This is a genomic window from Aliihoeflea sp. PC F10.4 (assembly GCF_054612275.1).
The window spans coordinates 4,052,256-4,106,825 of the sequence record NZ_JBTSWH010000001.1 but is presented as its reverse complement, the minus strand read 5'-3'; the positions used below and the strand labels follow the sequence as shown (position 1 = coordinate 4,106,825).

At 63.2% G+C, this 54,570-nt stretch carries 62 protein-coding genes and 1 other RNA gene (1 of these 63 cut by a window edge); 25 read left to right on the top strand and 38 right to left on the bottom strand.

The annotated features are described in order from the left end of the window. The 15 genes from tolB to ACX82Z_RS20570 all read right to left on the bottom strand — a co-directional run. Positions 1-1,101: the 5' portion of a Tol-Pal system beta propeller repeat protein TolB gene (gene tolB / locus ACX82Z_RS20640; protein ID WP_459590966.1), read on the bottom strand. 216 nt of this gene lie to the left of the window's left edge; the window shows 1,101 of its 1,317 coding nt (coding positions 1-1,101); its start codon is at positions 1,099-1,101; its stop codon lies off the left edge, out of view. A 50-nt stretch (positions 1,102-1,151) separates the two neighbouring features. Continuing rightward, positions 1,152-2,201, bottom strand: a complete 1,050-nt coding sequence (locus ACX82Z_RS20635) for a hypothetical protein (RefSeq protein WP_459590965.1) — start codon at positions 2,199-2,201, stop codon at positions 1,152-1,154. 8 nt (positions 2,202-2,209) lie between these two features. Then, complete coding sequence (locus tag ACX82Z_RS20630) at positions 2,210-2,656, bottom strand: ExbD/TolR family protein (RefSeq protein ID WP_459590964.1); 447 nt, start codon at positions 2,654-2,656, stop codon at positions 2,210-2,212. Between the two features lie 18 nt (positions 2,657-2,674). After that, a complete protein-coding gene (gene tolQ, locus ACX82Z_RS20625) occupies positions 2,675-3,391 on the bottom strand; it encodes a protein TolQ (RefSeq protein ID WP_459590963.1) in 717 nt (238 codons plus the stop codon). A gap of 217 nt (positions 3,392-3,608) precedes the next feature. Then, the gene (ybgC, locus tag ACX82Z_RS20620) at positions 3,609-4,055 is read right to left on the bottom strand and encodes a tol-pal system-associated acyl-CoA thioesterase (RefSeq protein WP_459590962.1); all 447 of its coding nucleotides are present in this window, start codon (positions 4,053-4,055) and stop codon (positions 3,609-3,611) included. Next, positions 4,048-4,563 (bottom strand): GNAT family N-acetyltransferase, encoded by a 516-nt coding sequence (locus tag ACX82Z_RS20615; protein ID WP_459590961.1) that lies wholly within the window; start codon positions 4,561-4,563, stop codon positions 4,048-4,050. Before ACX82Z_RS20615 ends, ybgC begins: the two co-directional genes overlap by 8 nt. Continuing rightward, on the bottom strand, positions 4,560-5,600 hold the full coding sequence (gene ruvB, locus ACX82Z_RS20610) for a Holliday junction branch migration DNA helicase RuvB (protein ID WP_459590960.1): 1,041 nt from the start codon (positions 5,598-5,600) through the stop codon (positions 4,560-4,562). Before ruvB ends, ACX82Z_RS20615 begins: the two co-directional genes overlap by 4 nt. Before the next feature lie 35 nt (positions 5,601-5,635). Continuing rightward, on the bottom strand, positions 5,636-6,034 hold the full coding sequence (locus ACX82Z_RS20605) for a hypothetical protein (RefSeq protein ID WP_459590959.1): 399 nt from the start codon (positions 6,032-6,034) through the stop codon (positions 5,636-5,638). A gap of 49 nt (positions 6,035-6,083) precedes the next feature. Then, a complete protein-coding gene (gene ruvA, locus ACX82Z_RS20600; protein WP_459590958.1) occupies positions 6,084-6,698 on the bottom strand; it encodes a Holliday junction branch migration protein RuvA in 615 nt (204 codons plus the stop codon). After that, entirely contained in the window at positions 6,695-7,111 is a 417-nt protein-coding gene (locus ACX82Z_RS20595; RefSeq protein ID WP_459590957.1) for a type II toxin-antitoxin system VapC family toxin, read from the bottom strand. The genes ruvA and ACX82Z_RS20595 overlap by 4 nt, the downstream gene beginning before the upstream one ends. After that, a complete protein-coding gene (locus ACX82Z_RS20590; RefSeq protein ID WP_459590956.1) occupies positions 7,089-7,355 on the bottom strand; it encodes an AbrB/MazE/SpoVT family DNA-binding domain-containing protein in 267 nt (88 codons plus the stop codon). The genes ACX82Z_RS20595 and ACX82Z_RS20590 overlap by 23 nt, the downstream gene beginning before the upstream one ends. A gap of 55 nt (positions 7,356-7,410) precedes the next feature. Beyond that, positions 7,411-7,926 carry a crossover junction endodeoxyribonuclease RuvC gene (gene ruvC, locus ACX82Z_RS20585; protein ID WP_459590955.1) on the bottom strand — a complete coding sequence of 172 codons (516 nt, stop codon included), beginning with the start codon at positions 7,924-7,926 and terminating at the stop codon, positions 7,411-7,413. A gap of 65 nt (positions 7,927-7,991) precedes the next feature. Beyond that, complete coding sequence (rcdA, locus tag ACX82Z_RS20580; protein WP_459590954.1) at positions 7,992-8,510, bottom strand: protease adaptor protein RcdA; 519 nt, start codon at positions 8,508-8,510, stop codon at positions 7,992-7,994. A 361-nt stretch (positions 8,511-8,871) separates the two neighbouring features. Next, entirely contained in the window at positions 8,872-10,509 is a 1,638-nt protein-coding gene (locus ACX82Z_RS20575) for an acyl-CoA synthetase (RefSeq protein ID WP_459590953.1), read from the bottom strand. A gap of 322 nt (positions 10,510-10,831) precedes the next feature. After that, positions 10,832-11,599 (bottom strand): sulfite exporter TauE/SafE family protein, encoded by a 768-nt coding sequence (locus tag ACX82Z_RS20570; RefSeq protein WP_459590952.1) that lies wholly within the window; start codon positions 11,597-11,599, stop codon positions 10,832-10,834. Between the two features lie 106 nt (positions 11,600-11,705). On the opposite strand from ACX82Z_RS20570, the gene ACX82Z_RS20565 reads away from it, so the two are divergent. Next, a complete protein-coding gene (locus ACX82Z_RS20565; protein WP_459590951.1) occupies positions 11,706-12,350 on the top strand; it encodes a thiamine phosphate synthase in 645 nt (214 codons plus the stop codon). Then, positions 12,340-13,371 carry a tetratricopeptide repeat protein gene (locus ACX82Z_RS20560; RefSeq protein ID WP_459590950.1) on the top strand — a complete coding sequence of 344 codons (1,032 nt, stop codon included), beginning with the start codon at positions 12,340-12,342 and terminating at the stop codon, positions 13,369-13,371. Before ACX82Z_RS20565 ends, ACX82Z_RS20560 begins: the two co-directional genes overlap by 11 nt. Before the next feature lie 60 nt (positions 13,372-13,431). On the opposite strand, the gene ACX82Z_RS20555 is transcribed toward ACX82Z_RS20560, so the two are convergent. Next, a complete protein-coding gene (locus tag ACX82Z_RS20555) occupies positions 13,432-15,129 on the bottom strand; it encodes an L-lactate permease (protein WP_459590949.1) in 1,698 nt (565 codons plus the stop codon). A gap of 402 nt (positions 15,130-15,531) precedes the next feature. Here ACX82Z_RS20555 and efp point away from each other — a divergent pair, with 402 nt between their 5' ends. From efp to ACX82Z_RS20535, 4 genes are all read left to right on the top strand, one after another. Beyond that, positions 15,532-16,098 carry an elongation factor P gene (efp, locus tag ACX82Z_RS20550; RefSeq protein WP_459590948.1) on the top strand — a complete coding sequence of 189 codons (567 nt, stop codon included), beginning with the start codon at positions 15,532-15,534 and terminating at the stop codon, positions 16,096-16,098. A 166-nt stretch (positions 16,099-16,264) separates the two neighbouring features. Beyond that, a complete protein-coding gene (locus ACX82Z_RS20545; protein WP_459590947.1) occupies positions 16,265-17,056 on the top strand; it encodes an inositol monophosphatase family protein in 792 nt (263 codons plus the stop codon). Positions 17,057-17,176: 120 nt separating this feature from the next. Beyond that, the gene (locus ACX82Z_RS20540; RefSeq protein WP_459590945.1) at positions 17,177-18,202 is read left to right on the top strand and encodes a MotA/TolQ/ExbB proton channel family protein; all 1,026 of its coding nucleotides are present in this window, start codon (positions 17,177-17,179) and stop codon (positions 18,200-18,202) included. Position 18,203: 1 nt separating this feature from the next. Further along, positions 18,204-19,235 carry a peptidoglycan -binding protein gene (locus ACX82Z_RS20535; protein ID WP_459590944.1) on the top strand — a complete coding sequence of 344 codons (1,032 nt, stop codon included), beginning with the start codon at positions 18,204-18,206 and terminating at the stop codon, positions 19,233-19,235. On the opposite strand, the gene ACX82Z_RS20530 is transcribed toward ACX82Z_RS20535, so the two are convergent. Further along, positions 19,236-19,589 carry a DUF1304 domain-containing protein gene (locus ACX82Z_RS20530; protein WP_459590943.1) on the bottom strand — a complete coding sequence of 118 codons (354 nt, stop codon included), beginning with the start codon at positions 19,587-19,589 and terminating at the stop codon, positions 19,236-19,238. It lies immediately after the preceding gene. 80 nt (positions 19,590-19,669) lie between these two features. Between ACX82Z_RS20530 and ACX82Z_RS20525 the strand changes: the two genes are divergently transcribed. After that, positions 19,670-21,319, top strand: coding sequence for an FAD-binding dehydrogenase (locus ACX82Z_RS20525; RefSeq protein ID WP_459911909.1), 1,650 nt, complete (start codon positions 19,670-19,672; stop codon positions 21,317-21,319). Positions 21,320-21,329: 10 nt separating this feature from the next. Continuing rightward, complete coding sequence (locus tag ACX82Z_RS20520) at positions 21,330-22,478, top strand: amidohydrolase (RefSeq protein WP_459590942.1); 1,149 nt, start codon at positions 21,330-21,332, stop codon at positions 22,476-22,478. Here ACX82Z_RS20520 and ACX82Z_RS20515 read toward each other — a convergent pair whose 3' ends face one another. Further along, entirely contained in the window at positions 22,479-24,281 is a 1,803-nt protein-coding gene (locus ACX82Z_RS20515; protein ID WP_459911907.1) for an ABC transporter transmembrane domain-containing protein, read from the bottom strand. A 188-nt stretch (positions 24,282-24,469) separates the two neighbouring features. Between ACX82Z_RS20515 and rpmE the strand changes: the two genes are divergently transcribed. Continuing rightward, on the top strand, positions 24,470-24,691 hold the full coding sequence (rpmE, locus tag ACX82Z_RS20510) for a 50S ribosomal protein L31 (RefSeq protein WP_459590941.1): 222 nt from the start codon (positions 24,470-24,472) through the stop codon (positions 24,689-24,691). Positions 24,692-24,756: 65 nt separating this feature from the next. Here the strand turns inward: rpmE and ACX82Z_RS20505 are convergent, their stop codons facing one another. Genes ACX82Z_RS20505 through ACX82Z_RS20490 form a run of 4 tightly spaced genes read right to left on the bottom strand, consistent with a single transcriptional unit; the run spans position 24,757 to position 27,280 of the window. Then, positions 24,757-25,968 carry a BaiN/RdsA family NAD(P)/FAD-dependent oxidoreductase gene (locus tag ACX82Z_RS20505; protein WP_459590940.1) on the bottom strand — a complete coding sequence of 404 codons (1,212 nt, stop codon included), beginning with the start codon at positions 25,966-25,968 and terminating at the stop codon, positions 24,757-24,759. Further along, positions 25,969-26,250: an Rdx family protein gene (locus ACX82Z_RS20500; protein WP_459590939.1), complete on the bottom strand. Its 282-nt coding sequence runs from the start codon at positions 26,248-26,250 to the stop codon at positions 25,969-25,971. Then, entirely contained in the window at positions 26,247-26,531 is a 285-nt protein-coding gene (locus tag ACX82Z_RS20495) for a hypothetical protein (RefSeq protein WP_459590938.1), read from the bottom strand. The genes ACX82Z_RS20500 and ACX82Z_RS20495 overlap by 4 nt, the downstream gene beginning before the upstream one ends. Then, positions 26,531-27,280, bottom strand: coding sequence for a YebC/PmpR family DNA-binding transcriptional regulator (locus ACX82Z_RS20490; protein ID WP_459590937.1), 750 nt, complete (start codon positions 27,278-27,280; stop codon positions 26,531-26,533). Before ACX82Z_RS20490 ends, ACX82Z_RS20495 begins: the two co-directional genes overlap by 1 nt. Positions 27,281-27,442: 162 nt before the next feature. On the opposite strand from ACX82Z_RS20490, the gene ACX82Z_RS20485 reads away from it, so the two are divergent. Next, entirely contained in the window at positions 27,443-28,237 is a 795-nt protein-coding gene (locus tag ACX82Z_RS20485) for an MBL fold metallo-hydrolase (RefSeq protein ID WP_459590936.1), read from the top strand. Between the two features lies 1 nt (position 28,238). Here the strand turns inward: ACX82Z_RS20485 and ACX82Z_RS20480 are convergent, their stop codons facing one another. Then, positions 28,239-29,036, bottom strand: a complete 798-nt coding sequence (locus tag ACX82Z_RS20480; RefSeq protein WP_459590935.1) for a TerC family protein — start codon at positions 29,034-29,036, stop codon at positions 28,239-28,241. Positions 29,037-29,225: 189 nt separating this feature from the next. Here ACX82Z_RS20480 and ACX82Z_RS20475 point away from each other — a divergent pair, with 189 nt between their 5' ends. Continuing rightward, entirely contained in the window at positions 29,226-29,630 is a 405-nt protein-coding gene (locus ACX82Z_RS20475) for a hypothetical protein (RefSeq protein WP_459590934.1), read from the top strand. Positions 29,631-29,632: 2 nt separating this feature from the next. Here the strand turns inward: ACX82Z_RS20475 and ACX82Z_RS20470 are convergent, their stop codons facing one another. From ACX82Z_RS20470 to ssrS, 3 genes are all read right to left on the bottom strand, one after another. Beyond that, entirely contained in the window at positions 29,633-30,457 is an 825-nt protein-coding gene (locus tag ACX82Z_RS20470; protein WP_459590933.1) for a TIGR00282 family metallophosphoesterase, read from the bottom strand. A 117-nt stretch (positions 30,458-30,574) separates the two neighbouring features. Then, positions 30,575-31,162: a 5-formyltetrahydrofolate cyclo-ligase gene (locus ACX82Z_RS20465; RefSeq protein WP_459590932.1), complete on the bottom strand. Its 588-nt coding sequence runs from the start codon at positions 31,160-31,162 to the stop codon at positions 30,575-30,577. Positions 31,163-31,245: 83 nt separating this feature from the next. Continuing rightward, a non-coding RNA gene (ssrS, locus tag ACX82Z_RS20460) (6S RNA) lies at positions 31,246-31,404 on the bottom strand. Between the two features lie 263 nt (positions 31,405-31,667). On the opposite strand from ssrS, the gene ACX82Z_RS20455 reads away from it, so the two are divergent. The 3 genes from ACX82Z_RS20455 to ACX82Z_RS20445 all read left to right on the top strand — a co-directional run bounded on the left by ACX82Z_RS20455 (position 31,668) and on the right by ACX82Z_RS20445 (position 33,450). After that, positions 31,668-31,928, top strand: coding sequence for a hypothetical protein (locus ACX82Z_RS20455; protein WP_459590931.1), 261 nt, complete (start codon positions 31,668-31,670; stop codon positions 31,926-31,928). Positions 31,929-32,059: 131 nt separating this feature from the next. Beyond that, on the top strand, positions 32,060-32,899 hold the full coding sequence (locus ACX82Z_RS20450) for an AAA family ATPase (protein WP_459590930.1): 840 nt from the start codon (positions 32,060-32,062) through the stop codon (positions 32,897-32,899). Between the two features lie 104 nt (positions 32,900-33,003). Next, positions 33,004-33,450 (top strand): N-acetyltransferase family protein, encoded by a 447-nt coding sequence (locus ACX82Z_RS20445; RefSeq protein ID WP_459590929.1) that lies wholly within the window; start codon positions 33,004-33,006, stop codon positions 33,448-33,450. Between the two features lie 42 nt (positions 33,451-33,492). Here ACX82Z_RS20445 and ACX82Z_RS20440 read toward each other — a convergent pair whose 3' ends face one another. The 3 genes from ACX82Z_RS20440 to ACX82Z_RS20430 form a co-directional block, all read right to left on the bottom strand. Continuing rightward, the gene (locus ACX82Z_RS20440) at positions 33,493-33,921 is read right to left on the bottom strand and encodes a hypothetical protein (RefSeq protein WP_459590928.1); all 429 of its coding nucleotides are present in this window, start codon (positions 33,919-33,921) and stop codon (positions 33,493-33,495) included. Between the two features lie 68 nt (positions 33,922-33,989). Continuing rightward, entirely contained in the window at positions 33,990-35,051 is a 1,062-nt protein-coding gene (locus ACX82Z_RS20435; RefSeq protein ID WP_459590927.1) for a TraB/GumN family protein, read from the bottom strand. Then, positions 35,048-36,001 (bottom strand): tyrosine recombinase XerC, encoded by a 954-nt coding sequence (locus ACX82Z_RS20430; protein WP_459590926.1) that lies wholly within the window; start codon positions 35,999-36,001, stop codon positions 35,048-35,050. The genes ACX82Z_RS20435 and ACX82Z_RS20430 overlap by 4 nt, the downstream gene beginning before the upstream one ends. 79 nt (positions 36,002-36,080) lie before the next feature. Here ACX82Z_RS20430 and rimM point away from each other — a divergent pair, with 79 nt between their 5' ends. The 7 genes from rimM (at position 36,081) to ppa (ending at position 40,368) form a co-directional block, all read left to right on the top strand. Beyond that, a complete protein-coding gene (gene rimM / locus ACX82Z_RS20425; protein ID WP_459590925.1) occupies positions 36,081-36,611 on the top strand; it encodes a ribosome maturation factor RimM in 531 nt (176 codons plus the stop codon). Beyond that, entirely contained in the window at positions 36,608-37,294 is a 687-nt protein-coding gene (gene trmD / locus ACX82Z_RS20420) for a tRNA (guanosine(37)-N1)-methyltransferase TrmD (protein WP_459590924.1), read from the top strand. Before rimM ends, trmD begins: the two co-directional genes overlap by 4 nt. Before the next feature lie 229 nt (positions 37,295-37,523). Further along, positions 37,524-38,018 carry a 50S ribosomal protein L19 gene (gene rplS, locus ACX82Z_RS20415; RefSeq protein WP_459590923.1) on the top strand — a complete coding sequence of 165 codons (495 nt, stop codon included), beginning with the start codon at positions 37,524-37,526 and terminating at the stop codon, positions 38,016-38,018. Between the two features lie 111 nt (positions 38,019-38,129). Beyond that, positions 38,130-38,759, top strand: a complete 630-nt coding sequence (locus tag ACX82Z_RS20410) for a class I SAM-dependent DNA methyltransferase (RefSeq protein WP_459590922.1) — start codon at positions 38,130-38,132, stop codon at positions 38,757-38,759. Between the two features lie 91 nt (positions 38,760-38,850). Further along, positions 38,851-39,162, top strand: a complete 312-nt coding sequence (locus ACX82Z_RS20405; RefSeq protein WP_459590921.1) for a hypothetical protein — start codon at positions 38,851-38,853, stop codon at positions 39,160-39,162. 81 nt (positions 39,163-39,243) lie between these two features. Further along, complete coding sequence (locus ACX82Z_RS20400) at positions 39,244-39,750, top strand: N-acetyltransferase family protein (RefSeq protein ID WP_459590920.1); 507 nt, start codon at positions 39,244-39,246, stop codon at positions 39,748-39,750. A gap of 84 nt (positions 39,751-39,834) precedes the next feature. Continuing rightward, positions 39,835-40,368, top strand: a complete 534-nt coding sequence (gene ppa, locus ACX82Z_RS20395) for an inorganic diphosphatase (protein WP_459590919.1) — start codon at positions 39,835-39,837, stop codon at positions 40,366-40,368. 39 nt (positions 40,369-40,407) lie between these two features. Here the strand turns inward: ppa and ACX82Z_RS20390 are convergent, their stop codons facing one another. Then, positions 40,408-40,992 (bottom strand): hypothetical protein, encoded by a 585-nt coding sequence (locus tag ACX82Z_RS20390; RefSeq protein WP_459590918.1) that lies wholly within the window; start codon positions 40,990-40,992, stop codon positions 40,408-40,410. Then, positions 40,989-41,588 carry a bifunctional nicotinamidase/pyrazinamidase gene (gene pncA, locus ACX82Z_RS20385; RefSeq protein WP_459590917.1) on the bottom strand — a complete coding sequence of 200 codons (600 nt, stop codon included), beginning with the start codon at positions 41,586-41,588 and terminating at the stop codon, positions 40,989-40,991. The genes ACX82Z_RS20390 and pncA overlap by 4 nt, the downstream gene beginning before the upstream one ends. Before the next feature lie 105 nt (positions 41,589-41,693). On the opposite strand from pncA, the gene ACX82Z_RS20380 reads away from it, so the two are divergent. The 3 genes from ACX82Z_RS20380 to ACX82Z_RS20370 are packed head-to-tail and all read left to right on the top strand — an operon-like array spanning position 41,694 to position 43,425. Next, positions 41,694-41,918 carry a hypothetical protein gene (locus tag ACX82Z_RS20380; protein WP_459590916.1) on the top strand — a complete coding sequence of 75 codons (225 nt, stop codon included), beginning with the start codon at positions 41,694-41,696 and terminating at the stop codon, positions 41,916-41,918. Between the two features lie 7 nt (positions 41,919-41,925). Continuing rightward, a complete protein-coding gene (gene pdxY, locus ACX82Z_RS20375) occupies positions 41,926-42,783 on the top strand; it encodes a pyridoxal kinase PdxY (protein WP_459590915.1) in 858 nt (285 codons plus the stop codon). A gap of 9 nt (positions 42,784-42,792) precedes the next feature. Further along, positions 42,793-43,425, top strand: coding sequence for a carbonic anhydrase (locus ACX82Z_RS20370; RefSeq protein ID WP_459590914.1), 633 nt, complete (start codon positions 42,793-42,795; stop codon positions 43,423-43,425). Between the two features lies 1 nt (position 43,426). Here the strand turns inward: ACX82Z_RS20370 and ACX82Z_RS20365 are convergent, their stop codons facing one another. Next, complete coding sequence (locus tag ACX82Z_RS20365; RefSeq protein WP_459590913.1) at positions 43,427-44,686, bottom strand: multidrug effflux MFS transporter; 1,260 nt, start codon at positions 44,684-44,686, stop codon at positions 43,427-43,429. After that, on the bottom strand, positions 44,683-45,150 hold the full coding sequence (locus ACX82Z_RS20360) for a MarR family winged helix-turn-helix transcriptional regulator (RefSeq protein WP_459590912.1): 468 nt from the start codon (positions 45,148-45,150) through the stop codon (positions 44,683-44,685). Before ACX82Z_RS20360 ends, ACX82Z_RS20365 begins: the two co-directional genes overlap by 4 nt. 125 nt (positions 45,151-45,275) lie before the next feature. On the opposite strand from ACX82Z_RS20360, the gene ACX82Z_RS20355 reads away from it, so the two are divergent. Next, positions 45,276-47,312, top strand: coding sequence for a M3 family metallopeptidase (locus ACX82Z_RS20355; RefSeq protein ID WP_459590911.1), 2,037 nt, complete (start codon positions 45,276-45,278; stop codon positions 47,310-47,312). 54 nt (positions 47,313-47,366) lie between these two features. Here the strand turns inward: ACX82Z_RS20355 and lpdA are convergent, their stop codons facing one another. The 5 genes from lpdA to sucD all read right to left on the bottom strand — a co-directional run bounded on the left by lpdA (position 47,367) and on the right by sucD (position 54,563). Next, on the bottom strand, positions 47,367-48,791 hold the full coding sequence (lpdA, locus tag ACX82Z_RS20350) for a dihydrolipoyl dehydrogenase (protein ID WP_459590910.1): 1,425 nt from the start codon (positions 48,789-48,791) through the stop codon (positions 47,367-47,369). A 22-nt stretch (positions 48,792-48,813) separates the two neighbouring features. Further along, on the bottom strand, positions 48,814-49,218 hold the full coding sequence (locus ACX82Z_RS20345; RefSeq protein ID WP_459590909.1) for an MAPEG family protein: 405 nt from the start codon (positions 49,216-49,218) through the stop codon (positions 48,814-48,816). Between the two features lie 61 nt (positions 49,219-49,279). Then, positions 49,280-50,506 (bottom strand): 2-oxoglutarate dehydrogenase complex dihydrolipoyllysine-residue succinyltransferase, encoded by a 1,227-nt coding sequence (odhB, locus tag ACX82Z_RS20340; RefSeq protein ID WP_459590908.1) that lies wholly within the window; start codon positions 50,504-50,506, stop codon positions 49,280-49,282. 30 nt (positions 50,507-50,536) lie between these two features. Further along, complete coding sequence (locus ACX82Z_RS20335) at positions 50,537-53,530, bottom strand: 2-oxoglutarate dehydrogenase E1 component (RefSeq protein WP_459590907.1); 2,994 nt, start codon at positions 53,528-53,530, stop codon at positions 50,537-50,539. A 130-nt stretch (positions 53,531-53,660) separates the two neighbouring features. Beyond that, positions 53,661-54,563 carry a succinate--CoA ligase subunit alpha gene (sucD, locus tag ACX82Z_RS20330; RefSeq protein ID WP_459590906.1) on the bottom strand — a complete coding sequence of 301 codons (903 nt, stop codon included), beginning with the start codon at positions 54,561-54,563 and terminating at the stop codon, positions 53,661-53,663. Positions 54,564-54,570: the final 7 nt, after the last annotated feature.

The following is a 54,570-nucleotide window of genomic DNA, read 5'->3' as shown; positions in this document are numbered from 1 at the left end:
CATCACACCGATCTGGAACTGGCCGCCGTTCTGCTTGGTGAAGGCGATGAGGTCGCCGCGCGGCGACCAGACCGGCGTCGAATAGGAGCCGTCGCCGAACGAAATGCGGCGCGCGTTTGAGCCGTCCGCGCCCATCACGTAGATGTGCGGGCGACCGCCGCGATCCGACGTGAAGGCCACCTGCGAGCCGTCCGGCGAATAGGTCGGCGAGGTATCGATGGCGTTGGAGCTGGTCAGGCGCGTCGTCGAGCGTGAGCGCAGATCCATCGAATAGATGTTCGAATTGCCGTCGTCGCGCAGAAGGCTCATCACGATGCGCTGGCCTTCTGGCGAAAAGCGCGGCGCGAAGGTCATGCCGGGAAAGTTGCCGACGAGTTCGCGCTGGCCGGTTTCGATCTGCAACAGATAGACCTGCGGCGTGCCGCCCTCATAGGACATGTAGGTGATTTCCTGACGCGTCGGCGAAAAGCGCGGGGTCAGGACGATCGAGCGGCCATCGGTCAGCGTGCGTTGGTTCGCGCCGTCCTGATCCATGATCGCGAGACGCTTGACGCGCTGGTTCTTCGGCCCGGATTCGTCGACATAGACGATGCGCGTATCGAAATAGCCGCTCTCGCCGGTCAAATTCTCATAGATCGAATCGGAGATGATGTGGGCGATGCGCCGCCAGTTCTGGCGGTTGGCGAAATATTGCTCGCCGACGACCTGCTGGCCCGAAAACGTGTCCCAGAGGCGATACTCGGCGCGAAGGCGACCGTCCGCTTCCTGGCTGACGCGGCCGGTGACGAGGGCCTGCGCGTTGATGACGGTCCAGTCGTTGAAGCGCGGCGCGACGTCCGGATTGGAAATGCGCTCGATGAAGGCGTTGCGGGCGATCGGCGCGAAAAGCCCCGAACGGCGCAGATTGGCCTCGATGACCTGGCTGATCTCGGCCCCGACATTGTCGCTCGACAGGAAGTCTGTCACCGCGACCGGCATCGGCTCGACGACGCCTTGCGTCACGTCGATCTGGAGCTGGGCGCGGGCGGGCGCGGTAGCGGCAACGGCCGCTCCGAGCGCAACGGCGCTGATCGCAATGCAGGTCTTCAGAAATTTCATCATCGTTTATCGCCTCATTGTCCGGACACGGGAAACTGCCGCGACGGGTGGGGTCAGAACATGTCTCTGGGATCGAAGTTGAACTGGACGTCGGCCCAGGCTTCGTATTTGTCGGCCGGTGCGTTGAACGGCGCGCAGCGCATGACCGCGCGGCGCGCGGCGTCCGCCGCCGCACGCTCGGCCATCGACGCGCCACGACCCGAAACGATCTCGGGGTTGCCGTCGAGCGCGCCGGACGGGTCGAGCCGCAGCCGGATCGACACGACCATGCTCTCCGCTTCCGCCGCACCGACGGGCGGGTTCCAGCAGCGCGACACCTGGCTGCGCAGCGAATCGATCTCGCTTTGCGACAACGTCGCGCCGGTCGTGTTGCGCCCGCCGAGCGAGGCCTGCTCGTTCGAACGGGACGCACCGCCGCCGCGTGCTTCTTCCTGGGAAAGAAGCGCCGCGATCTCGTCGGCGTTGAAATCGCTTTCCTGCGAAGGCTGCTGCGCGGTTTCCTGCGTCGGACGCGGGCGTTCCGGCTCGCGCTGCGGCGGCTGCTGGGCGACCTGCGGCTGCGGACGGGATTGCGGACGCGGCGCGCTGTCGGGCAGCGCCACGGCATCGCGCGGCTGTTCCTGTGCCACGGCCTGCTCGGTCGGCTGCGGCGTTTCGGCCTCGACCGGCGCTGGCTCGGGTTCCGGCTCGGGAGGCGGCGCTTCGGCGGCCGGCGGCGGAGCAGGTTCGGGATCGGGTGTCGGCTCGGCCTCCTGAACAGGCGCCGGAGGCGGTTCCTCGGCAGGCGGTGGAGGAGCGGCCGATTCGATCGGACGGTTACCCGGCAGCGCGGCTACGTTCGGCAGGTCGACCTCGTTGTCGCCGATATTCTGCACGTTCTCGACCTGGCTTTCGGCGGTCGTCGGTTCCGGCGCGGGACGCTCGGAGACGGGTGCCTCCATCTCGCCGCGCACGGAGGAGGACAGTTCCGAGATCGGCACCATCTCGACAGGGAAGGATTCGAAATTCGAGCTTTCGAGCGGCGTCGGCGACGACAGGCTCACCAGCCCCGCCCCGATCAGCACGACATGCATGGCCACCGATGTCGTCAGCCCGGCTTTCATCTGTTTGCTCAGCTATCCTCGGGAAGGGTCACGAGACCCACATTGCGGTAACCCGCGCCGTTGATGCGGCCGAGTACGCGCATGACCATGGCGTAGTTCGCCGCTCCATCGGCGCGCACATAAATGCGCTCGTCATAGCCCGTGGTGCCGATGGCCTCGAGCGTGGGAACGATGTCGTCGAGCGAAATCTCGGTCTCCTGAAGATAGACCTGCCCGTCGGCGTTGACCGAAACGGTGATCGGCGTCGTCTCCGAATTGAGCGCGTTGGCGCGCGTTTCCGGCAGATCAATCGGCACGCCCACGGTGAGCAGCGGCGCGGCGACCATGAAGATGATCAAAAGCACGAGCATCACGTCGACGAAGGGCGTCACGTTGATCTCGGAGACGAGCGCGTGGCGCTTGCCCCGCCGTCTGTGGCTGCGTCCGCCGCCTGCCTGTCCGACCGACATTCCCATGATTCGTCTCCCCTGCGATCAGGCCGCGGCCCGAGGCGCGACCTTCTCATCGATCTGGCGCGAGAGTATGGCGGAGAACTCGTCCGAGAAGCCTTCCATGCGGCCGGCGAGCTTGCCCGCATCGGCGGAAAGCTTGTTGTAGGCGATGACGGCTGGAATGGCGGCGAGAAGGCCGAGCGCGGTCGCCAGAAGCGCTTCCGCGATGCCAGGCGCGACAACCGCAAGGTTGGTCGACTGCGAGCCGGCGATCGCCTGGAACGAGGTCATGATGCCGACGACGGTGCCGAAAAGGCCGATGAACGGGGCCGCCGAGCCGATCGAGGCGAGGTAGCCGAGACGACCCTCCAGCCCATCCATCTCGCGGGTGATGGCGAGTTCCATCGCCTTGTCGATGCGTGTCTGAAGGCCGATCGGCGATTTCGCGCCCTTCTCGAAGCTCTTCTTCCATTCGCGCATCGCCGAGACGAACACCGCGCCCATGCCGGTCGTCTTGCGGTCGGCAAGCGTGCGGTAGAGTTCTTCCAGAGACTGGCCGGACCAGAACACCTGCTCGAAACGGTTCAGCGAGGCGTCCATGCGCTTGTAGGCGATGATCTTGTCGACGATGATCGCCCAGGTCCAGATCGATGCGGCGATGAGGCCGAGCATCACGAACTTGACGACCCAGCCCGCCTGCATGAACAGGCCCCAGATCGAATGATCGCCGCCGGGCGCGGCCAAAGTCACGGTTTCCATGTCGAAACGTCCTTCAAAAGAGTGCGACCGGCAAAAGCCGATTGTCCTCCAGGTTCGCCTGTCCGATGTCGTCGATTGCGTGCCGGCCTCGACCCCACGGCACCATACCCGGCCTTGTTCAAGGCAAATTTGGTGAAAGGAAGGCGCGAAGCGTTATCGACGATTTGCATCATCCTGTTCATGCCCTGTTAGGGTTAAGGAACGATGAAAATGCGCCTTAAGTCGTCGGCATGAAGGCGCTGATCCAGTCCTTCGGAAACCGTCGCGGCCGGCCCGATTCGGAAATGATCGCCGCTTCGACGCGCGCTTCGACGAGAAGGTCGTCGCCGCGTTTGAGTTGTTGCGCCATGGTGATGCGCGCGCCAGAGATCGCTTCGGTGCGCGTATCGACGGTCAAGATGTCGTCGATCCGCGCAGAGCCGCGAAAGTCGATCTCCATGCGTTTGACGACCCAGACGAGCTTTTCGCCATGTTTGCCGTCGGCAAGCTCGGCGTGGTGAACGCCGGCAAGGCGCAGGAAATCGGAGCGCCCGCGCTCGAAGAATTCCAGATAGCGCGCATGATAGACGACGCCGGAAAAATCGGTGTCGGCATAGTAGACACGCGCGAACAGACGATGGCCGAAGGGCGTGAGTTCGCCGGAGAGGCCGGCCGGATCATGCATTGCGGTTTTCCCGTGCGGCGGCAGCGGGGAGACGACGCTCGAAACGCTGCTCGTGAACGCCGCCCTGCCATTGGTCCTCGGTCATCTCGCTGACAAGGGCGAAGCCGGCGTGTTCGTAGAGCCGCCGCGCCGCGCCGAGGCCATCGAAGGTTGTTAGATAAATCGAATGAAACCCGTTCTTGTCGGCATGGGCGACAGCGCCCGACAGGAGGCGCTGCCCCAAGCCTGCGCCGCGGGCCGTGTCCGAAACGATGAACCACCGCAGATGCGCCATCGGCTCGTGTGCGCGCGGCGCCTCAAGGCTGATCGTGCCGGAGAGCCGCCCATCATCGTCCCATTCCGCCACGAAAAAATCGATGCCGTGCCGGAAATGGGTCAGAAAGGCCGACAGTTCCTGAGCAACCTTCGCTTCGAATGCCAGGCCGAAGTTCCACTCGCGCGCATAATAGTCGGCGTGCAGCCGAACGATTTCGGCGATCGTTCCGGGACGGTAGCCCGGCACGATCATTCTTCTTCCTCGAACAGGGTCGTTTGGCGCGCCGCAATGTCACGCGGAGCCTCCAGCCCAAGATGTCGCCAGGCATTGGCCGTCAGCATGCGTCCGCGCGGGGTGCGCTGGATGAAGCCCTGCTGGATGAGATAGGGCTCGATGATGTCCTCGATCGCGTCGCGCGGCTCGGACAGCCCCGCCGCAATCGTCTCGATACCGACCGGACCGCCGCCGAAATTGCTCGCGATCATGTTGAGGTATCGCCGGTCGAGACTGTCGAGGCCGAGCGCGTCTACTTCGAGCCGGGTGAGCGCCGCGTCCGCGACCTTGCGGTCCACCGTTTCGGCTCCCGCGACGGAAGCGAAATCGCGCACGCGGCGTAAAAGGCGGCCCGCGATGCGAGGCGTACCGCGCGCGCGCCGCGCGATCTCGACCGCGCCGTCCTCGCTCATGGGCAGGGAGAGGATGCGCGCGCCGCGCGAAACGATCTTTTCCAGTTCCTCGACCGTGTAGAAATCGAGCCGGGTCGGAATGCCGAAACGGTCGCGCAAGGGGTTGGTCAAAAGACCGAGACGCGTCGTCGCCGCGACGAGCGTGAAGCGCGCAAGATCGATCTTGACCGACCGCGCCGCCGGCCCCTCACCGATGATCAGGTCGAGCTGGAAATCCTCCATCGCCGGATAGAGAATTTCCTCGACCGCCGGATTGAGGCGGTGGATTTCGTCGATGAAAAGCACATCGCGGTCTTCGAGATTCGTCAACAGGGCGGCCAGATCGCCCGCCTTGGCGATGACCGGGCCGGAGGTGGAGCGGAAATTGACGCCGAGTTCCCGCGCCATGATCTGCGCCAGCGTCGTCTTGCCGAGGCCGGGCGGGCCGACGAACAGCACATGGTCGAGCGCCTCGCCGCGCGTCTTGGCCGCCTCGATGAACACCTTGAGATTGGCGCGCGCGGCCGCCTGACCGACGAAATCGTCGAGCGTTTGCGGGCGCAGCGTCGTATCGACGTCCTCGCCGCGCTTTTCCGGCGTGATTAGACGGGGGTCGGTGTTCACAAGATGAGTTCCATTGAGGTCATCGGCAGTCTGCTTCATACAGCAATGTCGAACAAGCGCCATGCCAGCCAGCCGACCAATGCACGCGCAACAAGAGCCGCGACAACGCATGGTATGGCGAAAAACGGCATCAGCACGAACAAGCCGCCAAGAACTGGCAACGAAACGATGCACGGGACCAGAAAGGCGATCAGCGCCGTCGCGCCATAGCCTATCGTTCCATGGCGCGAGACGATCCAGGAGATTGGTAGAGCGGTTGCCAGCGCAAAGGGAAGGCCGACACGCAACGCGAGATATGCGATGCCGGGAAGATCGCGCATGTAGGTCGGTCCGAAACTTGCGAGCGAAAAGACGAAGCCGCCGATGAGGGGGCCAAGTATGGCGCTCGCGATCAGGACGACCAAACCTCTGCGCCAGTAAGGAAAACCGCTCACTGGTTGAGGTGGCGTTGGGCTCTGCCGCCATTCCTCATGCATCATCGCATCACCGCGCCAGTTCCTTCAGTCCGAGCCTGATCAGCTTCGACGAATCGGCGTCCTCGCCTGCCGTCTTGAGCGCGGCCGAGACGGCATTGGCTGCGATGTCGCGCGAATAGCCCAGATTGACGAGCGCCGAGACCGCGTCGGCGATCGGCGCGGGCGCAACGCCTTGGCCAAGTTCCTGCTTCAGCCCGATCGTGCCGGTCGCCTCGCCGGCATAGGCGGGCGCCTTGGCTTTGAGTTCAGTCACGATGCGCTCGGCGACTTTCTTGCCGACCCCAGGGGCGCGCGCGACCATTGCGATGTCGCGCAGTGCGATGGCGTTGGCGAGTTCGGACGGCGACAATGTGGACAGGACGGCGAGCGAGACCTTCGCGCCGACGCCTTGCACGCTTTGCAGAAGACGAAACCATTCGCGCTCCAGCGTCGAGGCGAAGCCGTAGAGCCGGATCATATCCTCTCGCACATAGGTCTCGATGAAGAGGATCGCCGCCTCGCCGGTGTTCAGCGTGGCCAGCGTACGGGTCGCGCAATAAGCAACGTAACCAACGCCGTGCACGTCGAGGATGCAATGATCCTCTCCGATTTCGTCGATGGTGCCCTTCAGCTTTCCGATCATGGATGCGTATCCGGTGCGATGATGTCGATGTCAGGAAAATAGCCGCGATACCGCGCGGGATCGCGGGTCAAGATGGTGTGGCCCGCGACCTCAGCATGCGCGCCGATCATAAAATCAGGCAAGGTGCGCTCGCGCGTGCCACCGCGCGAGCGGTAGAGCGCATGTGCTCGACCCGCACGCCAGGCGGCTGGAAAAGGCAAGGCTTCGCGCTCGAACTCCAGACCTTCAAGCGCTTCTTCGAGTTTTTGTTCGCTAACATACCGGGCGCCGATCTCCGACCAGACGACTGGATTGACGACCAATTCGCTCTCGGCACCATGACGCACGAGTTTCGAACGGCTCCAGCCAAAGCCTGCGCCACCTCCAAGCATGTCCAGCAGAATATTGGAATCAATGAGGATCGAGGTCTTCACGCGGCCCCCTCAGCCAGTCGACATATTCCTTGCCGTCCATGCCGTCGAGATCGAGTGTCCCGGAAACACGATCTGCCCATGCTTCGATTGCCCTTGCACGGCGGACGGAGCTATCGGTTGACGCGCGTTCAACACGCACGATTTTTCCATCACGCACGAAATCCACCTCCATCCCCGGCTTGATGCCGAGATGGTCGCGGATGGCCTTTGGGATCGTGACCTGCCCTTTTTCAGTGACGCGCATAAGTAATACCTCAGAGGTATTACTTATGCTGCAAATGAGAACAAGTCAAGAACGATTAGCCCGCAAGAGCCGCTGCCAGCCGACCCGTGACGCTTTGCCGGTGATGGGCGTGGCAGATCGCGATGGCAATGGCGTCAGCGGCGTCGTCCGTATCGAAGGTGGCGCGCGGCATCAGCACCTTGACCATCATGTGGATTTGCTTCTTGTCGCCATGGCCGACGCCGATGACGGATTTCTTGACCGCGTTCGGTGCGTATTCGGCAACGCGTAGACCGCCGCGCGCGGGGACCAGCATGGCGATGCCGCGCGCCTGACCGAGCTTCAGCGTCGCGTTCGCGTCCTTGTTGACGAAGGTCTGCTCGACGGCGGCCTCCACCGGCATGTGGGTGTGGATGATTTCTTCAAGCCCGTCATGCAACTGGCACAGCCGGGAGGCGAGGTCCATTTCGGCGTCCGAACGGATCGTGCCGGACCCGACGAAGCGCAGCGAATTGCCGATCGCATCAATGATTCCCCAACCGGTGCGCCTTAGCCCCGGATCGATGCCGATGATTCGAATCGCGTCTGCCATGATGTCCCCGTTTCCATATCGATATGCCATGGAAACGTGAACAAATCAGCAACAAATTTGCAGGATCAGCGACCGAAGGCGGTTCTGAGCAAAGTGATCTGGTCGGAAACCGGATTAACCGCACGGCGGTCGTCGGCGCGGCGGCGCTGCCCGTAGACCTCGCCATCCATGCGCTGGACGAGCGCCTGAAGGCGCAGCGAACGGTCGACGAGATCGCGAAACGGTTCGGGCAGTTCGCCCCAGCAGCGATCGGCTTCGAACGCCGAAGCCGTGTCGAGGCGCACCTTGGATTTTTCGGCCGCGACCTGTTCGCGCGTCATCTCGCCCGAATTGGCAGCGCGCTGGAGAAGCAGCCACGAGGCGATCTGCATCAGGCGGGTGGTGAGCCGCATGGATTCGGCCGCATAGAGCGTTGCCGCAAGGCGCGTCAGCGACTTGGCGTGAACGCGCCCGTCACCGTCTAGGTACTCGGCCGCCTCCTCGACGAGATGCATGCCTTCGCCATAGAGCTTCTTGAACGAGCCGGAAAAGACGCGATGTTCGGCAAGATTGACCGTTGCGGCCTCGCTACGTCCAGCTTCCATTCCAATCATCGCGCTGAAATTCCTTGAAAAAACTGCCAGTGCTGCCCGAAAAACGGCAAGTGGCCCCTGAGGTTCCACGAATTGCCGCCGGCTACAAGAACAAGCATGCGCTCTGTCCACCGTGGGGGCAACCGGATGTTTAACAAAGGGTTAACGCCGCTCCACACAAGCTTGCGTGAAGGCCAAAAAAAAGAGCCACGGGAAGCGCGGCTCTCAGGAGTTTAACAGGGAGGCGTCAAACGAAGTGGGCGAACCACTCGGTAAGAATCCAGAAGACTGGATGGGGACAGTAAACACCCGTAAAGCTTAACGAAGCGTAAAATTGTCAGAAATTTTACCGAAAATTCGTCGAAAATCGCCATCAGAGCGCCTTCGCCATTTCGCGCAGGCGGAATTTCTGGATCTTGCCGGTCGACGTCTTCGGCACCTCGCAAAAGACGACCGTGCGCGGGCATTTGTAGCGGGCGATCAGCGAGCGGCAATGCTCGATGATTTCGTCTTCGCTCGCGGTGCGGCCGGGCTTCAGTTCGACATAGGCGACGGGTGTCTCGCCCCATTTGTCGTCGACGCGGCCGACGACCCCGCACGACGCGACGGCAGGATGCTTGTAGAGCGCGTCCTCGACCTCGATCGACGAGATGTTCTCGCCGCCGGAAATGATGATGTCCTTGGAGCGGTCCTTGAGCTGAACATAGCCGTCGGGATGCATGACGCCGAGATCGCCCGAATGGAACCAGCCGCCCGCGAACGCCTCGTCGGTCGCTTGCTTGTTTTTGAGATACCCCTTCATGACGATGTTGCCGCGAAACATGACCTCGCCGAGCGTTTCGCCGTCATGCGGCGTTTCCTTCATCGTTTCGGGGTCCATGACGGTCAGCCCCTCGAGCGCGGCGTAGCGCACGCCTTGCCGGGCCTTCTTCGTGGTCCGCGCGCCCTTTTCGAGATCGTCCCACTCCGCCTTCCATTCGTTGACCGTGGCGGGACCGTAGGTTTCGGTCAGGCCGTAAAGATGGGTCACCGCGAAACCCGCATCGGCCATGCCGGACAGGACCGCCTCCGGCGGCGGGGCGGCGGCGGTGTTGAACGTCACGGTCTGCGGGAATTCGCGCTTGTCACCCTCCTCGGCGTTAAGCAGTGTCGCCATGACGATCGGCGCGCCGCACAGATGGGTGACGCCGTTTTCGGCAATCGCGTCATACATCGCCTTCGCGCGCACCCAGCGCAGGCACACATGGGTGCCGATCTGCAAAGCGACGGTCCACGGAAAGCACCAGCCATTGGCGTGGAACATCGGCAGCGTCCAAAGATAGACGCAGTGCTTGTCCATGCCGGCATGGATCGTGTTGGCGTAGCACATCAGCGCAGCGCCGCGATGATGGCACACGACGCCCTTGGGATTGCCGGTCGTGCCGGACGTATAGTTGAGCGAGACCGCGTCCCATTCGTCGTCGGGCATCGACCATGCAAAGTCCGGGTCGCCGCCTGCCAGAAACGCTTCATAGTCCTCGGAGCCGATCCGCTCGCCCTTCGGGTAGGGCGCATCGGTAGGATATTCGGGATCGTCATAATCGATGACGAGCGGCTTCACCTTTGCCATGGCGAGCGCCTCACCGACGATTTTCGCGTGCTCGCGGTCGACGATCAGCACTTTCGCTTCGGCATGGTCGAGTTGGAAGGCGATGGCGGCGGCGTCGAGGCGTGTGTTCAGCGAGTGGAGCACCGCCTTGACCATCGGCACACCGTAATGCGCTTCGAGCATCGGCGGCGTGTTCGACAGCATGACCGTGACGGTGTCGCCCTTGCCGATCCCGCGCGCGTCGAGCGCCGAGGCAAGGCGCAGCGCGCGCTCCCAAAAATCCTTGTAGGTGGTGCGCTGCGCGCCGTGGACGATGGCGACGTGATCCGGGAAGACCTTCGCGGCGCGCTCGAGGAAGGTGATCGGCGTCAGCGGCTGGTGGTTGGCGGGGTTCTTGTCGAGGTCGGTCTCATAAGCGTTCATGCGGTGTTTCCTCCCGAATTTCGGATCGAGAGAAGAGACCGGCGTGCGCCCTCCCGTCAAGCAGGCCAGACCAAAGCATAGGGTCTCGACCTGCTCATTTGACTGGAATGGTCGGAGCGGATTTGTGTGGGTGCGAGAAGCGCGGTCGCCGGAAGGCTCAAGCCTTTCAAGACCGTGCGACAATGCAATCCATGCAAATCCACCCGATCCGAAGGACGATCGATCTGGCATCGATCTGCGTCGTCAAAGCCCTCTACCGGGGGAACGACCCCGCTCTTCGGGCTCTTCCTCGCATCTCTCGCCATCTCGAACGCCATTCCAATCAAATGAGCAGATCGAGACCCTTAACACCATCATAGATGAGCTTCAGCGCGACGACGAAGACCATCGCGTACATGAAAGGGTAGAAGACTGCCGCGCTCATACGCTTGACTATCCATGCCCCGGCGAAGGTAGCGACCGGCGCGAGCGGCATCAGGACTGCGGACGCGGCAAGGTTTGCCGCATCGAACTGGCCGAGCGCGAAATAGGGCACGAGCTTGATCGCGTTGACGACGGCGAAGAAGATGACGCTGGTGCCGACATAGATTCGCGGCTCCTGGCCGAGCGCCAGCGCGTAGACCTGATAGGGCGGCCCGCCCGCATGGGCGACGAAGGATGTGAAGCCGCTGACGACACCCCAGAACCCGCCGCGCAGGCGGTTGTGGCCGGCGCGGTGCTCCGTGCCGCCGAGCCTCGACGCCAGCCACCGAAGAAAGAACACCAGCGCGACGACGCCGACGATGAGCCGCACCATCGCATCGGTGACCACCGCCGCGAGCAGCCAGCCGATCGCGATGCCGAGAACAGCGCCGGGCAGCATAATGCGAAGCGTCGTCCCGTCGCGGTTGCCGCGCCACAGCCAAAGCGACACGATGTCCATCAGGATCAGGATCGGCAGGAGGATGGCGGCCGCCTGCACGGGCGGCATGACGAGCGCCATCAGAGGCACGCCGATCAGCGCCGCAGCTCCGCCGAGCCCGCCTTTCGACAGGCCGACAAGCAGGACGGACGGGATGGCGGCGGCGTAGAACCAGGGATCTGTCAGCAAGGCGGGGCGTTTTCGTTGGCTTCTGGCAATTGCCCTTCTTATGCCCTATGCCGCAATCACGACAAGATAGCGCGCCAGATCGGCGTCAACCAACCGAGAAGTCCAGATGACCGAAACCGCCCCCAATCGCTGCCGCCTCGTGCTGATCGCGCCCATGGCGGGTGACGACGCCGCGCCGATCGAGGCGGCGCTTTCCGGCGGCGACGTCGCCTCGATCCTTTTGCCGCGCGGTGCGCGCAGCGATGAGGCCTATCAGGCTTTCGTGGAAAAGGTGGCGCCGGTCGCGCAAGGGCGGGGCGTCGCGGTCATCGTCGAGGGCGATGCGCGCATCGCCATGCGGGCAAAGGCGGATGGGCTTTATTTCGAGGGATCGAAAGCCGATCTGACGGATATGGTCGAGCGCCACGGAGCCAAGATCATGGTCGGAACCGGCGGTGTGAAGACGCGCGACGACGCGCTCGAACTGGGCGAAACGCAGCCCGACTTCATGTTCTTCGGCCGCTTTGGCTATGACGGGAAGCCCGACGTGCATCCGCGCAATCTGGCGCTCGGCGAGTGGTGGGCGCAGATGGTCGCCGTGCCGGGCATCGTCATGGCGGGTTCGTCCGACGAGAGCGTCGCAGCGGTCGCGGAGACGGGCGTGGATTTCGTGGCGGTCGAGGCGGCGGTGTTCGCTGGCGGTGAACCCGGCGAACGGGTCGCGGCGCTGAACGCGCTTCTGGACGAAAAGGCCCCACGCTTTGAAGACTAGGCTTTTCCTCACCCTTGCAATTGTCGCCGCGATGACCGCCCCGGCCATCGCGCAGGACGGCGGTGCGGTGACCGGCCCGCAGGCATCCGAGGTCGCGCCGAGCCGCTTCGGCACGCGCGCACCGGATGAAGCCTATGGCGCGTTTCAGCGTGGTCTCTACATCACCGCCTTGCGATTTGCCCTGCCGCGCGCCGAGGACGGCGATAAGGCCGCGCAAACGCTGGTCGCCGAAATCTACGCGCGCGGGCTGGGCGTTCCACGCGACGGAGCCGAGGCGGCGCGCTGGTACGAAGCCGCAGCCGAGCAGGGCGTTGCCGAGGCGCAGTTCCAGACCGCGCTGATGCTCCTCGACGGCGAATTCCTGCCGCGCGACGAGGACCGCGCCTTCGATCTGATGAAGGCGGCGGCCGACGCGGGAAACCCGATGGCGCAGTTCAACCTCGCGCAGATTTTCCTTGATCGGGGCGACGAGGCCGAGGCCGTTCAATATCTGGAGCGCGCGGCCGAAACCGGCCTTCCCGACGCGCAATATACGCTGGCGCTCGTCATTGCGAGCCGCGACGGCGACGAGACCGATTTCGAGGAGGCCCGACGCTGGCTCGTGCGCGCCGCACAGCAAAATTACGACACGGCGCAGATCGAACTCGGCTCCTGGCTCGTCGAGGGAATCGGCGGGCTGCGCGAGATGGAGACCGGCTTTTCCTGGATCGAGCTTGCCGCGCGCGGCGGAAACGTTGCGGCGCGCAACCGGCTCGCCAAACTCTATTGGGCCGGGATGGGCGTCGAGGGCGACCGCATCGCCGCCGCTGCGTGGTACATGCTGGCGCGGCAGGGCGGCCTGACAGACGCAGTCATGGAAGAATTTCTGGCCGGCCTGTCCGACGAGCAGATCGAGGCGGCGCGCACGCGCATGGCCGAACTCGAACAGGCGGGAGCAGAAGCTGCTTCGCTGGAACAGCCGACCGAGGCTGGCGACGAGACCGAACCGGCTCCCGAAGGCGACGGTTCCGAGGAACCTTGAGCATCAACGCAACAACCGGGCAAGGTCACGCCCTGCCCGATTATCGCTATCGCCGTTGGGTCACATGCTCGGCATCAACGGGTCGCTGGCCCCGAACACATAGAAGCCGGCGAGCAGCAACAGCCCCGACAGGACCAGATAGTAAATGGTCGGCAGGATCGTGATGCGCAGCGTCGCCCCTTCCCGTCCCAGAAGCCCCACGGTTGCCGAGGCCGCCACGACGTTGTGAATGGCGATCATGTTGCCGGCGGCAGCGCCGACGGACTGGCCGGACACCATCAGCGCCGACGACAGCCCGAGCCCTTCGGCGACCGAGAACTGGAACTGGCTGAGCATCACGTTGCTGACGGTGTTGGAGCCGGCGAGGAACGCGCCGAGCGCGCCGACCGATGGCGCGAAGAACGGATAGACCGCTCCCATCTGCATCGAGACCCAGTCGGCGACGACGACGGGCATGCTTTCCAGTCCCTGCGTGTTGACGCCGGAATTGATCATCACGCGGACCATCGGCACGGTGAAGATCAGCACGAAGCCGGCGCCGATCAGCGTGTTGGCGCTTTCGCCCGTTGCCGTCATGAAGCGCGAGAACGACATCCGGTGCAGCGCCAGCGTGATCAGGCAGATGATGACGAGAATGCCGCCCGGCGAAAACAGAAGCGGGAAATCGCCCGAAATACCTTCTTCGCCCAAAATGCCGCTGAAGGCGACGGTCGTCGTTTTCAGCGCATCGCCGACCGCCGGAACTGTGCGGCTGATGACGAGGAAGATCGCCAGCAGGACATAAGGCGCCCATGCTAGCGCGAGCGGAATACGCTGCTGAGCCAGATTGTCGAGCTTGATGTCGATCTTGCCGAACCAGTCCTGCGGCCACTGCGAGACAGGCGCGAAATCCCACGTGTCACGCGGAATGAGGAAACCGGCGCGCGCGGCGAGCGTCACGATTGCAAGACCGACGAGACCTCCGATGAGCGAGGGAAATTCGGCTCCGAGGAAATAGGCGGCGAGAACGTAAGGCACGGTCATCGCGAACGCGGCGAAGATCGAGAAAGGCAGGATCGAAAGACCTTCGGTCCACGATTTTTTCTGACCGAAGAACCGCGTCATGACCAAGATGAGAAAAAGCGGCATAAGCGTGCCGCAAATCGCGTGCAGGAGTGCGACCTCCGAGGTGATGACGTGGAAGAACGCTTCCCAGCTCGAACCGCCTTCGGTCAGACGATCTGAGATCGCCTGCCGGTCGAGCCCGGTCTGCACGCCGACGATCAGCGGCGTTCCCACCGCTCCGAAGGAAACCGGCGTCGACTGTATCATCAGGCCGAACACGACAGCCGCGACGGCGGGAAACCCGATCGCGACCATCAACGGCGCGGCGACCGCCGCAGGCGTGCCGAAGCCGGACGCGCCCTCGATGAACGAGCCGAACAGCCATGCGATGAGGATGACCTGCACGCGCCGGTCCGGACTGATCGTGGTGAAACCGGCGCGGATCGTCGAGATCGCGCCCGAATGTTTGAGCGTATTCAACAGGAGGATCGCGCCGAAGATGATCCAGAGCAGTCCCGCCGTCTGCAGCAGGCCCTGCAATGTGGACGCGACGATGCGGTTGGTGCTGACGCCCCAGAAGACGATGGCGATGACGACCGCCATCGCATAGGTGAGCGGCATGACGATGCGCGCCGGCAGTCGAAATCCGATCAGAAGAATACCCGCCGTCGCAATCGGTAAAAACGCCAGCAGCGCAAGAAAGCCAGTCGACATTTTAGAATTTCCCCCAGGTTCAGATATGCACCTGCCCTGGTGTGGGAAGAACAGGTCGTATCGGTATCGGGGAAAGCTCCTCCCTCCCCTCTTGGGCATCTTGCCCACAATCCCCCCGATTACAAACGATAATGGATGTCTTCCTCGCTCGCATCGCGACGTCTGCCGGAAAACGTCTTGGATTAGGGGCGGGTTTCACGCCCCATCCTATCCGAAAGTCTAAGGCCGGCTGACTGTATTCGTGCGTCCGTGGTGGCGGCATCGGTCGGTCATTTGCCGAAAAGCTCCTGTGTTCGATCGACATGGCCACCCGCCACACCCTTGCCTGATGCGGCGTTTTATGGTCTTGGAAGCCGCAAATTGCGGCCGCGCGGCCAAACTCAATCCTTGCGAAAGACGATCATGGCGAAGATTAACGGCAACGAAATCCGTCCCGGCAATGTCATCGAGCACGATGGCGGCCTGTGGGTCGCGGTCAAGACCAATGCGGTGAAGCCCGGCAAGGGCGGCGCCTACAACCAGGTCGAACTGAAGAACCTCATTAACGGCACCAAGCTCAACGAGCGCTTCCGCGCCGCCGAGACGGTCGAGAAAGTCCGCCTCGAGCAGAAGGACTTCTCCTATCTCTACGAGCAGGGCGAAGCGCTCGTCTTCATGGACGACGAAAGCTACGAGCAGCTCGAGCTTCTCAAGGATTTCGTCGGCGAGCGCGCCGCCTTCCTGCAGGACGGCATGAAGGTGACGGTCGAACTCTACGAGGAAAAGCCGATCGGCATTTCGCTGCCGGACTACGTGACGCTGACGATCGCCGAGGCCGATCCGGTCGTGAAGGGCCAGACCGCCGCATCCTCCTACAAGCCGGCGGTGATGGAAAACGGCGTGCGCGTCATGGTCCCGCCCTTCATCTCGTCGGGTGAGCGCATCATCGTCGATACGAATGAAATAACCTACGTGCGCCGCGCCGATTGAGACGGCATAGCTCTTTCGACCGGAGCGGCCTGCAAATGGTGGCCTGCCGCGCTTCCGGTGCTCACGTACGGATGTACGCTCCGCTCCGGTCGCAATCCACCATTTTCGGCTCACACCGATCAAAATTCCGGCGCATCCAGATCGCGCCACACAGGGGAATTTCCTGATGGCACGTTCTGCTCTTCTCAACGTCATGGTTCAGGCCGCAATGAAGGCCGGTCGCTCGCTCGCGCGCGATTTCGGCGAGGTGCAGAACCTTCAGGTCTCGCTCAAGGGTCCGGGCGACTATGTCAGCCAGGCCGACCGCAAGGCCGAGGACATCATCCATGCCGAACTGTCTCGCGCGCGGCCGGGCTACTCGTTTCTGATGGAAGAGCGCGGCGCGATCGAGGGCGATGACGGCCAGCATACCTGGATCGTCGATCCGCTCGACGGCACGACCAACTTCCTTCACGGCATCCCGATCTTCGCGATCTCGATTGCGCTGGAACGTCAGGGGCAGATTGTCGCCGGCGTCGTCTACAACCCTGCGATGGACGAGCTTTATACCGCCGAGCGCGGCGGCGGCGCTTTCATGAACGATCGCCGTCTGCGTGTGGCCGCCCGCTCGAAACTCTCCGATTCCGTCATCGCGACCGGCATCCCGCATCTGGGACGCGGTCATCACGGCAAGGCGCTGGTGGACCTCAGGAACGTGATGGGCGAAGTCTCCGGCATCCGCCGTATGGGCGCCGCCTCGCTCGACCTCGCCTATGTGGCTGCCGGCCGTGTCGACGGTTACTGGGAAGACTGGCTCGCCGCCTGGGACATGGCCGCCGGCCTCCTTCTGGTGCGCGAGGCGGGCGGCTTCGCCTCGGACCGCGACGGCGGGCAGGACGTGCTGGCGGGCGGCTCGGTCGTTGCTGGCAACGAACTCATCCACAAGGCGCTTTTGAAGACGCTCGCCAAACCGGTCTGATTTAATCGGGCTTTTTTGGATCCGAAGCCGGCCGGCGCACGTAGTAATCTTTCAATTTCGCCACGATTGCGTTTAAGGTCGTGATGAGTTGAAATATACGGCACGAATCCGGGGCGCGGCATGGCCTTTTTGAAAACCCTGGGTGCTGACGATACAGCCGACGCTGCGGATTACGATCCGCGCGGCCTGTCCAGCCCCCAGGTCTTCCTGTTCTCGATGATCATCTTCCTGGCGATCGTCGGCTTCATCGCGGCGATCCTCTATCGGCAGATTTCGTCCGCGTTCCAGACCAATCCGGGCCTGAACGGTCTCATCTTCGGCGTGCTGCTGATCGGCATCCTGCTCGTCTTCGGGCAGGTGATCCGCCTCTTCCGCGAAATCCGCTGGGTCAATTCCTTCCGCGCCGGCTCCGCCGAGACCGAACCCGTGCTGCTTGCGCCGATGAAGGCGCTTTTGAGTCGCTCGCGGACCATGGCGCTGTCGACCGCAACCTTGCGGTCGATCCTCGATTCCATTGCCACGCGCCTCGACGAAAGCCGCGACATCTCGCGCTATCTGATCGGGCTTCTCGTCTTTCTCGGCCTGCTGGGCACCTTCTGGGGTCTGCTCCAGACCATCGGCTCGATCTCGAACACGATCCAGACGCTCGATCCGGGGACGGGTAGCCCGAGCGACACGCTCGCTTCGCTGCAGGCGGGGCTTACCGCACCTTTGTCGGGCATGGGCACGGCGTTCTCGTCCTCGCTCTTCGGTCTTTCCGGGTCGCTCGTGCTCGGCTTCCTCGACCTTCAGGCGGGGCGCGCGCAGAACCGCTTTTATGTCGAGCTTGAAAACTGGCTGTCGTCGGTCACCGATCTCGGTTCCGACCTTTCGGTCGCCGATCCGCTCAAGGCGACCTCGGCCGACGAGATCAAGGCGATGTCGGAGCGGCTGCGCCTGATGCAGGAACAGGGCGGCGGCTCCAACCCACGCGTCGCGGCCGCGATGGCCAACCTTGCGGACGGCATTTCCGGCCTTGTCAAGAACATGCGCTCGGAGCAGCAGATGATGCGCGACTGGGTGGAAAATCAGGCGAACGAACAACGCGAAATGCGCGCCACGTTGGAGCGCATCGCGGGCGCGCTCGAAAAGCAGGACAAGGGCTGACATGGCGCTTGCCCGGGGCAGGCGCAGTCAGCGCCATGTCGATTACTGGCCCGGCTTCGTCGACGCGCTGTCGACGCTGCTTCTCGCCATCATGTTTCTTTTGTCGGTCTTCGTGCTGGCGCAATTCCTGCTTAGCCAGGAGATCAGCGGGCGCGATCAGGCGCTGATCCGGCTCAACGCGCAGATCAACGAACTGACGCAGTTGCTCGCGCTCGAACAGTCCAACACACAGGATATGGAAGACGCGCTCTCCACCTTGCAGGCCTCGCTGTCGCAGGCGGAAGGCGAACGCTCGCGGCTTCAGCAGCTTCTGGATTCGGGTGCGGGAGCAGGCGCCGAGGCCGACGCGCAGATCGGCTCGCTGACCGGCGAACTCGACGACGAACGGCAGGTCTCGCAGCGCGCGCTTTCACAGGTAGAACTCCTGAACCAGCAGATCGCCGCCCTGCGCAGCCAGATCGGCGCGCTGGAAGCGGCGCTGGACGTATCGGAGGCGCGCGATCAGGAATCGAGCGCGCGGATCGCCGATCTCGGCCGACGGCTCAACGTCGCGCTCGCGCAGCGCGTACAGGAGTTGAACCGCTATCGCTCCGACTTCTTCGGCCGCCTGCGCGAGATCCTGTCGGACCGCGAGAACATCCGCATCGTCGGCGACCGCTTCGTCTTCCAGTCCGAGGTCCTGTTCCCGGTCGGCTCCGACCAGATCAACCCGGCGGGGCAACAGGAGATGGCGACGCTCGCCGGCGCGGTGCTCGACCTCCAGCGCGAAATCCCGCCGGAGATCAACTGGGTCCTGCGTGTCGACGGGCACACCGACAACGTGCCGCTTTCGGGCACCGGCCGCTTCCGCGACAATTGGGAACTGTCGGCTGCGCGCGCGATATCCGTTGTGAAGTTCCTCGTCGATCAGGGCGTGCCGGCTGACCGGCTCGTCGCGGCCGGCTTCGGCGAGTTCCAGCCGCTCGATGCCACCGACACGCCGCAGGCGCGCGACCGCAACCGCCGTATCGAACTGAAGCTCACCGAACGCTGATCATACGCCGAGCGCCAAAGCCACGAGGCCGATAGCGGCGGGCAGCGCCTGAACGAACAGGATTTTCCGGCTTGCCGTGGCAGCGCCGTAGAGCCCCGCGACGAGGACGCAGGCGAGGAAGAAAACCTTGACGTCGATCCCGTCTGTACCAAGCCACAGCCCCCACAAAAGGCCAGCGACAAGGAAACCGTTGTAAAGGCCCTGGTTGCCGGCGAGCACCCTGGTCGCGTCGGCGAATTCAGGCGTGGTATTGAAGGCACGGCGGGCGCGTTCGCTCTCCCACAGGAACATTTCGAGGATCACGATATAGACGTGAATGGCGGCAACAACGGCGATGACGATGTTGGCGATCATGAAAGCCCCTCTTGAAGACGATCGGGATTGACCCGGACGCGCAATTTTCCGAACTTCGCGCGGTCTTGTCGAGGGAGGCGATCATGGACGCGGACGCAATCATCATCGGCGGCGGGCTTTCGGGCCTCGTTGCGGCCGCCGAACTCGGCGACCGCGGCAAGCGGGTGATCATTCTCGAACAGGAAGGCGAAAACTCGCTTGGCGGGCAGGCCTTCTGGTCGCTCGGCGGCCTCTTCATGATCGACACGCCCGAACAGCGGCGTATGCGCATTCGCGACAGCCGGGACTTGGCCGCATCCGACTGGGCCGGCTCCGCCGGGTTCGACCGCAAGGAGGACTTCTGGCCGAAAAAAGTCGCCGACGCCTATCTCGATTTCGCCGCCGGAGAAATGCGCGCTTGGCTCCACCAGATGAGCATGCGCTGGTTTCCGGTCGTCGGCTGGGCCGAGCGCGGCGGCTCTCTTGCCACCGGCCACGGCAACTCCGCGCCGCGCTTCCACCTGACATGGGGAACCGGACCCGGCGTCGTCGAGCCGTTCGAACGGCGCGTGCGCGAACACGTCGCCGCCGGCCGGATCAAACTGAAATTCCGTCACCGTGCGAGCCGGCTGGTCAAGACCGATGGGAAGGTGATGGGCGTTTCCGGCGAGGTGCTGGCCCCTTCCACCGTGGGGCGTGGCGAAAAAAGCGCGCGCGAGGTCGCGGGCGACTTCGAACTTCAGGCGGGCGCGGTGATCGTCACGTCGGGCGGCATCGGCGGCGATCATGATCTCGTGCGGCAAAACTGGCCGGTCAACCGCCTCGGCCCTGCGCCCAAAACGATGGTGGCGGGCGTGCCGCACCATGTCGACGGGCGCATGATCGGCATCGCGCGCGAGGCGGGCGCGTCGGTCATCAACGAGGACCGGATGTGGCACTATACGGAAGGGCTGAAGAACTGGAATCCGATCTGGCCGAACCACGGCATCCGCATCCTGCCCGGCCCGTCCTCCATGTGGTTCGACGCTTTCGGGACCCGCATGGAAGCGCCCTGCATGCCCGGCTTCGACACACTGTCGACCCTGAAACGCATCCTGGCGACCGGGCGCGACCATTCCTGGTTCGTGCTGACGCAGAAGATCATCGAAAAGGAATTCGCGCTATCGGGGTCGGAGCAGAACCCGGACCTGACCTCGAAGGAATGGATGCAGGTTCTGAAAAGCCGGCGCGGCAAGGGCGCGCCGCCGCCGGTCGAGGCCTTCAAGCAAAACGGCGAGGATTTCATCGTCTCGTCATCGCTCGGCGAGCTCGTTGCGGGCATGAACAAGCTCGTCGGCGAAGATCTGATCGACCATGAAAGGCTGGAGGCGCAGATCGTCGCGCGCGACCGGCAGATCGAAAATCCCTTCGCCAAGGATGCGCAGATCACAGCCATTCGCGGCGCGCGCGCCTATCTCGGCGATCGGTTGATCCGCACCGCAAAGCCGCACAGGATTCTCGATCCGGCAAACGGCCCGCTGATCGCCGTGCGTCTCAACATCCTGACGCGCAAATCGCTCGGTGGCATCCATACCGATCTCGACGGGCAGGTTCTGGATACCGACGGACAGCCGATGGCGGGCCTGTTCGCGGCAGGCGAGGCGGCCGGGTTCGGCGGCGGCGGTTATCACGGCTATAACGCGCTCGAAGGAACATTCCTCGGCGGCTGCATCTTTTCCGGTCGCAATGCGGGCCGCAAGGCAGCGGACTGAAAGGGACGTCATGCACCTGACAAACAGCGACATCGCCGAACTGACCGAATGGCGGCGCAAGCTTCATCGCCAGCCGGAAATCTCGAACGAGGAGGAGAAGACGGCGCTGGAAATCGTTTCGTTCCTGACGCCAACCGAACCCGATGAAATACTGACCGGGCTCGGCGGGCATGGCGTCGCCGCCGTCTACGACAGTGGCTTGCCGGGACCGACGCTGCTTTTTCGCGCCGAACTCGACGCCCTGCCGATCGCGGAACTGGGCGACGTGCCGTACAGATCGCAGGTGCCGGGCAAATCGCATATGTGTGGTCATGACGGACATATGGCGATCCTCGCTGCGCTCAGCCGCGTGTTTTCGCGCGAGCGTCCGGCATCGGGACGCGTCGTCCTGATGTTCCAGCCGGCCGAGGAGACGGGAGACGGGGCGGCGGGCGTCGTGGCGGATGCGCGTTATGAAACGATCCTGCCGGACTTCGCCTTTTCGCTGCATAATCTGCCCGGCGTTCCTTTCGGCCATGTGCGGATCAGGGACGGCGTCGTGAACTGCGCCTCGCGCGGTATGCGTATCACGCTGACCGGAAAGACCGCGCATTCCTCGATGCCCGAGACAGGCGCCTCGCCGATGCGCGCCATCGCCGAACTCATGCCGGCGCTGGCCGCGCTCGGCGGCGGGCGTTTCGACGAGGATTCATTCGCCATGGCGACGGTCACGCATTGCATGATGGGCGAGCCGGTCTTCGGCATCGCGCCCGGCCATGGCGAGGTCCGCGTCACCTTGCGCACGCGCCTCGACGAGCGCATGGCGTTGCTGTGCGAACAGGCCGAGGCACTCGCGAACCGCGTCAGCCGGGAATCCGGCCTTGGCCTGACAGTCGACTATCACGAAATTTTCGTCGCCTCGCTGAACGACCAGCAAGCCGCGAACCATCTACGCCGGGCGATGGACGATGAAGGCGTCAAGCATGACGGCGAGGATTTGCCGATGCGTGCCTCTGAGGATTTCGGCACGTTCGGCCACAAGGCGAAATCGGCCATGCTGTTCCTTGGCGCGGGCGAGCGGCAGCCGCAGCTTCACAATCCCGACTACGATTTTCCCGACGATTTGATCCCGATCGGCGCGCGCGTTTTCCTACGCACGGTCAAGAACCTTTTAGGGTGATTACTCTGCCGCGCCCCTGAACGCTTCGGCTCCGACGTCGAACTGGAGGCTGGCGAGGCGGGCATAGACGCCGCCCTTCGCCACGAGGCTGGCATGCGTGCCTTCCTCGACGATACGGCCGGCTTCCATGACGAGGATGCGGTCCGCCTTCAGCACGGTCGCCAGCCGGTGCGCGATGACGAGCGTGGTGCGCCCTTTCATCAGCCGTTCGAGCCCAGCCTGAACCAGCGTTTCGCTTTGCGCGTCGAGAGCGGAGGTCGCCTCGTCGAGCAGCAGGATGGGCGCGTCGCGCAGGATTGCGCGGGCGATCGCCACGCGCTGGCGCTGGCCGCCCGAAAGGGTGACGCCGCGCTCGCCAAGCTGGGTGTCGAAGCCCTGGTCGAGATCGCGGATGAATGCGTCGGCATGGGCTTGCCGCGCCGCCGCCTCGATCTCGTCTTGCGACGAGCCGGGCCGTCCGAAGCCGATATTCTCGGCGGCCGTCGCGGCGAAGATCGTCACCTCCTGCGGAACGATGGCCATGCGGGCGCGCAGTTCGGCGGGATCGGCTTTCGCCACGTCGACGCCGTCGACCAGCACCTTTCCGCAATCGGGGTCGTAAAAGCGCAAAAGCAGCGAAAAGAGCGTCGACTTGCCCGCGCCGGACGGGCCGACGATCGCGACCGTCTCGCCGGGCTTCACCGTAAAGGAGAGGTCGCGCAGCGCCGACTGGCCGGGCCGCACCGGATAGGCGAAGCCGACATGCGAAAATTCGATTTCGCCGCGCGGCGGAACGGGCAGTGCGGCCGGGTTCGCTGGCACGGCGACCATCGGCTTTTCGGCCAGAAGCTCCGTCAGCCGCTCGGACGCGCCTGCGGCCTGCGCAAGCTCGCCCCACACTTCCGATAGCGCGCCGAGCGCGCCGGCGGCGAAGACGGCATAGAGCAGGAACTGCGAGAGCGTGCCCGGGCTCATGTCGCCCGACAAGACGTCGCGCGATCCGAACCAGAGGACCGCGACGATGGACGAGAAGATCGTCAGGATTGCCACGAAGGTGAGGAAGGCGCGGGCGAAGACCGAAAGACGCGCCGCTTCAAATGCCTCTTCCACGGCGGTAGAATAGCGGCCCGTCACCAGCGCCTCGTTGGTGAAGGCCTGGAGCGTGCGCACCGAGCCGATCTGCTCCGAAGCGTAAGCGGTCGCGTGCGCGAGCGTGTCCTGCGCGTGGCGCGATTTTGCCCGCACGGAACGCCCGAACGCCACCAGCGGCAGGACGATCAGCGGAATGGCGGCGATGACCAGCCCCGACAATTTCGGACTGGTGATGACCATCATCGTCAGCGCGCCGATACACAAGATGACGTTGCGCAGCGCGACGGAGGCGGTCGCGCCGAGCGCGGACTTGATCTGCGTCGTATCGGCGGTCAGCCGCGACACGATCTCGCCCGACTGGACCGTGTCGAAGAAGCCGGGCGACAGCCGCGCAACATGGGCGAAAACGGCGCTGCGGATATCCGAGACGACGCGCTCGCCGAGCGTGATGACGAAATAATAGCGTCCCGCCGAAGCCGCCGCGAGCACCACGGCGATGACGATCAGCATGGAGAAATAGTTGGAGATCAACTGGCCGTCATGCGGCGCGAAGCCATGATCGATCATGCGTCTGACGGCGAGCGGCAGCGTCAGCGTGGTCAGCGCGGCAAGCGACAGGAAGAATATGGCGCCAGCCATTTTCCCGCGATAGCGCGTCAGATATGGCAGCATGGAACTGAGCGGGCGCAGCGAGCGGCGTTTGGCCTCGGCGTCAGTTTCCGCGCGTCGCATGGCTTCCTTTCGCTCCGCGTCCGATTTTCGCGCGGCGCTCTTGTGATTCAATTTCGGCTCCTGTATAGGCCAGCCGACGTTTTGAGGAAGCCCTAGACCCTGAAGGTCGAGGCTTCAAGTGCCCGGGGCGGGCGCAATCGCCGCAGGCATGGCCCCGCACCCCAGCGAACAGATTTAGGACAGGACCGATGAAAGCCGATATCCATCCCGATTACCACACCATCAAGGTCGTCATGACGGACGGCACCGAGTATTTCACGCGCTCCACCTGGGGTTCGGAAGGCGATACGATGAACCTCGACATCGACCCGACGACGCACCCGGCCTGGACCGGTGGCCAGCAGGGTCTGATGGACCGTGGCGGCCGCGTCTCGAAGTTCAAGAACAAGTTCGCCAATCTGGGTATCTAAAGCCAGGTTCGAGCCGACAGTTCGAAAAACCCGCCCTCGTGGCGGGTTTTTTGTTGGGCGCGGCTTTAACCGCCCGGACGCTCTGCAATGGTTTGACCCGCCGCCCAGCCGGACGACCACGCCCACTGGAAATTGTAGCCGCCGAGCCAACCGGTCACGTCCACCACCTCGCCGATGAAGTAAAGGCCCGGCACGTCCTTCGCCTCCATCGTGCGCGAGTTCAGCGCGGACGTATCGACGCCGCCGAGCGTGACTTCGGCAGTCCGATAGCCTTCGGAGCCGATCGGAAAGACCTCCCAGCTCTGCAACAACGCGGCGATATTGGTCAGACGTTTGTCGCCCGCTTCGCCGATCACGCCTGACCAGCCCTGCGTGTCGCAGAAATAGGCGGCAAGCCGCTTTGGCAATATGTCGGCGAGCGCCGTCTGGATCGTGCGGCGCGGGTTCTCGCGCTTGGCTGCGATTAAAAGCGCGGCGATATCGATACCGGGCAACAGGCCTATGCGAACGGGGTGAGTCTCGCGCCAGTAGGACGAGACCTGCAGGATCGCCGGTCCCGATAGCCCCCGATGGGTGAACAGGAGCGCCTCTTCGAACCCGGTCTTGCCGCAGGAAATGCGTGTGTCGATGGAAACCCCGGCGATCTCGCGAAAACCCGCGAGCATGTCCTCACCGAAGGTCAACGGCACGAGCGCGGGTCGCGTTTCCGTCACCACCAGGCCGAACTGGTCGGCGATCCGGTAGCCGAGACCGGTCGCGCCCATCTTTGGGATCGACTTGCCGCCGCAGGCGACGACGAAATTTCGACATGTGATCGTTCCCGCACCATCACCGCCGAGCACAAGCGAAAAGCCGCCGTCGCGATGCTCGATATTTTCCAGCGTCGTCCGGAGCCGCAATTCGCAACCGGCGCGCTCCATCTCGGCAAGTAGCATCGCGACGATCTGCTTCGAGGAGCCGTCGCAAAAGAGCTGGCCGAGCGTCTTTTCATGCCAGGCGATGCCGTGCCGCTCGACCAGCGCGACGAAATCGTGCTGCGTGTAGCGGCCGAGCGCGGACTTCGCGAAATGGGGATTGGCGGACAGGAAATTTCGGGCGGTCGTGCCCAGATTGGTGAAATTGCAGCGCCCGCCGCCGGAGATGCGGATCTTTTCGCCCGGCGCTTTCGCATGGTCGATGACCAGCACGCGCTGCCCACGCGAAGCGGCATGCACCGCGCACATCATCCCCGCCGCGCCTGCGCCAAGGATGATCGTATCGAAGGTCTGAACGCTCACTTATCGATCTGAATGGCCAAGATCGCGCTCCGGCCAGACCACGTCTCGCACGCGCTGTTTCAACACCTTGGCCTCTGGAAAACCACCATCCGCCTTGCGATCCCAGATCGTTTCGCCGTCGATCGTGATGGTGAAGATGCCGCCCGTTCCGGGAATGAGCGCGACCTCGCCGACATCCTGCCCGAAGGTCGACAACAATTCCTGCGCCATCCATGCGGCGCGCAAAAGCCAGCTACACTGCGTGCAATAGGTGATGGCGATCCGCGGCGCTACTGCGCTCATCGCGGCATCTCCCGCTCGTCTTCGGGTATCCGTTCGAGATAGCAGACTTCCGTACGCTCCGTCAGACGTCTGCCTTCATGCATTTCCCCGGCATCGAAAACGCGGCAACCGAGCCATGGCGGGCTTTCGCTCGTCATTTCGACGCGAACGCCCGAATAGGATCGGTTGGAAAAATCATGGCTGCCGATCCTGACATTGTCGCCGAAGTTCACCTGTGCGAGCGCGCCGACGCACCCACAAAGAAGAAGAGCAACCGTCAGAAGTGGGCGCGCCCGCTGCATCAGGCGGCCGACAGCTTGGCCAGCGTTGCTTCGTCGACCTCGAAATTGGCGTAGACGTTCTGCACGTCGTCATCGTCGTCGAGAACGCCGATAAGCTTGAGGATCGACTGTGCCTTTTCCTCGTCGACCGGCGTTCCGGTCTGCGGACGCCAGATCGCCTTGACGCTTTCGGCTTCGCCGAGCGCTGCTTCCAGCGCCGAGGTCACATCGCCGAAATCCTCGAAGGCGCAGGTGATGGTGTGGCCGTTTTCGTCCGACTGAACGTCTTCCGCGCCGGCTTCGATCGCCGCTTCCATCACGGCGTCGGCATCGCCAGCTTCCGGCTTGTAGACGATCTCGCCGACCCGGTCGAACATGAAGGCGACCGAACCGGTCTCGCCCATCGCCCCACCGGACTTTGTGAAGGCCGCGCGCACATTGGAAGCGGTGCGGTTGCGGTTATCGGTCAGCGCCTCGACGATGACGGCGACGCCACCGGGACCGTACCCCTCGTAGCGGACCTCTTCGTAATTATCGCCATCGCCCACGGACGCCTTGTTGATGGCGCGCTGGATGTTGTCCTTGGGCATCGACTGCGCCTTGGCGTTCTGGACGGCCAGGCGCAAGCGCGGGTTCATGGCGGGATCGGGCGTGCCCATCTTCGCTGCGACGGTGATTTCGCGCGCTAGTTTTGAGAACATCTTGGAGCGGACCGCATCCTGACGGCCCTTGCGGTGCATGATGTTCTTGAACTGTGAATGGCCGGCCATGGCACCCCTGTTTGAGCGGTTTTGATGTGTGGATTTGCCGGCGCTTATAGTGAAAAGCCGACGCAACGTCCAGAAGCGAGCAACAAGGCGCTCGCGCAAACGTGAGATGAGCAGGATTGGAACGAAGTTACGCTGGGGCATCAGATCTCATGGAGACCGCCCATGCGCCGCGCCCTCGCCTGCCTCGCCTTCGTTCTCGCAGCCGGTTCAGCGTCAGCGCAGGACGAGCCGGTGCCAAGCCAGTGCATCGCAATCGCGAATGCGCTGCCGAACGTCACCTATGCCGCGTTCACACCGGTGCAGGCCGAAGCGGAAACGGTGACGATCACCTATGCGGGGCATTCCACCTATATCATCGAGACGCCTGGCGGCGTCCGGATCGCGACGGATTATTCCGGCGCATACGGCTCTGAGCCTTTGCCGGACGTGATCACCATGAACCGCGCGCACGGAACCCATTTCACGATGAGCCCGGATTCGGATATCGCCCATGTGTTTCCCGGCTGGGGCGAGAATGGTGAACCGGCCCGGCACGCTTCGGTGATCGACGACGTCTATATCCGCAATGTACCGACGGACATCATGCGATGGGGCACGTTCGAGGAAGGCGGCAACTCGATCTTTATCTTCGAGGTTGCGGGGTTGTGCATCGGCCATGTCGGACATTTGCATCACGCGCTCGCGCCCGAACATTATGCCGCGATCGGCCGGCTCGACGTTGTGATGGTGCCCATCGACGGCGGCATGACGATGTCGCTGAACGATGTTTCGGAAATCACGACGCGGCTGCAATCCTCGATCGTCCTGCCGATGCACCGTTTTTCGACGCCCATTTCCACCTTCGCCGCGCGCATCGGCGAGGGCTTCGCGGTGGACTACCGCGAAAGCCGGTCGCTGGAAGTGTCGCTGCGCTCTTTGCCGCGACAGCCGACGGTCATCATCCTCGAAGGTGTCTAGCTCAACCCGACAGCTTCGGTGCGCTTTCGTCCGGCGTATGGGCCGCTGGCGTCGCGTGCCCGCCGCCCTTTCGGCGGCGCGCCAGCATGTTGAGCCCCTCGACCAGAGCCGAAAAGCCCATCGCAGCGTAGATGTAGCCCTTGGGAACGTGGAAGCCCATGCCTTCGGCGATCAGCGTCATGCCGATCATCAAAAGGAACGCCAGCGCCAGCATGACGATGGTCGGGTTCTTGGCGATGAAGTTGGCAAGCGGCGTCGCCGCGATCAGCATCACCGTCACCGTGACGATCACGGCGATATACATGATCGCGATATGCTCGGTCATGCCGACGGCGGTGATGATGGAATCGACCGAAAAGACGAGGTCGAGCAGCAGGATCTGGAAGATCGCCGCGCCCATCGTGTTCGTCGCCGTGCGGCTGACGATCGCGTCCTTGTGATCTTCCGGATCGACCGTGTGGTGGATTTCCTTCGTCGCCTTCCAGACGAGAAAAAGTCCGCCGACGAGAAGGATGATGTCCTTCCAGGAGAACGGTTCGCCGAACAGCGTGAAGACCGGCTGGGTCAGGCCTACGATAAAGGCGACGGTGGCGAGCAGAAGCAGGCGCATGATCAGCGCCGCGCCGATGCCGAGACGCCGCGCGCGTTCGCGCTGATGCTCGGGCAGCTTGTTCGACAGGATCGAAATGAAGATGAGATTGTCGATGCCGAGAACGACTTCGAGCGCGATCAGGGTTGCGAGCGCGACCCATGCGGCCGGATCGTTCAACCAGTCGAAATAACCGGCAAGCCATTCCATCGATAAAGCCCCCAAAGCCGCAGGAGATCGGGTGCGGTGCCCGCGTTCAACCGCTATGTGGGCGTCGACGCCGAAACGTCAATTCACAGGACATTTCCGAACAATGCGGTGAGGTGATCGCAAGGACATTTGGCGATGCTTTCCACTAGCGATAGGCTTTGGCTTGAGGCCGCATAAAGGAAAAACGGCATGGATGAATTTGAAATCTATTGCGCCAACAAGAGCGCACAAGAACGCGACGCGCTCGGACCCGTCCGCGACCTTATCCGGCAAACGCTGCCTGACCTGACAGAAGGGCGTGTCCATTTCTATCTTGCCCACTTCATCGGAAGCCTTCCCGTTGTGAAGCTGCATGTGGACGCCAAGGGGCAGGCGAACATGACGTTCGCAACGGGCAGCGAACTGAATGACCCGGCGAACCTGCTGGCCGGCAAGAGCCTTTCGCGGACTGTGAAGGTCAAGTCGGCCGCCTATCTCGAAAAGCATCGCGACGGGATCGCCGACCTTCTCAGTCAGGCTTATACGCTGCTGAAAAGTCGCGATGCCGGTTCGGGACCGCCGCGTGTGCTGCGCCCCGATCAGCCAAGCCCCTGAAGTCAGTTCCAGAACGCGGGCGTCGTTTCCTCAAGCCGCGGCCCAAGGCGCAGCGGCGCGATCTTTTCGGCAAGGCCGGTGCGGTCGGAAATGTCGACGCCGACGCCGCAGATCGTCGCCGGTCCGGAGGCCGCCTCCATCCGCCCTTTCGGAACCTTGGACAGGAACCGGTTGAGTGGCTCCTCCTTGTCCATGCCGAGCGAGGAATCGTAGTCGCCGCACATGCCCGCATCGGTGAGATAGGCCGTGCCGCCGTTTAATATCTGGTGGTCGGCGGTCGGGTGATGCGTGTGGGTGCCGACGACGAGGCTTGCGCGCCCGTCGACGAAATGGCCGAAGCACATTTTCTCCGATGTCGCCTCGGCATGGAAATCGATGACTACCGCGTCGGCCTGTTCGCCGAGAGGGCACACCGCCAGTTCCTCCTCGACGCATTTGAACGGGTCGTCGAGTTCGGGATGCATGAACACCCGGCCCATGATGTTGGAGACGAGGACGCGCGCGCCGTTCTTCGCCATGTAAAGCCCGGTGCCGCGCCCCGGCGTTCCCTTCGGAAAATTGGCGGGACGCAGGAAGCGTTCTTCATGCGGGGCGAATTGCAGCGCCTCGCGCTGGTCCCACACATGGTTGCCGGTCGTCACCACATCCGCGCCGGCATTGATCGTCGCGTTGAAGATGTCTTCGGTAATACCGAAGCCGCCGGCCGCATTCTCGCCATTGACGATGACGAAGTCGAGTTTGAAGTCGGAAATCAGGCCCGGCAGGCGCTCGAAGACCGCCGTGCGGCCCGTCCGTCCTACCATGTCGCCAAGAAAAAGAAGTCGCATGCCTTCCCTATAGACCATGATGCCGAAAACTGGGAACCGGTTTTCGGACGACATCATGGTCTAACTTATTCTTTTTGCCCGCATGTCTGCGACGCCAAGTGTTTCCACCTGGCTGCATCATGCTCCGAGAGGCTGGACGAAGGCGCGCAACCCGCTTTCGGTAAGGATTTCGTCGAGCTGGACATCGTGCGGCTGATCCGGCACCGCATCCACTTCCTGACAGTCAAAGGCGATCGCGATGAGGCGCGGCGTATGTCCCTGCGCCTGAAGGCGTTCGATCGCACGGTCGTAATAGCCTGCACCGTAGCCGATCCGGTGGCCGCGTGCGTCGAATGCAGCAAGCGGGATCAGCATGATCTGGGGAATGAGTTCATCCGCATCCGGTCCCGGCCCCCATGTGCCGAACCCCATGTCGATCATTTCGCCGCCGCGCTTCAGTTCGCGAAAGACGATGGTCTCCTTGTCGAGGATTGCCGGCAGGCAAAGCCGTGCGCCGCGGTCGGCAAGGGCCGCCATCAGGGGGCGTACGTCCACTTCCGAGCGCATCGGCCAGAACCCGGAAACAACCATGCCGGGGCTGGTCGCAAGCTTGTCGGCCACGCCGGCCATCGCAATCGCCGCTTCGATGCGCCATTGCGGCTCAAGCCCGTCGCGACGGGCAAGCGCCTCGACGCGCAGGCTCTTTTTCAGTTCACGATGGTTCATGAATGGTCGCCCCTCCTGTCGGCTCTGCAAATAGACCTGCAAAACCCTAACGGAAGGGTACGAAGACGGTTGCGAAGGAAAGACGGCGAACCGCGACATCCGATGGAGAGGTTTGATCCCGGGTGCCTACAAAGTAGGTGGGCGCCATATGCCCGAGCCCACGAGCCCGGACAGGGACAGCTCCCTTGAGATCAATAAGGCCCCGAGAATTAAGTTACTCCTGTCGAGACGCGCAGAACGCTGTCGCCAATATAGGCTGCGCCGCCGTCCCGCGCCAGAGCGTTCCGGCCGCGCTTTTCGTTAAGTTTTGGAACATCGATTTAAACCCCTGACCCATCACGAACGCGCGAGAGATCGAGTGACTCATCGTTCACAGTTTCAGCCATTTCGGATCGATAACCGGCAACATAGATGGGTGGTTACCGGACGATACTTACCCCGGTTCCGGGCAGCATTGCCGCTTACGGGATGTTGGCCGGACATTCGATGAGAAGGATTATTTATCATGAACCGCATTTTGCTCGCCTCCGCCCTCGTGCTCGGCATTTCCGGCGCCGCGATGGCCCAGCAGGCTCCCCATACGATCGGCAATTTTTCGGCCTCGGTCGAACAGGCCTTGAACCCGCAGCAGAAGATCGAGCGTCCCGCCGGCGAGCGTTCCGTTAACGGCAATGTGGACCGGACGACCACCGCTTCGATCAATACGACCCGGAGCGACGAGCAGCCGGTCGGCAATGTCTCGATCCCGCTGGAGCGTACCCGCTAAATAGCGGCCAGCGTATCGGCATACCCAAACCCCGTGGCGTCCGCGCTGCGGGGTTTTACATTGGCGCCTCACTTGCAAGCCCTTGCAAGCAACCCTAGGCTTCCGGGGATTTTCATGCTGGGAGTTCGTGAATGCGTTTTGAGGGAACATCGTCCTACGTCGCCGATAAGGATCTGATGATCGCGATCAATGCCGCGATCGCGCTGGAGCGGCCGCTCCTCGTCAAGGGCGAGCCGGGTACCGGCAAGACCGAACTCGCAAGGCAGATCGCGTCGGCGCTGGACCTCGATCTTTTCGAATGGAACGTGAAGTCGACGACCAAGGCGCAGCAGGGGCTTTACGAGTACGACGCCGTCTCGCGCCTGCGCGACAGCCAGCTTGGCGATGACCGCTTCAATGACATCTCGAACTACATCAAGCGCGGCAAATTGTGGGAGGCGTTCACCGCCGACCGCAAGGTCGTTCTGCTCATCGACGAGATCGACAAGGCCGACATCGAATTCCCGAACGATCTCTTGCAGGAACTCGACCGAAACGAATTCCACGTCTACGAGACGGGCGAGACGGTTCGCGCCGTCCATCGCCCCATCGTCATCATCACATCGAACAACGAGAAGGAACTGCCGGACGCGTTTTTGCGCCGCTGCTTCTTTCATTATATCCGCTTCCCCGAGGCCGAGACGCTGGCCCGCATCGTCGAGGTGCATTATCCGGGCATCAAGCAAGCCCTGGTGCGTGCCGCGCTGACGCAGTTCTATGAAGTGCGTGAGGTGCCCGGCCTCAAGAAAAAGCCCTCGACATCCGAAGCGCTCGACTGGATCCGGCTTCTGGTCGCCGACGACGTCGATCCCGCCGATCTGCGAGCCGAGGCGAAGAACGCCCTGCCGAAGCTGCATGGCGCGCTTTTGAAAAACGAGCAGGACGTGCATCTTTTCGAACGTCTTGCCTTCATGGCACGGCGGCAGGGATAGCCGGTCGCGCAATGGCTGGCACAAAGTTTTGTGCCAGTTGTCTCGTTTGCCTTGTCGCGTTCGCATGAGACCGTTTTACGGCGATGCAAGAAAAGGACGGCCAAATGACGAGAGATTTGACGGTAAGGCGGATCGAAGCCGGTGACGAGGCGGAGTGGCGGCGTCTATGGACCGCCTATCTGGAATTTTACGAGACAAGCGCTTCCGAGGACGTCTACCGGACGACGTTCGAGCGCATTTTGGGTAATGGTGAGTTCGAGCCGAATGGCTTCATCGCGCGGGTGGATGACCGCCCGGTCGGGCTGGTTCATTACATCCAACACCGCACCTGTTGGTCTCAGAAGAACAATTGCTACCTTCAGGATCTCTATGCCGATCCCGAAATACGCGGAAAGGGTGTCGGACGCGCGTTGATCGAGGCCGTTTATGCGGAAGCCGACAGGCTCGATCTCGCCAACGTCTACTGGCTGACGCAGGAGCACAACGCGACTGCGCGAAAGCTGTACGACCGCATCGCGCGCAACACGAAATTCATTCGCTACATGCGCTGAACGAAAACGGCCCCGACATGCGGGGCCGAATTTTTCGACGGCTTATTGCGCCGGTGCAGGCTCGGTCGGCGCGGGAGCCGGTGCCTCATCGGCCGGGGCCGGTGCGGTATCCTCGGCAGCAGGCGGCGTCGTCTCCGCCGGAGCAGTGGTTTCAGGCGCAGGCGCAACCGGTGCCTCGGCGGCAGGCGGCGTTGCGGGGTCCTCGGTCGCTGGTTCTCCGGGCGTTGTCGCCGTATCGGTCGCTGGCGTCCAGTTCATGAACACAAGAAGCGCGACGACGATTGCTGCGGCTATGACGCCGAGCACGAGCGCGTTGGAACCGCCCGAACGGCCGGTATTGTTGACGATCACCGTGTCGGCAGGACGCGGCGCGCCGGTGACGGGATCGACGCCGGCCGGATCGTTGACGGGATGGCGCGGGTCAGACGGGTCGTTTGCGACAGGGTCGCGATCACGCAGTGGGTCGACCATAGTGCTGGCTCCTCAAGACATAAGTCGTGACTGATAAACGCCCGGAGCAGCACGCAGTTCCGAATAGCCTAATTGGCGGTGACTGGAGATACCTCGAAACCGGCCTCGCGAAGGAGTTCGACGACGCCCTCTTCGCCCGGCAGATGCAACGCGCCGACGGCGACGAAGGCGTCACCACTGTCGAGATGGGGCTTTGCGCGGGTCGCCATCGTATGGTTGCGATCGGTGATGACCGACTGCTCGAAACCGGCGATGGCGACGGCGTCTCCCGCGCCGCCCGGAAGCACTTTTTCGAAGAACGGCCAGAAAAGACCCGGCTCGCCGCGCTGGTGAATGACGATCATGGTCTCGATGATGTCGTCGATCCTGTCGCCGAGAGCGAGCGTGTCGACGAGCGCACGCATATGAAAATCGAGCGGCAGCGCCGCCATCGCACCGAGCTGCTCGGCCGTGGCTTCCAGTCCCTCGATCTTCATGCCCGCCTCGCCGGCGCGTGTGGCGAGCGCCACATCGAGAATTTCGGTGCCTGCCGCCGCACGCGTCATTTCGCAGACCGGCAGCGTCGCCATCGCCGCGATCATCCAGGGCTTCATCTTGTCGAGTGAAGCGAGCGACAGACCGCGTTCCTGCAAGGCGGATTCAACCAGCGCGCGTTCGTCTTCGTCGAGCAGCGACGATAAAGTCGTCGCATCGGTGAACATCATCAGGTCGGGATGTTCGGCCATGGCCGCCATCATCGCCGACGGGTCCAGAATATCCGTCGTTTCGATGACCAGCGTGTCGGACGCATCGAACGCGGCCTGCGCGTCAGGCGCAAGTTGCGTGATGCGCGGATCGGTGACGTGCATGGTGCCGTAAAGATGCGAGACCGCACCATCCGGCGCTTCGACGCGCCACAGGATCGCCTCGCCATTGAGGTTTGCCTGCGCCTCTTCCATCAGGGCGCGATACGCGTCCGGATCGTCGCGCTCCATCGCGGCGAGCAAATCCTCGCCCGTGCAGGCGACGGTCTCGGCGCGGGCATCCATGGCGAAGGCGAGGACGAACACGAAGCTTGCGAATGCCAGCGTCGTCAGCATCGCGATGAAACGCAGCGCCGCGTCGGTGAGGCGGTCGGGATGGATCGTCATGCGGCGTTCCTTTTTCCGCGCGGATGAGCCTTGTCGTAGATTTCGAGCAGTCTGGCCGAATCGACGCCGGTATAGATTTGCGTGGTGGAAAGGCTCGCATGGCCGAGCAGTTCCTGAATGGCGCGCAGGTCCCCGCCGCGCGCCAGAAGATGGGTCGCGAAGGAATGGCGCAGCGCGTGCGGGGTCGCGGTGTCGGGAAGCCCGAGCGCCGAACGCATCTTCTTCATTTCGCGCTGGATGATTGCCGGCGCGAGCGGACCGCCTTTCGCACCGCGAAAGAGCGGCTTGTCCGTTTCGAGATGATAGGGGCAAAGGCGACGATACTCGCTGAGCGCAGCCAGCGCGGCGGGCAGCACCGGGACGAGCCGCGTCTTGCCCCCCTTGCCGGTGACGCGCAGGATCGTCTCGGATGCGTCTGAGAGATCGCCGCCGGAAAGCGCGAGCGCCTCGGAAATGCGCAGCCCGCAGGCGTAGAGAAGGGTAAGAACTGCCGCGTTGCGCGCGGCAATCCACGGCTCTTCGGCAAGCTGGTCGCTTTGCGAAACGACGCGGCGCGCATCTGCCGCCGTCAACGGCTTCGGCAGCGATTTCGGTTGCTTGGGCGAGCGCATCGCCGACGCGCCGGCCGAATTGACGAGGCCGCGCCGTTCGAGAAACCGCAAGAGCGAGCGGATGCCGGCCAGCCCGCGGCCGAGCGTTCGTGCGCCGACACCGTCGCTTCGGCGCGAAGCCAGATAGCCTCGCAGATCCGCCGGGCGCAGATTTTCGATATCCGAAATCGCGGGCGGCGCGCCGAGATGGCCGGTGAGAAACCGCAGGAACTGGCGCGTGTCGCGCTCATAGGCTTCGACGGTCAGCGCGGCCAGCCGGCGCTCGGTGGCAAGCGCCTTCAGCCAGTCTTCGCGCGCGGCCGAAAGGTCGGGTCTGGCAATGACGAGAAACTCGGACATGGCACCATCATGGCGCACCAAGGTTGACAGGCGATGAAGGGCGGCGTTTGAAGCGTGCCTGACAGGAAAAGGCCGCGACATGAGCGAAAAGATATTGATGGCCGTGATCGGCGCACCGCACGGCGTGCGCGGCGAGGTGCGGGTGAAGACGTTCACCGGCGATCCGCTGGCGCTCGGCGATTACGGGCCGCTCTTCGACGCAGCCGGCAAGAGCTACACGATCCTCGATTTGCGCCCGTCAAAGACGGTCGTCGTGGCGAAGATCAGGGAAATCGCGTCGCGCGAGGCGGCCGAGGCGGCAAACGGGACGGAGCTTTTCGTCGCGCGTAAGGCGCTGCCGGACGATCTGGACGATGATGAGTTCTATCAGGCCGATCTGATCGGCCTCGCCGCTGTCGATGAGGCCGGCGCAAGGCTCGGCACGGTCAAGGCGCTGCACGATTTCGGCGCGGGCGATATTATCGAATTGGCGCTTGCAGCTGGCGGCACGGCCTTGATCCCTTTCACCAAAGCCGCGGTTCCGCGTGTTGCGCTGGCGGAAGGGCGCGTCGAGATCGACGCGATCGCTGCGGGCCTCGTCGGTGACGATGAAGACGAGCCGCAGGAATGAGTTTTCGCGCGACCGTCCTGACGCTTTACCCGGAAATGTTTCCTGGGCCGCTCGGCCTTTCCATGTCCGGTCGCGCGCTCGAAAAGGGGATGTGGGCGCTGGAAACGGTGCAGCTTCGCGATTTTGCGACCGACCGGCATCGCACGGTCGACGACACGCCGGCGGGCGGCGGAGCGGGCATGGTGTTGAAGGCGGATATCGTGGCGAAGGCCATCGATCACGCCTCACCGCCGGGCGATTCGCGCCCGCGTCTCCTGATGAGCCCGCGTGGCAGGCCGTTGACACAGGCGCGCGTGCGCGAACTCAGCGCCGGGCCGGGCGCGGTGATCCTCTGCGGGCGCTTCGAGGGCGTCGACCAGCGCGTGATCGACGCGCGGGGTTTGGAGGAAGTCTCCATCGGCGACTACATCCTGTCCGGCGGCGAGCTTGCCGCGCAAGTGCTGATCGACGTGGTCGTTCGGCTCATTCCCGGCGTCATGGGAAATGCGGCGTCGGGCGAGGAGGAAAGCTTCGAGAGCGGGCTTCTGGAGCATCCGCACTATACCCGTCCCGCCGAGTTCGAAGGTATGGCGATCCCGGACATATTGACCTCGGGCAATCATGCGAAAATCGCGGCCTGGCGACGCGGCGAGGCGTTGCGCCTGACGCGGGAACGGCGGCCCGATCTTCTCGACGAAAAATGACGCCCCGCGCCGAAGGCGTGTGACACATGCTACGAAGGCGCGTGACAAAGCCCTAAAAGGCGTGTATGAGCGCGCCCGAGCCCGGATTCTGTGCCGGACCCGACAACAATTACTGTCCATCGCTCCTGCCTTCCGGTCTTGCCGGTTTGCATAGTTTCGCGGTCCGAAGCGACTGAAAAACGAGAGCCGAGCGCGCTGGCTGTTCGAAGAACAAGAAGAGGATACCGCGATGGACATCATCCGTCAGCTCGAGGCCGAACAGGCCGCCAAGATCGAAGAAAAGCGCACGCTTCCCGAATTTCAGCCGGGCGACACCGTCCGCGTTCTGGTGCGCGTCACCGAAGGTACGCGTACCCGCGTCCAAGCCTATGAAGGCGTGTGCATCGCCCGTTCGGGCGCCGGCCTCAACGAGAACTTCACGGTTCGCAAGATTTCCTACGGCGAAGGCGTGGAGCGCGTGTTCCCGGTCTATTCGCCGCTGGTCGAGGGCGTCGAAGTCGTGCGCCGCGGCAAGGTCCGTCGCGCCAAGCTCTATTACCTGCGCGACCGTCGCGGCAAGTCGGCCCGTATCGTCGAGAACACCGGCGTCCGCGCCCGCAAGCTGAACGACGCCGAGCGTGAGGCCGCTGCCGCAGAGCGCGCCAATCGCGAAGCCGAAAAGGTCGCCGCAGCGCAGGCGCTCGCCGCCGAAAAGGCCGCGCAGGACGCCGAGACCAACGCGTAAGCAAGACGCGATATCAGATTGCCGGAACGGGCGCGGATCATATCCGCGCCCGTTTTGCATTCATGGCCCGCCTGCCTATGCTTGCCGCTTCGCAATGACGAGGAGAAGCAGATGACGGATGCCGGCAAGGCACGAGGTCTCGACAAGGTCTATGGCGCAAGCGATGCGGCGGAACTGGCGACGGCCTATGCCGCCTGGGCTGCCGAATACGACCGCGACACGATCGGTCTTGGCTATTGCCTGCCCTTCGTCATCGCCGGCTGGGTGGGGCGTTATGCACGCCCCGGCGCCGCGTTGCTCGATGTCGGTTGCGGAACGGGGCTTTCTGGTCCCGTTTTGCACGCGATGGGACATGACGATCTCACCGGCCTCGACATGTCGCCGCATATGCTGGAAATCGCAGCAACGCGCGGTGCTTATTCAAGCCTCGTCGAAGGCCAGCTTGGAGAGCGCCTTCCCTTCGAGGACGGCCGGTTCGATCTTTGCCTTGCGTCGGGCGTTTTCACCTGCGGTCACGCACCGGCAATCGGGCTGGAGGAAATCGTTCGTATCACCAAGCCGGGCGGTCATGTCGTCGCGACGATCCGTGACCTTCTGATGGAAAGCGAATTCCGACCCGTCATCGACCGGCTGACCGAAGCCGGTCGTTGCGAGACGATTGAGGAAAGCCCGTATTTTCGCCCCTTCGTGCTCGGCGAGGACGATGCGCGAACCTCCGTGGTCGTCCTTCGGAAACGATGAGCGATTTATCTTGACTAAAATTATCAAGTTTTAGCTTGCCTTTGCTTTTGCCTTGGCTAATGTGCCGGCCAAATCCACGATGGAGCTTGGCATGCACGAATATGAACGCAGGCAGGATCAGGCGCGCGAGCACATCCGCGCGACCATCATGAACGAGTTTTGCGAGGTGATGCGCACGACGGGATTGCCGCCGATGGTGGTGATGAGGCTCGCCGCACAATCGGTCGGCGCGGTCTATCGCGAAGTCGCAGCTACTCACGTGGGCAGCGAACCGTGCCCCTGCGGCTGGCAGCCCATCGAGGCGTCCGATATCGAGGTGATGATCTCGGCCTTGCGCCACGCCGCGCGGCCTGCCGCGCCGGTGACCGACCTCGTCGCGATGCGCGTCGCCGGAACGGCCTGACCCAGCGACCGGTCGGAAAGAGGGCGAGGACAACCTTCTCGCTTGCGGTCAAGCGGCGTCGCGGATTATGATTAACAAATCATGAAGACGCTCTCGATCGACATTCGCAAGGCCGACCCGCACGACGCGGAAGCGATCGCAGGCGTTCACCATGACGCCTGGGTCGGGGCCTATGCCGGCCTCATCCCGCATACGGCCCTGAATTCGATGCTGTCGCGCCGGGGCACGCAATGGTGGGAAAAGGCGATCCGCCGCGCCGCCAGCGTGCTTGTCGTGGAAATCGACGGTGATGTCGTCGGCTATGCCACCATCGGGCGCAACCGCGCGCGTGACCTGCCCCAGGGCGGCGAAATCTACGAACTCTATCTCCTGCCCGAATATCAGGGCATCGGTCTCGGCACCCGCCTTTTCAAGGCTGCGCGCGACCGGTTGAAGGCGCATGGGCTGACCGGCCTCGTCGTCTGGGCGCTGGAGGAGAATTCGGGCGCGCGTGCCTTCTACGAGGGCGCGGGCGGGCGGGATGTCGCCGAGGGCGTCGAAATCTTCGACGAAAAGGCGCTGCGCAAGGTCGCCTATATCTGGAACTGACGGCGCGAAACCACCCGTCATTTGCATTGCAGCATCATCCGCGCTAACGGCTGTCCGCAATTTTCATCGCTACAAGGATAGCCCATGCGCATCGACGCCATTTCCATCGGCGACACCCCGCCCGACGACGTCAACGTCATCATCGAGGTGCCGGTCGGCGGCCAGCCGATCAAATACGAGATGGACAAGGATGCCGGCGCGCTGTTCGTCGATCGTTTTCTCTATACGCCGATGCGCTATCCGGGAAATTACGGCTTCGTGCCGCATACGCTCTCCGAAGACGGCGATCCGATCGACGTGCTCGTCTGCAACACCCGCGAACTGGTGCCGGGCTGCGTCATCAACGTACGCCCCATCGGCGTTCTCGTGATGGAGGACGACGGCGGCAAGGACGAGAAGATCATCGCGGTTCCCTCCCCGCATATCACGCGCCGCTACGAGAACGTGAAGACCTATACCGACCTGCCGGCGATCACGCTCAAGCAAATCGAGCACTTTTTCGAACACTACAAGGATCTGGAACCCGGCAAATGGGTCAAGATCGGCGGCTGGCAGGGCGTGGACGTCGCCCGCAAGATGATCGTCGAGGCGATCGACCGCGCCAAGGCCAAGGGCTGAGTATGAATGTCGAAGGGAGCGCGCGCAGCGCTCCCTTGTTCATTGGCTGACGAGAGCGCGGACATCCGGATCGGCGATGATGCGCTCGTCAGACGCGCAGTCAAAATCGCGCGCGTTCTCGTCCGCGATCCGCCGCGCCTCCACATTCGCCTCCGGGTTGCCGGACGCCATCACGAAGCCGACGAAGCATGCCGCACGGTCTTGCATCGTCGCGACCTTGCTGACCGTCAGGATTTCCATGTCGCGCGCGCCTTCCTCACCGGTGCTGATGAACCAGCGGTGGATGGCGGCGAAGGGTTCTTCAACGCGCTCGCCGCGGTCCATGCGCCATTCGATACGCGTGCCGGGATGGTTGAACGGATGGAAGCCGGCCTGGCGCGGTAACTGCCCCTCGGGCGGCAGGCCATAATAGGCGACGTAGCGCAAATCCGTGTAGGTCACGATCACCGGATAGCCGCGATAGCCGGCGCAGATAAGATCGGCCCAGTCGCCTTCGCCGTCGGGGGCCGCGCGAAACATCGAGCATCCTCCGTCGGCATCGAAGTCGGTATATTCGGAAACGATCTCCGCGCGGGCTGCGGTGGCGCAAAGAAGCGCGGCGGCAATGAGAATGCTTCGCATCATGACAGGATCACTCCGGCTTTTTTCATTTCTCCGGTCATCGCGTCGAGCGAACCGCCCAGATCGATGGCCCGGCAGGCTTCCATCGCAACCGTGACGGAGAAGCCGAGCCGCACCGCATCCAGCGCGGAATAGGCGACGCAGAAATCAGTGGCGAGGCCGACAAGCGTCAATCGCGAAATACCGCGTTCTTTCAGATAGCCGCCAAGGCCGGTCGGCGTCGAACGGTCGTTTTCGAAAAAAGCGGAATAGGAGTCGATCGCCGGGCGAAACCCCTTGCGCAGAACGAGTTCGGCGCGCGTCCAGTCGAGATCGGGATGAAAGGCTGCGCCCTTCGTGCCCTGCACGCAGTGGTCGGGCCAAAGCGTCTGTTGCCCGTAATCGGCCTCAACCGTCTCGAAGGGTGCCTTCCCCTCGTGCCGCGAGGCGAAGCTCGAATGACCGGCCGGGTGCCAGTCCTGCGTCAGGATCACATGCGGCGTCGCCTCGATCATGCGGTTGACGATCGGCACGATCTCATCGCCGCCCTCGACGGCAAGCGCTCCGCCGGGGCAGAAATCGTTCTGCACATCGATGACGATCAGCGCTTCGTCGGCCATTCGGGTCTCCTAGATATGCCGTTGGCCGCACCGTAACGGCAGCATTGGAATGCGGCAATCTTTTCGGTTTCAACGCGCATGAATGCTGGATAGGGTCGAACGACCATGAGCGACGACAGGAACGCGCGCGAATCGCGCCGCATCATCAATCGGGTTGGACAGGAAACCGAGGCGTCGATGGCGCAGCGCGTGCGCGACCATATGGAAGGGCGCGATGCCGACCAGAACGACTGGGCGGAAGTGTGGGGCACGCGCATTGGGCGCGCTCTTGGCCTTGTCATCCTGCTGATTCTCCTCTGGTCGCTGTTCTCGCTCATCACCGGCGGCTGAAACTCGCATGACCAAGCCTGCGATCATCGTCATATCCAGCCACGTCGTGCGCGGCACGGTCGGTAATCGTGCTGCCGTCTTTGCGCTCGAAACGCTCGGCTTTCCCGTCTGGGCCGTGCCGACGATCGTTCTGCCATGGCATCCGGGCCATGGCCCGGCAACGCGGATCGTGCCGCCAAACGAAGCATTCACGGCTATGCTCGCCGATCTGGAGCGCGCGCCCTGGCTGGGCGAGGTCGGCGGGGTGCTGACCGGCTATCTTGGCGATGCCGGACAGGCAGAGCCCATCGCGCGGCTGATCGGCAAAGTGAAGGCGATCAACCCCGTTGCGCTTCATATCTGCGATCCGGTGATCGGCGACCGGGGCGGGCTCTACGTGCCTGAGAGAACGGCAGAGGCGATCCGCGACAAGCTTTTGCCGCTTGCCGACATCGCCACGCCGAACCGGTACGAACTCGACTGGCTGGCGCGGCGCGCATCCACCGATACCGCCACGATCGTCGAGACCGCACGAACGGCTGGCCCCGCCACGATGATCGTCACTTCAGCGCCAGCCGGCGACGGGCGGATCGGCAATCTTCTGGTGGAGCAGGATGAAGCATGGCTTGCCGGGCATGAGGCGATCGACAAGCCGCCGAACGGACTCGGCGACATGACGGCGGCGCTCTTTCTCGCTCACCGTCTCGGCGGACTCGCCCCGCGAGACGCTTTGGTGCGAACCACCGGCTCGGTCTTCGACTGCCTCGCCGCAGCCGTCGCACGCGGCAGTGACGAGTTGATGCTGGAAACCGATGCCGACCTTGTGCGCGCGCCACGTACGAGGCTTGCGGAAATATCCGTTGATGCTGCGGAAATTTCCGCATAATCCCAAGCCATGACCCATCTGCCGGAAAGCCTTCTCGCGGGCTATCGCGAGTTCATGAACGGTCGCTACGAAAGCGAACGCTATCGCACGCTCGCAAAGGACGGGCAAAAGCCCGAGACGATGGTGATCGCCTGCTGCGACAGCCGCGCCGCGCCCGAAACCATCTTCAACGCCAATCCGGGCGAACTTTTCGTCGTGCGCAATGTCGCCAATCTCGTGCCGCCCTATGAGCCGGACGACAAGCTGCACGCGACATCGGCGGCGCTCGAATTCGCCGTGCAGGCGCTCAAGATCAAACATATCGTGGTGCTCGGCCATGGCCGCTGTGGCGGCATCTCGGCAGCGCTCAACCCCATGACCGAGCCGTTGTCTCCGGGCGACTTCATCGGCCACTGGATGAGCCTCGTCGCGCCCGCCGCGCAGGTCGTCGCCGGCAACGAGGCGATGACAGCGTCCGAGCGCCAGACCGCGATGGAGCGCATATCGATCCGCTTCTCGCTCGCCAATCTGCGCACGTTCCCTTGCGTGGACATTCTGGAAAAGAAGGGGCGGCTCACGCTTCACGGCGCGTGGTTCGACATCTCGTCGGGCGAATTGTGGGCGATGGACCCGGCGACGGGCGATTTCGAGCGGCCGAACTGATCTATTCCGCCGGCGGAACGGGCGGCGTGATAACCGTTCGCGCCAGCGCGGGTTCCGGATAGCGGCTCCACAGATACCAGGACAGAACCGCGAACGCGCCCATGCCGGGGATGATCGTGCTGATGCCCGTCACCGGGTCGCCGACGAAAGCGGCGATGACGCCGCCGGCAAGCCCGCCGCCCATCTGCAGGAAGCCGCTGAGCGAAGCCGCCGCGCCGGCCATATGCGGATAAGGCGCGATGGCGGCGGTCGACATGGCCGGCATGACGAAGGCGATGCCGAACGCGTAGACACCGACCGGTGCCATCACCCATAGAAAAGTCGGCTCGACGATGTGCAGCCCGACGAACAGCAACGCACTGCCTGCCGCGATGAAGACCAGGCCCGGCCGCACCAGCCGATAGGCGCTGTGACGGTTCATCAGCCGGCGCATGACGACCGAGCCGAAGAAGAACGCGCCCGACTGCATCAGCATGCCGATGCCGAACTGTGAGGGTGTCAGGCCGACGCGGTCCATCAGGACGAAGGGAAGCAAAGTCGCCAGCGTGTAGAGCGCGCCGACGGAGCCGCCAAGAACGAGGCTCGACCACATGAAATAGCCGCTCGTCGCCAGCGTACGGTAGGAGCGGAAAAGCGCACGCGGCCTGACACGCGACGGATCGCGCACAACCGTCTCGGTCATCGAATACCTGACCATCAACAGGATCGTCAGCCCGAACAGGAGCATGAACGCGAAGATCGAATGCCACCCGAACAATTCGGTCGCCACGCCGCCGATGGTGGGCGACAGGGCCGGCCCGATGCCCAGTATCATGCCGATGAGGTTCATGATGCGTGCGGAACGTTCGCTGGTGAAAAGATCGCGCACGACGGCCCGTGCAATCGCCACACCGACCGCCGCACCGACGCCCTGGACGAAGCGCGAGGCGATCAGGAGTTCGATGGTGGGCGCGAGAATGGCAGCCACCGTCGCGGCCAGATAGATCCCCACGAAAACGATGGTGACGGGCTTGCGGCCATATCCATCCGAAAGCGGGCCGCAAACGAGCTGGGCGAAGGCGAAACCCGCGAAGTAAAGCGAAAGGGTCATCGCCACGGCCGCGTCCGTGGTTCCGAATGCCTTGACGATTTCGGGCATGGCCGGCGTAAAAAGCGCCATCGAAATCGGTCCGAGCGCGACGAGCATCGCGCCGATGACCGAAACGCGCAATTCGCTCATCACCGGCGCGGGCGCGGCTGGCGGCGTGGGCTGCATGTTCATTCGGCCGCGCTCCTGGCCTCTATTCGCGCGTCGGAGACGTTGCAGCGTATAATCTTGAGCGCAGCCAGAACCCGGTCCCAATCCCGCGGCGCAATTCCCCGCGATGCCGTCTGCCGCGTCTCGTTTGCCAGCATGACGATCTTGTCGAGGATCGCGTCGGCTGCATCGGTCAGCGCGATCAGCTTGGCGCGACGATCGCTTGGGTCTGGCAGGCGCTCTATGAGACCGCGCGCTTCGAGCCGGTCGACATAGGTCGAGACTGTCATGGCTTCGACGCCGATACGCTCGGCAAGAACCGTCTGGCGCACCTGTCCGGCCCGCGCGGCCTGCACGAGTAGGCGCACCTCGCCCGGCGTCAGGTCGATGCCGGAGGCGGTAATGCGGCGGTCCATATCGGCGCGCATCAGGCGCGCAATATCGGTGACGAGAAAGCCGAAGCCTTCGGGGTCGAGTGTGCGTGTCATAACCGTAAGTGAAGCTTATTATCAACGCTACTTAGTATTTGCCGTCATGGCCGTCAAGCACGCCCGTTGAGATATGGGGTGTACCGGCCTAAATGTGGGAGACAATATCCAGCCCGAGGATTTCCATGACGTCGAAGATCGATCTCGCCACCCATCCGCTGACGAACTGGACGGGGCCGCTTGGCCTACCCGCCTTCGAGACGATTTCGGACGACGATTTTGCGCCGGTCTTCGATGTGGCGCTCGTCGCACACAGGCAAGAGATCGATGCGATCGCGAACGATCCTTCAGAGGTGTCCGTCGATAATGTGCTCGTTGCGCTCGAACTTGCCGGCAAACCGCTCGGCCGCGTCTCGGCGATCTTCTGGTGCAAGGCGGGCGCGGACACCAATCCGGTGATCCAGAAGATCGAGCGCGAGATTTCGCCGAAAATGGCGCGGCACTTCTCCGCCATCAACATGGACAAGGCGCTCTTTTCCCGTGTCGATGCGCTTTATGAGAAGCGCGGCGCGCTCAACCTCGATGCCGAGACGAAGCGCGTCCTGGAAAAGACCTGGAAGCATTTCGTCAAGGCTGGCGCCAAGCTCGACGACAACGCGAAGGAACGTCTCGGAGCGATCAATGAGGAACTGGCGGGTCTGGGAACGGGCTTCGGCCAGAACGTACTCGCCGACGAGGCTGATTGGGCATTGTTCCTCGACGAAAGCGACCTCGACGGTGTACCCGATTTTTTGAAGGACGCGATGGCCGAGGCGGCAGAGGAACGTGGCAAGGAAGGCAAGTTCGCCGTCACACTTTCGCGCTCGATTTATGAGCCGTTCACGACTTATTCCACGCGCCGCGATCTGCGCGAAAAGGCATGGCGCGGCTTCACCGCGCGCGGCGAGACGAAGAACGCCGATCTCGTCAAACGCACGCTGGCTTTGCGCTCCGAAAAAGCGAAGCTGCTCGGCTATGAAAGCTACGCGGCGCTGAAACTCGACGACACGATGGCGAAGACGCCGCAGGCGGTTCTCGGCCTGCTCGAACCCGTATGGGAAAAGGCGCGGACGCGGGCCGGCGAAGACCAGCGCGAACTGGAACGGCTGGCGACTGCGGCCGGAGCGAACGAGCCGTTCGCGGCTTGGGACTGGAGGCACTATGCCGAAAAGTTGCGGGCCGAGCGCTACGCCTTCGATGATGCTGAACTCAAACCCTATCTCCAACTCGACCGAATTATCGAGGCGGCGTTCGATGTCGCGACACGTCTCTTCGGCCTGACTTTCGAGGCGAGGAAGGGTGTTGCCGCATGGCACCCGGACGTACGCGTATTCGAGGTGAAGAATGCGGATGGAACGCACCGGGCGACCTTCCTCGGCGACTATTTCAACCGCGCTTCCAAGCGCTCGGGCGCGTGGATGAGTTCGCTGCAATCGGGCTACCGGTTGGGCGAAGGCCGGTCCCCGATCATCTACAACGTCATGAACTTCGCCAAACCGCCGAAGGGCGAACCCGCGCTGCTTTCCATGGACGACGCGCGCACGCTTTTCCATGAGTTCGGCCACGCGCTGCATGGCATGCTGACCGACGTGACGTGGCCGTCGGTGTCCGGCACATCCGTCTCGCGCGATTTCGTGGAACTGCCCTCGCAGCTTTACGAACACTGGCTGACCGTGCCGGAAATCCTGAAAGCCCACGCGGTGCATTACCGGACCGGCGAGCCTCTCCCCGCCGCTCTTCTGGAAAAGATGCTCGCGGCGAAGAATTTCGGGCAAGGGTTCGCGACGGTCGAGTTCACGGCTTCCGCGCTGGTCGACATGGCGTACCATGCCGAAACGCAGGCTCCCGCCGACCCCGCCGCCTTCGAAGCCAAGACATTGGCACGGCTCGACATGCCCGGCGCTATCGCCATGCGCCACCGCACACCGCACTTCCTGCATGTGTTTTCCGGCGACGGCTATTCAGCCGGCTATTATTCCTACATGTGGTCGGAAGTTCTGGACGCCGATGCGTTTTCGGCATTCGAGGAGACAGGCAACCCGTTCGACCCCGCGATGGCCGGCATGCTGCGTAAATACATCTATTCGGCCGGCGGGTCGCAGGACCCCGAAGAGCTTTACACCGCGTTTCGCGGCCGCATGCCGACGGCGGAAGCGATGATGGAAAAGCGCGGACTGGTCTGAACGAAAAAGGGGCGCCGGATGGCGCCCTTTTTAGTCATGTCGATGCGATTGCGATCACATGTGGATCGGCTTGAAGAAGGTGCCGAGCGCGGCTTCCTTGACGGCTTCCGACATGGTCGGGTGCGCGTGGCAGGTGCGCGCGAGGTCTTCGGACGAGCCACCGAACTCCATCAGCACCGCCGCCTCGTGGATCATTTCGCCCGCGCCGAAGCCGACGATGTGGACGCCGAGCACGCGATCGGTCGCCGCATCGGCAAGCACCTTCACGAAGCCGTCCGTCGCGAGCATGGCGCGTGCGCGGCCATTCGCCGAAAACGGGAACTTGCCGGCCTTGTAGACGATGCCAGCTTTCTTCAGTTCTTCCTCCGTCTTGCCGACGGAAGCTACCTCCGGGCTGGTATAGACGACGCTCGGGATAACCTCGTAGTTCACATGGCCGGCCTGTCCGGCGAGGATTTCGGCAACGGCGACGCCCTCGTCTTCCGCCTTGTGGGCGAGCATCGGCCCCGCGATCACGTCGCCGATGGCGTAGATGCCTTCGACCGAGGTGCGCCAGTGATCGTCCGTCTTGATGCGGCCGCGCTCGTCGAGTGCCACGCCGGCGGCGTCGAGGCCGAGGCTTTCCACATGTGGCTTGCGACCGGTCGCGACCAGCACGACATCGGCTTCGAGCGTCTCCGCATCGCCGCCCTTTACGGGTTCGAAAGTGACGGTCGCGCCCTTCTTGGCCTTTTCGACACCGGTGACCTTCGCGCCGAGCTTGAACTCGATGCCCTGTTTGGCCAACATGCGCTGGAACTGCTTGGAGACCTCGCCGTCCATGCCGCCGAGGATCGCGTCGAGATATTCGACGACCGTGACCTTGGCCCCAAGCCGCGCCCAGACCGAGCCGAGTTCGAGACCGATGACGCCGCCGCCGACGACGATCATGCGCTCCGGAACCTTGGACAATTCGAGCGCGCCGGTGGACGACACGACGACCTTTTCGTCGAACTTCACGTCGACGCCGGGAATGCCCGCCACGTCGGAGCCGGACGCGATAACGATGTTTTTCGTCTGGACGGTCTGTTCCTCGCCGCCCTCGGCGGTAACGACGACCTTGCCGGTGCCCGCAACCTTGCCGATGCCATGCAGCCAGTCGATCTTGTTCTTCTTGATCAGGAATTCGAGGCCCTTGACGTTGGCGTCGACCGTCGCGGTCTTGTGACCGAGCATCTTTTCAAGGTTCAGCTTCGGCGCGCCGACATCGATGCCGAGATCGGCGAACTGGTGGCCGACTTCCGCGAATTTTTCCGATGCGTGCAACAGCGCCTTAGAGGGAATACAGCCGATATTGATGCAGGTGCCGCCCGGCGTCTCGCGCTTTTCGACGAGGCCGACCTTGAGGCCGAGCTGGGCGGCCTTGATGGCGCAGACATAGCCGCCGGGACCTGCTCCGATGACGACGAGATCGTATTGGGTCGGGTTCGTATCGGACATTATTTCGGCAGCCTTTGTTCGATTAGAAAAAGAAGCGGATCAGCATCAAAAGAAGGCCGATCATCGAGACGAGATAGGTCATGCTGCGCCAGCGCGGCACGCCGTAAAGATAAAGCGGAAGATAGACGATGCGCGCGACGAACCAAACCACCGCTCCGATTGCGCCGATGCCGCCCGTCGAGCCTGTGACGGCCAGACCCAGCGAAAGCGCGATGAAGGCGGGCCAGGTCTCCTTGAAATTATCAAGCGCACGCTGGGCACGCCCGGCGCGTTCGCCAAGTGGAGCGGCCATGCCGTCACGCGGGCCGATGTTCCAGTCGATGCCACGCTCGCGCGTGGCCATCTGGCCCTGAATGGCGGTGTGGACGACCAGCAGGACGACCGAAAGTCCGAGAATGACGAGTTCAACCGAAAGCGTGCTGTCCATTTTCGATCCTCACTCCTGATCGACGGCGACCCTGCGGCCGCCATCGAAATCCAGCCTGCGATTACAGGTCGAGCACGAGGCGCTCGGGGTCTTCCAGCGTTTCCTTGACGCGCACGAGGAAGGTGACCGCTTCCTTGCCGTCGACGATGCGGTGATCGTAGGAGAGCGCGAGATACATCATCGGGCGAATAACGATCTGCCCACCGACGACGACCGGGCGCTCCTGGATCTTGTGCATGCCCAGAATGCCAGACTGCGGCGCATTGAGGATCGGTGTCGACATCAAGGAGCCGTAGACGCCGCCATTCGAGATGGTGAAGGTGCCGCCCTGCATGTCGGCCATGCCGAGCTTGCCATCGCGAGCGGCAAGGCCGAGGCGGCCGATTTCCTTTTCGATCTCGGCGATCGACATCTGGTCCGCATCGCGCACGACCGGCACGACGAGACCCTTTTCGGTGCCGACCGCGACGCCGATATGGGCGAAGTTCTTGTAGATGATATCGGTGCCGTCGATCTCGGCGTTGACCGCCGGGATTTCGGCCAGCGCGTGCGTGACCGCCTTGGTGAAGAAGCCCATGAAGCCAAGCTTCACTCCGTGCTTCTTCTCGAAGAGATCCTTGTACTTCGAACGCAAATCCATGACCGGCTTCATGTCCACCTCGTTGAAGGTGGTGAGCATGGCGGCGGTGTCCTGCGCGTCCTTCAGCCGGCGCGCGATTGTCTGACGCAGGCGCGTCATCTTCACACGCTCTTCACGCGATGCGTCGTCGCCCGAGGACGGGGCGCGCGCAGCTTTCGGCGCTTCGGCCTTTGCGGAGGGGCCTTTGGCGATCGCGTCGAGCACGTCGCCCTTGAGCACCTGACCGCGCTTGCCGGAACCCGAAACCTGATCGGCCGACACGTTCTTCTCGGCCATCAGCTTGGCAGCGGACGGCGCGGCGGGCATGTCGCCGGACTTGGCCGGCGCAGCGGCCTTTTCTTCCTTGGCCGGAGCCGCCTTGGCTTCCGCCTTCGGCTCTTCCTTTTTCGCCGGAGCGGGCGCTGCGCCCGAACCTTCGCCGATCATGCCCAAAAGTGCGCCGACCTCGACGGTCTCGCCTTCCTGAACGGTGATCTCGGCGAGCGTTCCGGCGGCTGGCGCAGGAACCTCGATCGTGACCTTGTCGGTTTCCAGTTCGACGATCGGCTCGTCGGCGGCGATCGCCTCGCCGGCCTTCTTAAACCACTTGCCGATGGTCGCTTCGGAGACGGATTCACCCAGAGTGGGGACGCGGATTTCGGTTGCCATCTTCTTTTCCGTTGCCTTCTTTGAGGTGATTTATTCGCCGCCGCCGAGCGCGTCTTCCAGAAACGCTTCAAGCTGCGCAAGATGCTTGGACATGAGACCCGTCGCCGGAGATGCGGCGGCCGGGCGGCCGGTGTATCGAACGCGGCTGTGCTTTGCCTCGATATGCTGAAGCACCCATTCGATATAGGGTTCGACGAAAGTCCAGCCGCCCATATTCTTGGGCTCTTCCTGGCACCAAACCATCTCGGCATTCTTGAAGCGCGACAATTCGTTGATCAGCGCCTTGGCCGGGAACGGATAGAGCTGTTCGACACGCAGGAGATAGACGTCGTCGATGCCGCGCTTTTCACGTTCCTCGTAGAGATCGTAATAGACCTTGCCCGAGCACATGACCACGCGGCGAACCTTCGAATCCTTGACGAGCTTGACCGGCTGGTCTCCGAGATATTGCGCATCGTCCCACAAAAGCCGGTGAAAGGTGCTTTCACCGGAAAGTTCGGCCATGGTCGACACCGCGCGCTTGTGGCGCAGAAGCGATTTCGGCGTCATCAGGATCAGCGGCTTGCGAAAATCGCGCTTCAGCTGGCGACGCAGGATGTGGAAATAGTTTGCCGGCGTCGTGACGTTGGCGACCTGCATATTGTCTTCCGCACACATCTGCAGGAAGCGTTCGAGGCGCGCCGAGGAATGCTCCGGCCCTTGCCCTTCATAGCCATGTGGCAAAAGGCAGACGAGGCCGGACATGCGAAGCCACTTGCGCTCGCCGCTCGAGATGAACTGGTCGAAGACGACCTGCGCGCCGTTTGCGAAATCGCCGAACTGCGCTTCCCAGAGCGTCAGCGCGCGCGGTTCGGCTAGGCTGAAACCGTATTCGAAGCCGAGCACGGCCTCTTCCGAGAGCATCGAGTTGATGACCTCGTAATTCGCCTGCTGCGGTCCGAGATTATTGAGCGGGATATAGCGGTTCTCGTCCTTCTGGTCGTAAAGGACGGTGTGGCGCTGCGAGAAGGTGCCGCGCTCCGAATCCTGACCCGACAGACGGATCGGATTGCCGTCCATCAGGATCGCACCGAAGGCGAGCGATTCGGCCGTCGCCCAGTCGATCCCCTCGCCGGAAGTGATCGCCTTGCGGCGATTGTCGAGAAAGCGCTGGACGGTGCGGTGAACCTCGAAGTCGGCGGGCACTTCGGTCAGCTTCTTGCCGATATCCTTCAGGGACTTGACCGGCATAGCGGTCTTGCCGCGGCGCTGCTCGTCCTGATTATCGGCGGTGCGCAGGCCCGACCATGCGCCGTCGAGCCAGTCCGCCTTGTTGGGCTTGTAGGACTGCCCGGCCTCGAACTCGCCTTCGAGGCGCGCGCGCCAGTCGGCGCGCATCTTGTCGACTTCCGCGTCGGAGACGACGCCTTCGGAGACGAGCTTGCCCGAATAAAGCTTCACGACCGTGTCGTGGCTGCGGATGGCCTTGTACATGATCGGCTGGGTGAAGCCGGGTTCGTCGCCTTCATTGTGGCCGAAGCGGCGGTAGCAGAACATGTCGATGACGACCGGCTTATGGAACGTCATGCGATATTCCATCGCGATCTTCGCGGCGTAGACGACCGCTTCCGGATCGTCGCCGTTCACATGGAAGATCGGGGCCTCGATCATCTTCGCCACGTCCGACGGATAGGGCGAGGAGCGCGAGAAGCGCGGATTGGTGGTGAAACCGATCTGGTTGTTGATGATGAAATGCAGGGTGCCGGCGACCCGGTGCCCCTTGAGGCCCGACAGGCCGAGGCACTCGGCCACGACACCTTGTCCCGCGAACGCGGCGTCGCCGTGCAGCAACAGCGGCAGCACCTTGGCGCGATCTTCCGCCGGCACGACGTCCTCGCGCGTGCGCCCGAAAATCTGGTCCTGCTTCGCGCGCGCCTTGCCCATCACGACGGGATTGACGATTTCGAGATGCGACGGGTTCGCCGTCAGCGACAGATGGACTTTGTTGCCGTCGAATTCACGGTCGGACGACGCGCCGAGGTGGTACTTGACGTCGCCGGAGCCTTCCACGTCGTCCGGCGCGTAGGAGCCGCCCTTGAACTCGTGGAAGATCGCGCGATGCGGCTTCTGCATCACCTGGGAAAGGACGTTCAGGCGGCCGCGATGCGCCATGCCGAGCACGATTTCCTTCAGGCCCATCGAGCCGCCGCGCTTGACGATCTGCTCGAGCGCGGGAATGAGCGACTCACCGCCGTCGAGACCGAAGCGCTTGGTGCCCTTGTACTTGACGTCGATGAACTGCTCGAAGCCTTCCGCCTCGATCAGCTTCGACAGGATCGCCTTCTTGCCGTTGGCCGTGAACTCGATGCCCTTGTCCGGCCCTTCGATGCGCTCCTGAATCCAGGCCTTTTCGGCCGGCGAGGAGATGTGCATGAACTCGACGCCGATGGTCGAGCAATAGGTCCGCTTGAGGATGTCGACCATCTCGCGCAAGGTCGCGAATTCGAGGCCGAGAACATTGTCGATAAAGATCGGACGGTCGAGATCTGCTTCGGTAAAGCCGTAATTTTCCGGCGACAGCTCGTTATAGTCTTCCTTCTCCTCCGCCAGCCCAAGCGGGTCGAGATTGGCGTGGAGATGGCCGCGCATGCGGAAGGCCCGGATCATCATGATGGCGCGAACCGAATCGCGCGTCGCCTGCTGGACCTGCGCATCCGTCATCGGAGCGCTCTGCGCCTCGGCCTTGCCCTTCAGCTTCTTGTCGAAGTGCTTTTCGACAGCGCCCCAGTCGCCGTCGAGCGCGGAGACGAGTTCGCCATTGGCGGAAAGCGGCCAGTTCTTGCGCTGCCAGGAGGCACCGGCAGCATTCTTGCGAACGTCGTCGGCATCATCCTTCAGGGCGGCGAAGAAGTCGCGCCATTCGGCATCGACGGAACTGGGGTTGTCCTGCCAGGCGGCGTAGAGCTCGTCGATATAAGCGGCGTTACCGCCATAAAGAAACGAGGTGAGCGCTGCCTGGTCGTTGGCCTGGTCCTGACGTGACATCTTCTTCAATCTCGGAGCGTTGGCTCCGTCTCCTGATTTGAGGTGAGTAGGGCAGTAGGTGAGTAGGGGAATAGGGCGAGAAGATGCCGGTTTTCCCTTAATGCCTTACTGCCTTACTCCCCTATTCCCTTTAAGCCTTCAACGCTTCGACCAGCGTCTGGCCGAGACGTGCCGGCGAAGGCGAGACGCGGATGCCCGCTTCCTCCATCGCCGCGATCTTCGATTCCGCGTCGCCCTTGCCGCCGGACACGACCGCGCCGGCATGGCCCATCGTGCGACCCTTCGGAGCGGTGCGACCGGCGATGAAACCGGCCATCGGCTTCGAGCGCCCCTTCTTCGCCTCGTCGATCAGGAACTGCGCGGCGTCTTCTTCCGCCGAGCCGCCGATCTCGCCGATCATGATGATCGACTTGGTTTCATCATCGGCCAGGAACATTTCCAAAACATCGATGAACTCGGTGCCCTTGACCGGATCGCCGCCGATGCCGACGGCAGTCGTCTGTCCGAGACCTTCATTGGTGGTCTGGAAGACCGCTTCATAGGTAAGCGTTCCCGAGCGCGACACAACGCCGACCGAACCCTTGCGGAAGATCGAGCCGGGCATGATGCCAATCTTGCACTCGTCGGGCGTGACGAGGCCGGGGCAGTTCGGGCCGATGAGACGCGACTTCGAACGGTCGAGACGCGCCTTGACCTTGACCATGTCCATGACCGGGATGCCCTCGGTGATGCACACGATCAGCTCCATCTCGGCCTCAATGGCCTCGATGATGGCGGCTGCCGCGCCTGCCGGCGGAACGTAGACGACCGAAGCCGTCGCGCCGGTGCGGTCCTTGCCCTCAGCGACCGATGCAAAGATCGGAAGCGTCTCGCCCTTCGCGCCGGTCCAGTTTTCGCCGCCCTTCTTCGGGTGGATGCCGCCGACCATCTGCGTGCCGTGATAGGCGAGCGCCTGCTCGGTGTGGAACGTCCCGGTCTTGCCGGTGAGGCCCTGGACGAGAACCTTGGTGTCTTTGTTGATCAGAATCGACATGAATAAG

Coding starts and splice junctions, on each gene's coding strand:
- ACX82Z_RS20630 (WP_459590964.1), bottom strand. CDS start 2,656: ATGGGAATGTCGGTCGGACAGGCAGGCGGCGGACGCAGCCACAGACGG.
- tolQ (WP_459590963.1), bottom strand. CDS start 3,391: ATGGAAACCGTGACTTTGGCCGCGCCCGGCGGCGATCATTCGATCTGG.
- ACX82Z_RS20575 (WP_459590953.1), bottom strand. CDS start 10,509: ATGAACGCTTATGAGACCGACCTCGACAAGAACCCCGCCAACCACCAG.
- ACX82Z_RS20635 (WP_459590965.1), bottom strand. CDS start 2,201: ATGAAAGCCGGGCTGACGACATCGGTGGCCATGCATGTCGTGCTGATC.
- lpdA (WP_459590910.1), bottom strand. CDS start 48,791: ATGTCCGATACGAACCCGACCCAATACGATCTCGTCGTCATCGGAGCA.
- ACX82Z_RS20545 (WP_459590947.1), top strand. CDS start 16,265: ATGGCACGTTCTGCTCTTCTCAACGTCATGGTTCAGGCCGCAATGAAG.
- ACX82Z_RS20500 (WP_459590939.1), bottom strand. CDS start 26,250: ATGAGCGCAGTAGCGCCGCGGATCGCCATCACCTATTGCACGCAGTGT.
- trmD (WP_459590924.1), top strand. CDS start 36,608: ATGAGTTTTCGCGCGACCGTCCTGACGCTTTACCCGGAAATGTTTCCT.
- ACX82Z_RS20470 (WP_459590933.1), bottom strand. CDS start 30,457: ATGCGACTTCTTTTTCTTGGCGACATGGTAGGACGGACGGGCCGCACG.
- ACX82Z_RS20440 (WP_459590928.1), bottom strand. CDS start 33,921: ATGGTCGACCCACTGCGTGATCGCGACCCTGTCGCAAACGACCCGTCT.
- rplS (WP_459590923.1), top strand. CDS start 37,524: ATGGACATCATCCGTCAGCTCGAGGCCGAACAGGCCGCCAAGATCGAA.
- ACX82Z_RS20520 (WP_459590942.1), top strand. CDS start 21,330: ATGCACCTGACAAACAGCGACATCGCCGAACTGACCGAATGGCGGCGC.
- sucD (WP_459590906.1), bottom strand. CDS start 54,563: ATGTCGATTCTGATCAACAAAGACACCAAGGTTCTCGTCCAGGGCCTC.
- ACX82Z_RS20555 (WP_459590949.1), bottom strand. CDS start 15,129: ATGTCGACTGGCTTTCTTGCGCTGCTGGCGTTTTTACCGATTGCGACG.
- ACX82Z_RS20360 (WP_459590912.1), bottom strand. CDS start 45,150: ATGACACGCACACTCGACCCCGAAGGCTTCGGCTTTCTCGTCACCGAT.
- ruvC (WP_459590955.1), bottom strand. CDS start 7,926: ATGGCAGACGCGATTCGAATCATCGGCATCGATCCGGGGCTAAGGCGC.
- ACX82Z_RS20495 (WP_459590938.1), bottom strand. CDS start 26,531: ATGCAGCGGGCGCGCCCACTTCTGACGGTTGCTCTTCTTCTTTGTGGG.
- ACX82Z_RS20405 (WP_459590921.1), top strand. CDS start 38,851: ATGCACGAATATGAACGCAGGCAGGATCAGGCGCGCGAGCACATCCGC.
- ACX82Z_RS20430 (WP_459590926.1), bottom strand. CDS start 36,001: ATGTCCGAGTTTCTCGTCATTGCCAGACCCGACCTTTCGGCCGCGCGC.
- ACX82Z_RS20445 (WP_459590929.1), top strand. CDS start 33,004: ATGACGAGAGATTTGACGGTAAGGCGGATCGAAGCCGGTGACGAGGCG.
- ACX82Z_RS20465 (WP_459590932.1), bottom strand. CDS start 31,162: ATGAACCATCGTGAACTGAAAAAGAGCCTGCGCGTCGAGGCGCTTGCC.
- ACX82Z_RS20475 (WP_459590934.1), top strand. CDS start 29,226: ATGGATGAATTTGAAATCTATTGCGCCAACAAGAGCGCACAAGAACGC.
- rimM (WP_459590925.1), top strand. CDS start 36,081: ATGAGCGAAAAGATATTGATGGCCGTGATCGGCGCACCGCACGGCGTG.
- ybgC (WP_459590962.1), bottom strand. CDS start 4,055: ATGCATGATCCGGCCGGCCTCTCCGGCGAACTCACGCCCTTCGGCCAT.
- ACX82Z_RS20355 (WP_459590911.1), top strand. CDS start 45,276: ATGACGTCGAAGATCGATCTCGCCACCCATCCGCTGACGAACTGGACG.
- ACX82Z_RS20400 (WP_459590920.1), top strand. CDS start 39,244: ATGAAGACGCTCTCGATCGACATTCGCAAGGCCGACCCGCACGACGCG.
- ACX82Z_RS20530 (WP_459590943.1), bottom strand. CDS start 19,589: ATGATCGCCAACATCGTCATCGCCGTTGTTGCCGCCATTCACGTCTAT.
- ACX82Z_RS20435 (WP_459590927.1), bottom strand. CDS start 35,051: ATGACGATCCATCCCGACCGCCTCACCGACGCGGCGCTGCGTTTCATC.
- ACX82Z_RS20480 (WP_459590935.1), bottom strand. CDS start 29,036: ATGGAATGGCTTGCCGGTTATTTCGACTGGTTGAACGATCCGGCCGCA.
- ruvA (WP_459590958.1), bottom strand. CDS start 6,698: ATGATCGGAAAGCTGAAGGGCACCATCGACGAAATCGGAGAGGATCAT.
- rcdA (WP_459590954.1), bottom strand. CDS start 8,510: ATGGAAGCTGGACGTAGCGAGGCCGCAACGGTCAATCTTGCCGAACAT.
- ACX82Z_RS20450 (WP_459590930.1), top strand. CDS start 32,060: ATGCGTTTTGAGGGAACATCGTCCTACGTCGCCGATAAGGATCTGATG.
- ACX82Z_RS20380 (WP_459590916.1), top strand. CDS start 41,694: ATGAGCGACGACAGGAACGCGCGCGAATCGCGCCGCATCATCAATCGG.
- pdxY (WP_459590915.1), top strand. CDS start 41,926: ATGACCAAGCCTGCGATCATCGTCATATCCAGCCACGTCGTGCGCGGC.
- ACX82Z_RS20485 (WP_459590936.1), top strand. CDS start 27,443: ATGCGCCGCGCCCTCGCCTGCCTCGCCTTCGTTCTCGCAGCCGGTTCA.
- ACX82Z_RS20535 (WP_459590944.1), top strand. CDS start 18,204: ATGGCGCTTGCCCGGGGCAGGCGCAGTCAGCGCCATGTCGATTACTGG.
- ACX82Z_RS20335 (WP_459590907.1), bottom strand. CDS start 53,530: ATGTCACGTCAGGACCAGGCCAACGACCAGGCAGCGCTCACCTCGTTT.
- ACX82Z_RS20370 (WP_459590914.1), top strand. CDS start 42,793: ATGACCCATCTGCCGGAAAGCCTTCTCGCGGGCTATCGCGAGTTCATG.
- ACX82Z_RS20490 (WP_459590937.1), bottom strand. CDS start 27,280: ATGGCCGGCCATTCACAGTTCAAGAACATCATGCACCGCAAGGGCCGT.
- ACX82Z_RS20515 (WP_459911907.1), bottom strand. CDS start 24,281: ATGCGACGCGCGGAAACTGACGCCGAGGCCAAACGCCGCTCGCTGCGC.
- ACX82Z_RS20345 (WP_459590909.1), bottom strand. CDS start 49,218: ATGGACAGCACGCTTTCGGTTGAACTCGTCATTCTCGGACTTTCGGTC.
- ACX82Z_RS20615 (WP_459590961.1), bottom strand. CDS start 4,563: ATGATCGTGCCGGGCTACCGTCCCGGAACGATCGCCGAAATCGTTCGG.
- ACX82Z_RS20590 (WP_459590956.1), bottom strand. CDS start 7,355: ATGCGCGTCACTGAAAAAGGGCAGGTCACGATCCCAAAGGCCATCCGC.
- ACX82Z_RS20540 (WP_459590945.1), top strand. CDS start 17,177: ATGGCCTTTTTGAAAACCCTGGGTGCTGACGATACAGCCGACGCTGCG.
- ACX82Z_RS20410 (WP_459590922.1), top strand. CDS start 38,130: ATGACGGATGCCGGCAAGGCACGAGGTCTCGACAAGGTCTATGGCGCA.
- ACX82Z_RS20455 (WP_459590931.1), top strand. CDS start 31,668: ATGAACCGCATTTTGCTCGCCTCCGCCCTCGTGCTCGGCATTTCCGGC.
- ACX82Z_RS20365 (WP_459590913.1), bottom strand. CDS start 44,686: ATGAACATGCAGCCCACGCCGCCAGCCGCGCCCGCGCCGGTGATGAGC.
- ppa (WP_459590919.1), top strand. CDS start 39,835: ATGCGCATCGACGCCATTTCCATCGGCGACACCCCGCCCGACGACGTC.
- efp (WP_459590948.1), top strand. CDS start 15,532: ATGGCGAAGATTAACGGCAACGAAATCCGTCCCGGCAATGTCATCGAG.
- ACX82Z_RS20565 (WP_459590951.1), top strand. CDS start 11,706: ATGACCGAAACCGCCCCCAATCGCTGCCGCCTCGTGCTGATCGCGCCC.
- ACX82Z_RS20390 (WP_459590918.1), bottom strand. CDS start 40,992: ATGATGCGAAGCATTCTCATTGCCGCCGCGCTTCTTTGCGCCACCGCA.
- odhB (WP_459590908.1), bottom strand. CDS start 50,506: ATGGCAACCGAAATCCGCGTCCCCACTCTGGGTGAATCCGTCTCCGAA.
- rpmE (WP_459590941.1), top strand. CDS start 24,470: ATGAAAGCCGATATCCATCCCGATTACCACACCATCAAGGTCGTCATG.
- pncA (WP_459590917.1), bottom strand. CDS start 41,588: ATGGCCGACGAAGCGCTGATCGTCATCGATGTGCAGAACGATTTCTGC.